Here is a 56,557-nt window from a genome sequence, read left to right as displayed (position 1 = left end):
GCAATGTGCGGCAGCGGTATGCTTTATTGCCCTGTGAAAAACTTAAGGCCGTCTGAACTGTTCAGACGGCCTTTGGGCATTTTCCGGCAGACCGGGATAGGGCGGTGTCAGATATCCACTTCTGCCGTATCTCCTTCGGCTTCCATCCACGCACGGCGGGCGGCGGCTTCACCTTTGCCCATCAGCTTCACGAAAATGCCGTGGGTGGCTTCGAGTGCATCATCGGGAATCTTCACCCGCAGCAGTCGGCGGGTGTCGGGATGCATGGTGGTGTCTTTGAGCTGGTCGGGGTTCATTTCGCCCAAGCCTTTGAAACGGCTGATGGAATAGGCCGTTTCTTTTACGCCTTCGCTTTGCAGACGCTCCAGAATGCTGTCGAGCTCGCCCTGGTCGAGGGCGTAGAGTTTGCGCGCGGGCTTGCTTTTACCTTGCGCGTTTACGTCCACACGAAACAGCGGCGGCTGGGCAACATAAATATGGCCGTCTGAAACCAGCTTGGGAAAGTGGCGGTAAAACAGCGTGAGCAGCAGCACCTGGATATGCGAGCCGTCCACATCGGCATCCGACAAAATGGCGATTTTACCGTAACGCAGGCCGCTCAAATCGGGGTTGTCGCCGGCGCCGTGGGGATCCACGCCGATGGCAACGGAAATATCGTGGATTTCGGCATTGCCAAAGAGTTGGTCGGGGTGGATTTCAAAGCTGTTGAGCACTTTGCCGCGTAGGGGCAGAATGGCCTGGGTGGCTTTGTCGCGCGCGAGTTTGGCCGAGCCGCCGGCCGAATCTCCTTCCACTAAAAACAACTCGTTTTCGCGGATGTCTTCGCTTTCGCAGTCGGTGAGCTTGCCGGGCAACACGGCCACGCCGCTGCTTTTTTTCTTTTCGATTTTTTTCACCGAGCGCATCCGCGCCTGCGCCTGCCGGATGGCAAGTTCGGCGATTTTTCTGCCGGCCTCTACGTTTTGGTTGAGCCACAATTCGAGCGGGTCGCCCGACACGGCAGCCACCAGTTTGAGCGCATCGCGGTTGGTGAGTTTGTCTTTGGTTTGGCCTTGGAACTGCGGGTCGAGCACGCGGGCAGACAACACGAAGGCCACGCGCCCGAACACATCATCACTCTGCACTTTCACGCCGCGCGGCAGCAGATTGTGGTGGTTGATGAAGTTGTTTACCGCGCCGAACACGGCCTGTTTCAAGCCTGCTTCGTGGGTGCCGCCCAGCGGGGTGGGAATCAGATTGACATAACTTTCGCTGTTGCACGCGCCTTCTTCCAGCCAGGTGAGCGCGAAAGCCGCGCCTTCGCCGGCGGCAAAATCGCTGTTGTGGCCGTCTGAAAGATAATTTTCGGCGGCAAACACCGGCACGGCTTCCTGCGCTTCGCCGATAAGGTCGGCAAGATAACTTTTCAGGCCGTCGGGGTAGTGCCAGGTTTGCGTTTGCGGCTCCGCCGTGCCTTTGGCGGGGCGGGTGAGCGACACGGTAACGCCCGGCAGCAGCACTGCTTTGGCGCGCAGCAGCCGTTCCAACTCGGCAATGCTGTAATTCGGGCTTTCGAAATATTTGCCGTTGGGCCACACGCGCACCTCGGTGCCGGAATCTTTTACCGCGCATTTGCCGGTTTCGTGCAAAGGCTCGATGACATCGCCGCCGGAAAACACGATGCGCCGGATTTTACCCTCGCGCTTAACGGTTACTTCCAGGCGGTTGGAAAGCGCGTTGGTTACCGACACGCCCACGCCGTGCAGGCCGCCTGAAAAGGCATAGGCGCTGCCGCCGTCTTTTTTGTTGAACTTGCCGCCCGCGTGCAGGCGGGTAAAAACCAATTCCACCACCGGCACACCTTCGGCAGGGTGCAGGCCGACAGGAATGCCCCGACCGTTGTCTCGCACCGAAAGCGAGCCATCGTGGTGGATTTCCACATCAATGCGCGTGGCAAAGCCGCCGAGTGCTTCATCGGCGGCATTGTCGATCACTTCCTGGCAGATGTGGGTGGGGCTTTCGGTGCGGGTGTACATGCCCGGGCGTTCTTTTACCGGCTCCAGGCCTTTGAGTACGGTGATGCTCGATTCGCTGTATTGGGGTATGGTCATGGCGGGTATGGGGTGGGGACAGTCGGGCAGGATTTTAGCATAGATAGCCGGAACGGTTTCAGACGGCCTGTTTCTTTATCACAGGCCAGGTACCCCAGGCCGAGGTCTTTGCAAAATTCTTTTCGACACCTTAAAACACTTGCGTCATGCCCGGGCTTGATTCAGGCATCTGTTTGTTTTATAAGAGAAAGAGATACTCGGGTCAAGCCCGAGTATGACGAAATATAAATAAATTCAGGATTAAAACGGTTTTTTTGCAAAGGTTTCAGGCCGTCTGAAAGCAGTTTTTAACGTGTTGCCGGTAAAACGTCCATTTAGTTTTTGCCGGTGTATTGCTGCAACAGTTCGCGGAATGCCGCGCCGGTTTCGGGGTGTTTCAAGCCGTAGGCAATGGTGGCTTCGAGATAGCCCAGCTTGCTGCCGCAGTCGTAGCGGGTGCCTTCGAAGGCGTGTGCCAGCACAAATTCGTGATCGAGCAGGCGGGCGATGCCGTCTGTGAGCTGGATTTCGTTGCCCGCGCCGCGCGGTAGGTTGGTGAGCAGGTCGAAAATGCGCGGGGTGAGAATGTAGCGGCCGACCACGGCCAAATTGGAAGGTGCCTCTTCGGGCTTGGGTTTTTCGACAATATTGGTGATGCGTTTGTAGTTTTTGAGGTTTTCTGTTTCTACAATGCCGTAGGAGCCGGTTTGGGCGGGATCCACCGTTTCCACGCCCAACACGCTGTTGCCGGTTTGGTTGTAGATATCGACCATCTGTTTGAGCGCGCCTTGCGGGGCATCGATTAAATCATCGGCCAAAATCACGGCGAAAGGGTTGTTGCCCACGGCGGCGCGGGCGCACAGCACGGCGTGCCCCAACCCTAAGGCTTCGGCCTGGCGGATATACAGGCAGGTAATTTGGGGCGGCAGAATGTCTTTAACGTGTTCGAGCAGTTTGTTTTTATTGCGCTGCTCCAGCTCGGTTTCGAGTTCGTAGGCTTTGTCGAAGTGGTCTTCGATGCTGCGTTTGTTGCGGCCGGTAACAAACACCATTTCGGTGCAGCCTGCCGCCACGGCTTCTTCTACGGCGTATTGAATCAGGGGTTTATCGACAATCGGCAGCATTTCTTTGGGGCTGGCTTTGGTGGCGGGCAGAAAGCGGGTGCCCATGCCGGCAACGGGGAATACGGCTTTTTTAATCGGTTTGATCATGTGTTGCTCCTCGAATTAATGGGGAATGTACCGTCATACGGTGCGGCCTGAGCCTGCCTAAAATTCACAGGCCGTCTGAAAAACGGCGGCTGTGCTTTAACGTAACGGATTTTACTGGTTTGCGGCAGGGGCGGATAGGTCGGATTCATTTGCCGCTATCCAGCAAAGCCTTCAGTTGCGCTTCATCCAACACCGCAACGCCCAAGGCCTGCGCTTTTTCGAGCTTGCTGCCCGCTGCTTCGCCCGCCACCACATAGTCGGTTTTTTTCGACACGCTGCCCGAAACTTTACCGCCTGCGGCTTCAATCAGGGCTTGAGCTTCATCGCGCTTGAGCGTGGGCAGGGTGCCGGTGAGCACGAAGGTTTTGCCCGCCAGCGCGGCGGGGCCGTCTGAAACCGTGTTTGGGTTTTCAGACGGCATCCCGTTTAAAAATGCTTCGATGCTGTGCAGCAGGGCGAGGTTTTCAGGCCGGCTGCGCCATTGCTGCCATTGCGCGGGCAGTGCGTTGTCGTTTATCAGGCCGGCCATGCTTCTGCCGGCCAAATCCCACAGTGCGGCGGCGCGGGTTTCGCTGGTTTTGTAGCCGCTCAGGCGGGTGAGCCATTTCTGCGGTTGGGCATATTGTGAAAGCGGCAGGGTAACGGGCTGGTTTTTTGGCGACACGCCGGCAGCCAGCAGTTCGTCTATCATGGCCTGCTGCCCGGTTTGGGCGAAAAATCGGGCAATGGAATGCGCCACCACGGTGCCGATGTCGGGCAGGCAGGCCAGCAGCGGCTCGGGGACGCGGCGCACTGTTTCGAGCGTGCCGAACGCCTGCGCCAGTGATTTGGCGGTGCGCTCGCCCACATGGCGTATGCCCAGCGCAAACAGAAAGCGCGCCAACTCGGGCTGTTTGCTCGCTTCGATGCCGGCGAGAATATTTTCAGCCCATTTGACGGGCGGCTGTTTTTTGCCGTTTTTGCGGCCGTCTGAAAGCGTTTCGCCGCCGTTTTCCGGTTGTGTTTCGCTTTTGTCGGCGTTTTCTTTCATCTGCTGCAGGGTGGGAATATCGAGGCGGTATAAATCGGCGAAATGTTTCACCCAATCCTGCGCCACCAGCTGCTCGATTTGCCGCTGCCCCAGGCCTTCGATGTCCATTGCTTTGCGCGAGGCGAAGTGGATCAGCCCCTGTGCGCGTTGGGCGCGGCACAGCATGCCGCCGCTGCACCGTGCCACCGCTTCGTCTTCTTCGCGCTCGATGCCGCTGCCGCAAATCGGGCAGTGTCTGGGCAGGCAGTATGGCGGGTAAACGGGTTCGCTGCGGCTTTCAGACGGCCCCGCAAACATATCGCCCTGCAGGCCGTCTGAAACGGCGGCGGCTTCGTGCATCGGGCGGCGCTCTAACACCACGCGCACCACTTCGGGAATCACATCGCCCGCGCGGCGAACCACCACGGTGTCGCCCACCCGTACGTCTTTGCGCTGCGTTTCGCCTTCGTTGTGCAGGGTGGCGTTGGTAACGGTTACGCCGCCCACAAACACCGGCTGCAGGCGGGCAACGGGCGTGACCGCGCCGGTGCGCCCCACCTGCACATCGATGGCTTCCACCACGGTGAGGGCTTCTTCGGCGGGGAACTTGTGTGCAACGGCCCAGCGCGGTGCGCGCGAAATAAAACCCAATTTCTGCTGTTCGGCCAGGCTGTTTACTTTCACCACCATGCCGTCTATTTCATAGGGCAGCTTGGGGCGTTGCTGCTGCATGGCTTCGTAAAACGCCAACGCGCCGGCGATGTCGGGGAATACGCCGTAATGGCCCTCGGGCAGGCTGAAGCCCAGTTTTTTCAAGTATTCCAGCTCTTCAAAATGGGTGGCGGGCGCAAAGCCGCCTTCGCGGCGGGCGATGGCGTAGGCAGAAAAGTGCAGGCGGCGGCGGGCGGTGATGCGCGAATCGAGCTGGCGCAGACTGCCGGCGGCGGCGTTGCGCGGGTTGGCAAACAGTTTTTGGCCGGCGGCGGCCTGCTGGTGGTTCAGGGCGGCAAAATCGGCTTTGAGCATCATCACTTCGCCGCGCACTTCGATGAGTTCGGGCACTTGATCGCCGTGCAGCCTGAGCGGCACGTTGGCGATGGTTTTCACATTCGGGGTAACGTTTTCGCCCACCGAGCCGTCGCCGCGCGTGGCGGCGCGTTCCAGCACGCCGCTGCGGTAGAGCAGGCTCACGGCCAGCCCGTCAAATTTCGGTTCGACAACATATTCGGGCTGCCGGCCGCCCAGGCTGCCGCGCACGCGCCCGTCAAACGCATACATTTCGGTATGGTCGAACGTGCCGCTTTCGTGCTGCGGCGAAAAAGCGTTGGAAAGCGAGAGCATCGGCACTTCGTGGCGCACGCTCTCAAAACCTGCCAGCGGCTCGCCGCCCACGCGCAGGGTGGGGCTGTCGGGCAGGCGCAAATCGGGGCGGGCGGCTTCAAGCGTTTCCAGCTCGCGAAAGAGCGTGTCGTATTCGGCATCGGGAACGCTGGGGGCATCAAGGGTGTAGTATTCGTAGGCGTAGCGGTTGAGCAGGCCGGTCAGTTCGCGGATGCGGAGGGCGGGATTGTCCATAAGTTGGGGCCGTCTGAAAATAAAATTTTGAAAATCAAGATAAAGGTTTTTCAGACGGCCGGGTGTGTGAAAGGCCGTCTGAAATAAAACGGGCTGTGTAAGCTGCCCGGTTGTCGAAACATCGGCCGGATATCCGGGCGGGATTCAGCGGTTTTGCGTTTCGGGGGGGGGGGCCGTCAATCTAAAATAATAAAACCAATAATAAAACCGCGCGGCTCTGCTTTGTTTCGTTCAAAGGGAGTGTTTGGCGGCGGAGCCGGTTTGGTGCTGCCCTATGCGGGCGGTGCCGGGTTTCGTTCTGTGCCGGCTTGCTGTGTGCGGATGGCCGGGGCGGCGGCAGGCATGGCGGCGGGGAAGCGGGTTTTGCAAGGGCTTCGGGATAAGGCTGCCGTAAAAAGCGGGCGGTGCTGCGGCAGGGGTGCGCTTATGCTTCTGCCACTGCAAATGCCAGCACCAGGCCGCCTTCATCGCTCATGCTCAAATGCACGCGCCTGATGCCTTTTTCTTGCAGCCATTGCTGCAAATCGGGCTCGCAGATAAATTCGGGCTTGCCCAGCCCGTCGTGCCCCACGCCGATGTTGCGCAGGCTCACGGGCGAGCGCAGGCCGGTGCCTACGGCTTTGGCGAAGGCTTCTTTGGCGGCAAAGCGTTTGGCGAGAAAGTTGGCCGGCCTGCCCGCCTGCGGGTATTCGAGCAGTTCGATGCGGCTGAGCAGGCGCGCTGCGAAGGCGCGGCCGTATTTTTTGTGCAGTTTCTCGATGCGCTCCAGCGCAACGATGTCGGTGCCGGTTCCGTAGATCATGGGGTTTCCTTTTTCCTTTGCGGGTTTTCAGACGGCCTCAATAGGGCAGCGGGCGTGCTCTGAATATGGCTTCTTTCATCTGCCGTATCGCGGCGGGCAGGCCGATGAACACGGCTTGGGCAATCAGCGAGTGGCCGATGTTGAGCTCGCAGATGGCGGGAATGCTGGCAATCGGGGCAACGTTATGGATGGTGAGGCCGTGGCCGGCATTGACAACCAGCCCCAAACTGCTGCCGAAATCAGCACCTTCTTCGATGCGCTGCAATTGCATCGCGCGTGCCTGCGGGGTGGCGGCATCGGCATAGGCACCGGTGTGCAGCTCGATAACGGGCGCGCCCACGTCGCGGGCGGCCTGGATCTGCGCTTCATCGGCATCGATAAACAGGGAAACGCGGATGCCCGCTTCGGTGAGGGTTTGGGTGAAGGCGGCGATTTTGTCTTGCTGCGCCAAAACGTCGAGGCCGCCCTCGGTGGTGATTTCTTCGCGTTTTTCGGGCACGATGCACACGTCTTCAGGCATCACTTTCAGGGCGTTTTCGAGCATTTCTCCGGTGAGTGCCATTTCGAGGTTCATGCGGGTGCGGATGGCGTTTTTGATGGCGGATACATCGGCATCTTTGATGTGGCGGCGGTCTTCGCGCAGGTGCAGGGTAATCAGGTCGGCACCGTGGGTTTCGGCAATCAGCGCGGCTTCGAGCGGGCTGGGGTAGGGGGTGCCTCGGGCATTGCGCAGGGTGGCGATGTGGTCGATGTTTACGCCTAGTAACATATATGGTTCCTTTTTTACCGGCGTTGGGCCGGGTGTTCGAAAATAAAAATGATGCAGCGCGGCTTTTGGCTCGAAGAGCAAGATTCCGCAAGCAGCCGAAGCAGAAACATAACCGGTTTCGCGCTATAGCCGGCCGTCTGAAAATAAAACGGCGGCGGCATCGGTTTGTCTGTGTTGCCCGCAGCCCGGTGTTTATTGTAGCGGACGGGCTGTATGCGCGGGCTGTGCGTTTTGCCGCTCGGTTTCATTCTGGCTTTGAACGGCTGTATTTTTTCAGACGGCCTGGCGGGCGGGCAAAAGATTCAGGCCGTCTGAAACGCCTGCATCTGCTGCAATACCTGCCGCGATTTGATGCCTTCTGGCAGGCGGAAATCCAACAGCATACGGGTGAGCTTGAGGGTTTGCTGCAAACTTTCGCCGTTGTCGAAAATGCCGTTGCGCAGTTGGATTAAGGTGCTGCCGTCCACCGCCACGCCCTGCGCTTCGTGTTGCGGCAAGCCGCCTGCCTGTGCCAGCGGCAGCGGGGCGTGTTCGGGGCGCAGCCAGTAAGTTTGGCCGGCGGCAACGGGTTGGCCGTGTTCATCGTTTTGCAGATCGGGGGCGAAGCCCAGCCCGGTGAGCAGCGTCCACTCGAAGCGGCGCAGGGCGGCAACATGGTCGGGTTCTGTGCAAACCGAACGCATCAGGGTGTGGAGTGCGTCATATAGGTCGGGGTGCGGGTCTTCGCGGGCGGTGAGCCGGTATATCAGCTCGTTGGCATACAGCCCGCTGAACAGGGCGCGCCCCTGCGGCTGCCGCCAGCCGCCCAGCCATTCGGCGCGGTGCAGGGTTTTTAATTCTTGGGAACCATACCACGATGCGCTCACGGGCACAAACGGCACCAGCACACCGCGCAATTCGCTTTGGCGGGTGCGGGCGCTGCGGGCGAGCAGGGCTACGCGCCCGTAGCGGCGGCTGAACATTTCCAGCCGCAGGCTGCTTTCGCGCCAGGGCTTGGCGGTGAGCAGGAAGGCGGGCTCGTGGTTGATGCGGTGGGTTTGGGCGGGCATATCGGTTTATTTAGTTTATATATTATTAGTATATTTGTTTTGGCCGAGGCCGTCTGAAGCCTTTTCAGACGGCCTCGGATAGGGTTTGTTGCCAATCCGCTTGATTTTCGATAGAGGGCGGCAGGCCGTTACAGACAGTGCGGCAAGGCGTGGCAGCAGGCAGCGGAAACAGTGGAGCCGTTATTATAGGGTGTGCCTGCTCAGTGCGGCGTTGCCGCACTGTCTGCAACGGCCTGCGGTTTGCCGCCTTGTGTCGGAAAGGTGTGAATCCATGAATTTGCTACCTGTGTTTTTCCAGCCATACCCCGCTCTCGATATGGGGGGTAAACGGAAACTGGTCAAACAGTGCCATGCGGCGTATGCGGTGGGTTTGCGCCAGTGTGTCGAGGTTGGCGAACAGGGTTTCGGGGTTGCACGAAATATAAACCACATGGTCGAACTGCTGCACCAGCTTCAGGGTGGCGTTGTCGAGGCCGGCGCGCGGCGGATCAACGAAAATAGTGGAAAAGCGGTAGTCGGCCAATGCGATGCCTTGTTCTTGCAGACGGCGGAACTTGCGGGCGCCGGTGTAGGCTTCGGTAAATTCTTCGGCCGACAAACGGGCGATTTTCACGTTGCCGCTGCCGTTGGCTTCTATATTCCATAACGCGGCCTGCACCGAAGTTTTCGACACTTCGGTGGCCAAAACTTTGTCGAAACTGCGCGCGAGCGGCAGGGTGAAGTTGCCGTTGCCGCAATAGAGTTCCAGCATATCGCCGCCCAAAGGCCGCGCCACGCTGCACGCCCAAGCGAGCATTTTTTCGCAGACGGCGGCATTGGGCTGGGCGAAGCTGCCTTCGTATTGGCGGTAAACGAAAGGCTGCCCTTCCACATGCAGTTTTTCGGTAACGAAATCCTGCTTTAACACGATTTTCTGGCCTTTGCTGCGGCCGATCACGGCGATGCCCAGCTCGTTTTGCATCGCTTCGGCGGCGGTGCGCCAGGCTTCATCGAGCTTTTTGTGGTAAACCATCGTTACCAGCATTTCGCCGCTCAGGGTGGCGAGAAATTCCACCTGATACCAGCGGTTCCTCAGCACGCTTTCGCGGCCGGCGGCAGCGAGCAGGCGCGGCATCAGGCAGTTTATGGTTTCGCAGGCGGGGGGAAAGCTGTCGCAGCGGCGCATGGTTGCCCCGCCGGCTTTGCGTCCCTGCTCAAACATGGCGTAAAACATGGTTTGGCCTTCGTGCCAAACTCTGAATTCGGCGCGCATGCGGTAGTGCTGCCGGGGCGAGTCGAACACTTCCAAACCGGGCACGGGCAGCGGCGAGGAGAGCTGCCCGATGCGGCGGATTTTTTCGTTTAGCTGTTGCCGGTAGGCGGATTCGGTCATGGTTGGGGCCATCGTGGGAAAGAGGGCGATTATATAGTGGAAATATGGTTTTTTCGCTTGCGGGCAGCTTGTTTTCAGACGGCCTGTAAGGGAGGGGCTGTCTGAAAAAACCAACATTGGTTTACAGCCAGCCATGGGGCGAGACGGGCCGGTTGTCGAGCAGTTTGATAAATCCGGCCACCACGCGGTAGATAAACCATACGCTTGCCGCGAGAATAACCGCAAAGCCGATGAAGATAAATACCGTGAGCCAGCCGATGAGCATACCCAGCAGGGTGTACCAAAAAGTTTTAATCAGATATTGCGCATGGCTGTGGTAAACCGTGCCCGCCATTTCACCGCGCTTCAAATAGGCCATAATCACGCCCACCAGCGCGGTGATGCCGTTAACCAGCGACAGGGCGTAAAGGGCGTAGATGATGATGGTGTAGGTACGCAGGCTGTCGCCCGGCGCGGGGCTGTTGTGTTCGATAACATTGTTGCTCATGGCAGTTTCCTTTTTTGGTTGGATTGCGGGCGGAGGCAGGTTGGAACAGCCGGCCGGCACGCCTGTTATTATAAAGTAAGCGGGCGCCGTTGTTGCCCGTCATCGGCGCAAGAGGCAGCGGCCGCCGTTTCGGCCGCACGGGCCGGTCAGGGTAAATCTTTACTTGTTTTGAGTTATTTTTTCAGACGGCATAAAACAAAAGCCAAATCAACGGCATAAAAATGCAGGCGGCGCAGTTTGCACGCCCAGCCCCGTTTTGCGGTGCGGAAATGCCAAGACACGGAACTTTTTATCTGTTATGGTTGCCTAACACCCATCTGTGCCGAGAGGCGCATTGAAATCCAACATTAACGGAGTAACTTTAATGAAAGCAAACTTGAAAATCATCGTTCCCGCCCTGGCTGCGGCAACTGCATTGAGCGCCTGCGGTATGTTCGGCAAAGACAAGCCCAAAGCCCAGCCCGCCCCCGCGCCTGTTGCGCAACAGCAACAGCAGCAGGTGCCCCAGGTTCAGGCTCCGCAAACGGTTCAGGTTGATTCTATCGATGGCAAAAAAGAAGTGGCCTACAAGTGCGGCAACAAAGGCCAAAACCCGCTGAATGTGATGTATGGCTTCAAAAACGGCGAAGTCGTGGTTGCCCAGGTTAAATATCAAAACAGGCTTTCTCCCGGCCTGATGCGTGTTGTCGGCAATGACGACCAAAACATTTTTGCCGGCGGCGGCATCACTTGGGCGGCAGGCAAAGCCACTGCCGCCAATGTGGATAAAGTGGACGGCAATATGCTGACCCAAGAGGCGGTGGAAACCGTAAACGGACGGCAGCAGCAGGTTTCCCAAATCGTAACCCGCAGCTGCCTGCTCGACAAAGCAGGCACTGCCAAACTGAACAAGGCCGCAGCGCCTGCCAAAGCCGCGAAAAAAGCACCGGCTAAGAAATAACCGTCCTGAAAAAACACAGGCCGTCTGAAAATGTTCAGACGGCCTTTGCCGTGTTTGCGCGATACCGGGGTTATGCCTGCATGGCGGATACGCATTTCCGTTGTGCTCAGCAAGGCAGGGCGGCAGGCCGCAAACGGCGGGAAGATATTATGGAAACGATAATGCTCTGCCGCCGTTTCGGCAGCCGGTAAAACCGCTTTCTTCGAACCGGGCAGCAGCAGTGCCGTAACGGAACGGGGCGGAGCGGGTTTGCCGTACCCGCGCTGCCCGCCGGAGCGGGTGCCGGGCAACGGCGGTATGGGGAAACGGAAGGGTACCGGCATGAAAAAGGCCGTCTGAAATGATTTTTTCAGACGGCCTTTTTCAGACGGAATGGTTTTTGCCAAGCCCCCACCTCATACAAAATACCCGGGTCAAGCCCGGGTATGGTGTGTGTGAAAAACAGATATTGTGTTGCGGCGGTATATCGGCCTGTTTGTGTTACACCCTGCGGCATTCGGTATGCACCCGGCCCGGTTTCAGCTTGCTGTGGGCATCGCGCAGGGCGGTGCGCAGGCCTTCTTCGATAACGGGGTGGTAGAAGGGCATATCGAGCATTTGCGGCACGGTCATCTTTTGCTGGTGTGCCCAAGCCAAGAGATGCGCCAAGTGTTCGGCGGCGGGGCCGGCAATTTCGGCGCCGAGAAACAGGCCGCTGCCTTGTTCGGCATATATGCGCATATGGCCTTTATTGACCCGCATCACGCGGCTGCGGCCCTGGTTGCGGAACGATACTTCGCCGATAACCACGCATTCGGGGTTTGGATAGCGCTCTAACACCCGCGCATAGCGCAGCCCCACGGTGGCGATTTGCGGGTCGGTAAATACTACGCCGATGGGGCTGCGGCGCAGGCCGTTGGCGATATCGGGGTAGCGGCCGGCGTTGTCGCCCGCGATTTTGCCCTGGTCGGCGGCTTCGTGCAGCAGCGGCAGCTGGTTGGAAGCATCGCCCGCGATAAAGATGTGGGGAATACTGGTTTGCATGGTCAGCGGGTGGGCTTTGGGTGCGCCGCGCCCGTCTAATTCGATGTTTAAGTTTTCCAGCCCGATGTTATCGGTGTTGGGGCGGCGGCCGATGGCGGCCAGCAGGTAGTCGGCAGTGTAGAGGCCGCGCTTGCCGCCGCACACCCAATGCACTTCCACTCTGCCTTCCTGATTGAGTTTGACTTCGGTTTGTTTGGGATCAACGTTCAAATGCAGCGGCAGCTCTTCGCCGAAAACGGCTTTGGCTTCGGCCAGCACCACGGGGTCGGTGATGCCGCCCAATGTGCTGCCCGTGCCGAAGACGGCGGTTTTCACGCCCAAGCGGTGCAGGGCTTGGCCGAGTTCCAGGCCGATGACGCCGGGGCCGAACACGGCCACGCTCCCGGGCAGGGTGTTCCAAGAGAATACGTCATCGTTGGTAATCAGTTTGCCGCCCAGCGTTTCCCATTGGGGCAGGATAACGGGGCGCGAGCCGGTGGCAATCACGATGCGGCCGGCTTGGATTTGGGTGTGGTTGTCGATTTGGACGGTGTGTTCGTCAATGAATCTGGCGTTGCCCATGATGCGTTTGTCGGCCGGCCATGCTTCTACATCGCTGACCACGAAGCCGACAAAACGGTCGCGTTCGGATTTCACGCGCGCCATCACTTCTTCGCCGTTAACGGTGATGCTGTTTTTGTCCAGATGGATGCCGAACGGGGCGGTATGCAGGGCATAGTGGCGCGCTTCGGCAGCGGCAATCAGCAGTTTGGAGGGCATACAGCCGACGCGGGCGCAGGTGGTGCCGAAAGCGCGGCCTTCGATCAGGTAAACATTGTTGGTGTGGAGGCGGGCATTGCGGAATGCGGCCATGCCGGCGGTGCCGCCGCCGATAACCGCAACGTCTGCTTGAAGTTGTTTCATGGAGTTGTCCTTTGGAGGTGCCGTTTCAGACGGCCTTTAGACGGGTGGAGCTAAAATTTAAGCCGGTTCGGCGCCGGGAACGGTTTTGCCTGTTTGCGTCAATCGGCTGTTTTTTCAGACGGCCTAGATGGTGTCGGATCCGTCTGAATATTGGAAATGTGCCGTTACGGTTGGATAACGGAGCGTTTCCGGCCGGTACCGGAACCGCAGACGGCTGCGGGTTATTTGGAGAGAAACATTTCGAGCGCTTCGCTGCCGCCGATGTATTTGCCGCCGACAAACACTTGCGGAACAGAGGTTTTGCCGGTGATGGCGCGCAGCGAAACGGTGGTGGCATCTTTGCCCAAAACGATTTCTTCGTAATCCAACCCTTTATTTTTAAGAAGTTTTTTGGCTTTGGTGCAGAAGGCGCAGCCGGGCTTGGTGAAGATGGAAACGGATTCTTGCTGTTTCCAGCCGGGGTCGATGAATTTCAGCATGGTGTCGGCATCGGAAACTTCGAAGGGGTCGTCTTCTTTTTCAGGCTCGATAAACATTTTTTCGATTTTGCCGTTGTCCACCAGCATAGAATAACGCCAGGAGCGGTTGCCGAAGCCCGCGTCTTCGTGGCTCACCAGCATACCCATGCCTTTGGTGAATTCGCCGTTGCCGTCGGGAACAACGGTGATGTTTTCGGCTTTCTGGTCGGCCAGCCAGGCGTTCATCACGAAAGTGTCGTTTACCGATATGCACAGAATGCTGTCGATGCCGCGTGCTTTAAATTCATCGGCCAGCTCGTTGTAGCGCGGCAGGTGGGTGGAAGAGCAGGTGGGGGTGAATGCGCCGGGCAGCGAGAACACCACGACTTTTTTGCCCTTAAACAGATCATCGGTGGAAACGTCTCTCCAAGAATCGCCTGTGCGGGTGTGGAACACAACGCCGGGAACGTGTTGGCCGGTGCGGTCTGCTAATGCCATTTTGAACTCCTGAGCAATGGTAATATTGATAAATAAGGGTATTGGAAATGATAGGGGGCGCATTCTACGCCCTTCGTGTTGGTTTGGATAGCTTGCGGTTCAGGCAGCCTGGGCGGGGTTGGCCGTTTGAAGCATGGGAATAAAAAAACAAAATGTTAAGCCGGCTGCTGATGCCGGAGCGTTTGCCGGCCTGTTTGGAATGTAGGGGTGAAACGGTTGTGCGCCGGCGGCCAAATGTTTCAGACGGCCTTCGGGAAAGTGGGGGGAAGGCCGTCTGAAAGCCGGAAAATATGGGAGGAAAACAGAGCAGCCCCTTTTGCGGCGGCAATCATCCTTATCGGCATTCGGGGCGGCCTTCAACATGGCCGAGATAACCGGGCCATCCCGAGACATGGCGCAACTGTTTGAAAACACGGTAAGGCTTTGCAGAAAACGTTGAACAGCTTTCGTGGGGCGGTTTAACGTTGCGCCAGCACGCGGGCTGCCGTATCCACCACCGCCTGCGTTTGCGGGTCGATTTCGACATTTACCGCATCGCCCGCCCGGCGGCTGCCGAACAGCGTGCGCTGCAGGGTTTCGGGTATCAGGTGCACATTGAATTCGTCATCGGTTACGCTGCCGATGGTGAGGCTGCAACCGTCCAAGCCCACGAAGCCTTTGGTAAGGATATAGGGTTTTAATTCGGGCGGCAGCGCGAGCCATAGGGTGCGGTTGTGCGCACTCTTTTCGATGCGGGTAACGGTGGTGGTGGCGATGATGTGGCCGCTCATCAGATGGCCGCCGATTTCATCGCCGAAGCGGGCGGCACGTTCGAGATTGACGGCGCTGCCCACGCTGAGTGCGCCGAGGTTGGTTTTGGCCAGCGTTTCGCTCATCAGGTCGAAGTCTGCCAGCCTGCCGTTGATTTTGGTGACGGTAAGGCAGCAGCCGTTGTTGGCAACAGAAGCACCGGTTTGCAGATTGTGCGCCATTTCTTCGGGCAGCTCGACCGTGTAGGTGCGAAAATCGGGAGAGGGCGCGTGCACGGCAGCGATACGCCCCATGCCCTGAACGATGCCGGTAAACATAAGTTTTTCTTTCCTTTAGATAATAAATAGAATAGGCCGTCTGAAAGCAAAGCAGGTTGAGACCTTTGCAAAACTGCCGGATGCGGATGCAGTTCAAGGCGTAGCAGTGCAGCGGGCGCAGACAGATCACACGACAGGCGAGCGAGCAGTACCCCAAAGGGCATAAACGCACAACGCAGAAATGCGCCGCAGACGGGGGCAAAGGTTTCAGGTTTTCAGACGGCCTTATTGGGTTTTCAAGCGATAACGGCTGCGCCCGAGAGGCCGATAAACAAACCGGCAATCACCGCGCTCATCAGGTTGGAGAGCGAGCCGGCCACCACTGCTTTGAGGCCGAGGCACGCGACATCTTTGCGGCGGTTGGGTGCCATAATGCTCAGGCCGCCCACCAGCACGGCGATAGAACCCAGATTGGCGAAGCCGCACAAGGCAAATGAGATAACCGCCTGTGTGTTTTCGCTCAGTTTAACCGCCGACTCGGGGCTTAAATATTTCACAAATTCAGAATACGCTACAAATTCGTTCACCACCACTTTCTGCCCGATTAGCGAGCCGGCGATGCCCGCTTCGTGCCACGGCACGCCGATTACCCACGCCAGCGGCGCAAACAGCCAGCCCAAAATGGCCTGCAGGGTCAGACCCTCGTAGCCGAACCAGCCCGCTACGCCGCCGATGATGCCGTTGAGCATGGCGATTAAGGCCACGAATGCCAGCAGCGATGCGCCCACCGCCAGGGCAATCTGCGCGCCCGTTACTGCGCCGCCCGCCGCCGCATCAATCACGTTGGCGGGTTTTTCTTCTGCATCGGCGGCGGTGTCGATTTCCGCTTCGGTTTGCGGTTTTTCGGTTTCCGGCACCAACAGTTTGGCAAACAGCAGGCCGCCGGGGGCGGCCATAAACGAAGCGGCAATCAGGTAGGGCAGCGGCACGCCCATCTGCGCGTAGCCGCCCAACACCGAGCCGGCCACCGAAGCCAGGCCGCCGCTCATCACGGCAAAGAGCTCCGATTCGGTCATGTTGCGGATATAGGGGCGCACCACCAGCGGCGCTTCGGTCTGCCCCACAAAAATATTGGCCGCCGCCGACATCGATTCGGCTTTTGAGGTGCCCAACACCTTTTGCAGAAACCCGCCGATGATTTTAATCAGAATCTGCATCACGCCGATGTAATACAGCACCGCCACCAGCGATGAGAAAAACACAATCATCGGCAACACGCGCAGGGCAAACACAAAACCGCCGCCGCCGAACACTTCAAACATTTTGTCCGACACTAACCCGCCAAACAAAAAGCCCACGCCGTCGCCGCCGTAGGCAATCACCCTGCCCACCGCGTCCGACACTGCCAAAAGGCCGTCCCGCCCCCACGGCACATACAGCACCAGTGCACCCAAAGCCACCTGGATCAGCAGCGCACCTGCCACCGTGCGGATATTGATGGCTTTGCGGTTGGTGGAGAGCAACACCGCAATGGCAACCAGCACCGCCATACCCAGCAAACTGTTCAAAATGCCCATTGCGCTTTCCTTTGTTGAAGAAGTGCAGACATTATAAAGGAGCGCGTAAAGAGATGGCAGAATTTTCAGCCGGCCGACAAGCGGGGTGGGTTGGAAATGACCGGGCAGCGGAGTCGCCGGCCGGAATAGATTCAGCGGATCCATTTCATTTCCGTTACGGCATTGTCTGCGGCTTGCCGCCGTGCCGGAAATAAATCGGATTCGGCATGGTGTAAACGTTTCCGTTGCCGGTTCAGTGGTTTGCAGGGCCTTTTTCTCTGTGTTGGGGCGGGCGATGCCGTGTTATTTTAAATTTAATCCGCCGCATAAAGCTTTTGACCCATGCCGGAATTGGGATAAGATAAGGCCGTCTGAACACACTTTTGAGAGAAAGAGCAAATATGGCTTACCATTTTACCCTGCCTTCCAGCGCCGGCCGTGATTTCGTTTCTGCCGAACATCTGCCGCTGGTGGTGTATTTTTACCCCAAAGACAGCACGCCCGGCTGCACCACCGAAGGCTTGGATTTCAATGCCCGGCTGGCGCAGTTTGAAGCATTGGGCTATACCGTGGCCGGCATTTCGCGCGATGGTGTGAAGTCGCATCAGAATTTTTGTGCCAAACAGGGTTTTCAGTTTGAATTGTTGAGCGATACTGATGAAAGCGTGTGCAGAATGTTTGACGTGATCAAGCTGAAGAAACTTTACGGCAGGGAATCGTTGGGCATCGAACGCAGCACTTTCGTGCTCGGCGGCAACGGTGAAATTATCCGCGAATGGCGCAAGGTCAAAGTGGCCGGCCATGCGCAGGAAGTGCTGGAAGCCCTGCAAAACAACCCGTAGCACGCCAATGGCTCCCGGTTGGGAAAATGTCATCTTTCAGACGGCCTAAACAGCTGTTTGAAAGATTGAACGGTTAAAACCGGTTTGTTTAAAACCAATCAATTCAATTGTAATTTAATAATGTTTGTTAAAAACTTCCCGCTTGCGCGGCATTGTTTCCAAACGCATCATTACCTAACCGTATCCCTGAATCCGCAAATCCAAATTAATAAAGATTACTTAATATTTCAATTAAAAAAATATAATTTAAAAAATTAACGTTTAATCAAGCTAACGTTTAATCAAACTAATATTAAAAGTTATCTAAAATTTTTGGAAAAATGCTATGTATAATGAATTTCTTGACTATGCGGCATTATTCTTTCTGATATTTGCCTGCATAGTGCTGTTTTACGGCATTATCGCCATTCACGATATTCCTTATGAAATTGCCAAAAAGCGCGGCCACCCGCATCTGGAAGCAATACACTATGCGGGTTGGGTGATCCTGTTTACACTGTACGTTATCTGGCCGTTTTTATGGATTTGGGCAACCCTTTGGCAGAAAGACAAAGACTGGGGCGGCAGCAACCGTCAAGCCGAAAGCGAAAATATGGCCAAACTCAACCAATATCTTGAAAAAAAGTGATTTTGAAAACAAAACCATGAATTGAAGCAAGAGCTTTCTGCGATCAACCAAAAATTCCATCAGATTTCGGAACGCCTGCTGCATCTCGAGCAGGGCAAAACTGCAACCGGAACCGAAACTGCAACCGCACAAATACAAGAGAAGGAATAAATCAAAGTGGAGCTCATGCTACTTCTGATATACAGCAGTATCTGTATCTTCATATTCAAAGTTTTCCGCATTCCGCTCAACAAATGGACGGTGCCTACTGCCATCTTGGGCGGCGTGGTGATGCTCACCGGTATGCTGCTGGTGATGAACTATAACCACCCCTACACCAGGGCGGGCAGCCAATATTATATTTCCACACCGATTATTCCCAATATCCGCGGGCGCGTTGTCGAAGTGGCCGACATCAAACCCAACCAATTGGTAAAAAAAGGCGATGTGCTGTTTAAAATCGACCCCACGCCTTATCAGGCAGCAGTGGATTTGCGCAAGGCAGAGCTGGCCGATGCCTAAAGCAACATTAAAACCATAGATTCCGACTACCAAAGTGCCAAAGCACGGGCGGAAGAGGCCAAGCTCACCATGGCCCGGCGCAAACAGGAATACGAGCGTTATGCCCAATTGGTGAAAGCCGATGCGGTTGCCAAAACCGACTATGAAATCAAACAGCGCGAATACACCTCCAGCAAAGCCGATTATGAAGCCGCCAAGGCCGCTGGTGGTGTTCAAACTCAACAGCGACATTTCGCAATACTAAAGTGCCTTACGGCAGCAATGTGGAAATCGCCATTTACACCGAACACTTCCACCATTTGTCGACCATGCGCAAAATCCTGCTGCGCATGAACAGTTGGAAAAACTATCTGTATTTAGACCATTAAACCCGACCGCCCAAACCGATGCCTGTTTGAAAACTTCAAACAGGCATTTTTACAGCATTCCGATCAACCGTCCCGCCGGCCGTCTGAAACCGTTACCCTTATACCCAAACCCGTTTTCTTTTGCGGGGTGTTAAAATAGCGTATCAGTTTCCGAAACATTCTTTAATGAATTACCCCTGTTTATACGCCGCCCCGTTCGGCAACATCACGTTGGTTTTCGATCATCAACACAACCTGCTCGAGCTGCACCTCTCCGGCAAGCCCGAATATGCGCCGTATCCCCTGCCCGAAGCGTGGCGGCACAAGCTCGATGATTACTTTGCAGGCCGTCTGAAAAACTTCGGCCACCCCGTTTCCAAACAGGGCACGGCCTATCAGCAGAAAGTGTGGCAGGCGATTGCAGAAATCCCCGCCGGACAGGTGGCAACTTATCAAGACCTTGCCCGCAAAATCGGCAGCCATCCTCGTGCCGTTGGCGGCGCGTGCGGCAAAAACCCGCTGGCACTGGTGGTGCCCTGTCACCGCGTGGTTGCCAAACACGGCCTGGGCGGCTTCTCCGGCGGCGGGAGTGAAGCACTCAATATCAAACGCTGGCTGTTGAAACACGAAGGCGTGGAAATATAACCCGCACGCCGAGCCTTTGCCAAAAACTTTGAGCCCGCCTAAAACACCGTTTTTTTGTCATTTCCGCCTACACGGAGCGCGCGCAGCGGGCTTGCAGAGTAATACGGAAAATAAACTTTTTATGATGGTTTTTCATTTTGCAAAGCGCTCGGGCCGTCTGAAAAAATGCAACCGGATGATTGAAATATGAACAGAGCCCCCCAACCCGATTTACAGAAACGCCCGACCGGGATGGAAATCCTTTTGGCCGAAATGCAGGCCGGCAAAGCGCGGGCAGAAGCCCATTGGGCGGCAGTTGAGACCCAAGCCGCCCAAGCTGCCGTGTTGGTATATTGGCGGTTTTTGCCTTGCATCGTAACGATTAGCCCTGTGAACCCCGTTTATGCCGTCTGAACAACACCCCGACACCCTGGCCGAGCGCCTGCTCGAACATTTGTGGCTGAGCCGGCGTTTGAGCCGGAACACGCTCGATGCCTACCGCCGTGATTTAGAAAAAATCGCCGGCCGCCTGCGCGGGCAGGGCTTGGATTGGCAGAGTGCGCAAAGCACCGACTTGGCCGAGGCCGTTTATCATGCCGGTGAACAAACGCGCTCACAGGCACGCGCCCTGTCGGCCTGCAAGCGGCTCTACGGCTGGCTGCTCGAAACCGGGCAGCGAGCCGACAACCCCACCCGCCATCTCAGCGCGCCCAAGCAGGCGCCAACCCTGCCCAAACTGATTACCGAAGTGCAAATCGATGCGTTGCTGAACGCACCGGACACTGAATCGCCCTACGGCCTGCGCGACAAAGCCCTGCTCGAGTTGATGTATGCCACCGGCCTGCGCGTGAGCGAAGCGGTGAAGCTGAAAATAAACGAAGCCAACTTGAGCAAAGGCATCATCAACACCATCGGCAAAGGCAACAAACAGCGCATTGTGCCGCTGGGTGCCGAAGCCGTGTATTGGATAGAACGCTATCTGGCCCTAGCGCGGCCGCAATTATTGAAAAACCGCATCTGCGAAGCATTGTTTGTGAGCCAGAAACGGGTCGGCATCAGCCGCCAGCTGGCGTGGATGATTGTGGAAAAATACGCCGCCGGCGCCGGCATACAGCACCTCAGCCCCCACAGCCTGCGCCATGCCTTCGCCACCCATTTGGTCAACCACGGCGCCGATTTGCGTGTGGTACAACTGCTGCTCGGCCACGCCGACATCAGCACTACGCAGATTTACACCCACGTTGCCAACGAGCGCCTGAAAAGTATCGTGCGCGAGCACCATCCGAGGGGCTGATGCAGGCCGTCTGAAAAGGCTTTCAGACGGCCTGCGGCATTATCCGGGCGGGTGTGGGCAGACCGGGGTAGCGAACTGTTTCATTTATGTTGCGGCGTTGCCGCGCTCGGGCTCAACGAAAACGGTTTTGCCGGCCAAGCGGCAACGGAGCCGGTTTTGTGTTGGTTATGCCGCCTGCGGTTTAGCGTCTTACAGCGGAAATAAAATGGGTTGATGACGGCGCATTACGCCCGCAAGATGATTAGGCCGCTTTGTTTTTTGTTGTGCTGCCCGTGGTTTGCCGCCCTGTATCCGCGAAATATGAATGCGCGGCAGTCAATCGGCAGCAGCGTGGTTTCAACGGGAATGCGTTTTGAAAACGCTGCCGCAGCCGGTATGGCTATTTCTGTTTCGGCCTGAATGCTTTGCACACCGCCGCATCGGTTTCGATATACACGCCGCCGATCAGCTCGACACAATAGGGAATGGCGGCAAACAGCCCTTCCACTTCGACACTGCCGTTTTGCGTGCGTACGCCGCCCAGGGTTTCGGCGATGGCTTGGGGGCGGCCGGGCAGGTTGACAATCAAGCATCTGCCGCGTATGCCTGCGGTTTGGCGCGACAAAACGGCAGTCGGCACATAATGCAGGCTGATCCGGCGCATCTGCTCGCCGAAGCCGGGCATTTCTTTGTCGATAACCGCCAGTGTGGCCTCGGGGGTAATGTCGCGCGGGGCGGGGCCGGTGCCGCCGGTGGTGAAAATCAGATCGCAGCCATCGGTGTCGGCCATGCGCCGCAACGCGGCTTCGATGGCGGGCTGCTCATCGGCAACCAGTGCTTCGGTGAAATGGATAGGGTTTTTAACGGCGGCTTGCAGCCATTGTTTCAGGGCGGGAATGCCTTCATCGGCATACACGCCGCTGCTGGCGCGGTCGCTGGTAGAAACGAGGCCGATGGTAACGGCAGAAAGGGTGGGCGGCATAGTATTTCCTGGGTTGGCGGGGATAAACGGGGTTGATGGATGTTTGCACGGGGTAAGAGCGGTGCGGGTTTCTTTAAATTAAATTTCCTGTCGGGAAAACGCGGGTGTCCGCGAAATTTATTTTTTCCGGTTGCGGGTTGTGCCGCCTTTGCTTTCAGACGGCCTGAAATCATTGTTGCCGGGTTGCGGGCGTTTGCAGGCCGGGTCTTTGCAAAAATGCCTTAATGCCGTCTGAAAGGCTGAAATACCATTATTGGCTCTGCAAGCCCGCCGAGGTAGGCAGAAATCGCGGCAGATAAACTTCTTGTGGTGTTTTTTTGATTCTGCACAGGCTTCAGGCCGTCTGAAACGGGGTTACAAATCTACCAGCAGGCGGCGGATTTTTTCGATGGCGCGGGCGCCGCTGAGATTGCACGCGGTTTCGCGGCCGCTGTTGATGCAGGCGGTGCCGGTTACGCCGCACAGGTGGGCATAGGGCAGTCCGAGTTCGCGCGCGAGCACGGCTTCGGGCATGCCGGTCATACCGATAATATCGATGCCGTCGTTGCGGTAGCGGCGCACTTCGGCGCGGGTGGGCATGCGCGGCCCCTGCAGGCAGCCGTAAACGGCGCGGGCGTGCACGGGTGTTTGGTGGCTTCGGGCGTGTTCGAGCAGGGCTTGGCGCAAGGCGTGGTCGTAAGGCTCCGAAAAATCGGTGTGCACCACTTCGTTTTCCCGGCCTTCGAAAAACGTGCTGCGGCGGCCGAAGGTGTAGTCGACCAAATCATCGGGCACCACCAGCGAGCCGGGTTCGCAGGCATCGTTTAGTGCGGCTACGGAAGACACGGAAACCACGGCTTCGGCCTCTATGGAATGCAGCGCCCAAATATTGGCGCGGTAGTTGATTTCGTGCGGGGCGAGCGAATGGTTGAGGCCGTGGCGGGCGAGAAATACAATGCTGCGGCTGCCGAGTGTGCCCAACAGCAGCGGGCTGCTGGTGAGGCCGTAGGGTGTGCGCACGATGCGGCGCTGGGTGATGTTGAGTTCGGGCAGGCGGGTGAGGCCGCTGCCGCCGATAACGGCTATCATGGGCTGCTTTCTTCTTAATGGTGGAGAAATAGAGTGAATCCACTCGGTTTCGGTTGCGGTATTGCCTGTTTGGGTTGCGGCAAACGATTTTGCCGGCAGCGCAAGCGGCAGCAGAACCGGTTCCGTATTTGCTCTATTGCCCGCAGCGTGCCGCCTTGTGTTGAAAATAAAGCAGATTCAATATATTGCTGCGGTTGGTTTGATGCCGGAAATGTGGATTCGCGCTATTGTAATGGATAAACAGGCCGTCTGAAACGTTTCAGACGGCCTGTGTGTTGCGGTTAGGGCTTAGTGGTTGCTGCAGCCGCAGCCTGCTTTCATGTCGATAACCATGCGGCCTTGAATGGTGCCGTTGCGCATTTCTTGGAAAATGGCATTGGTTTCATCGAGTGTGCGGGTTTGCACCACCGGCACCACAATGCCTTCGGCACCGAATTGGAAGGCTTCTTCCAAATCTTTGCGGGTGCCCACCAGCGAGCCCACCACTTCGATGCCGTCCAGCACGATGCGGGGGATAGACAAATCCATGGTTTCGGGCGGCAGGCCGATGGCGACTACGCGTCCGCCCGCGCGCACGGCATCAACGGCAGAGTTGAAAGCATCGCGCGAAACGGCGGTAACCACTGCTGCGTGTGCGCCGCCCACTTTCTCCTGAATCACTTCGGCCACGTTTTCTTTGGCAGCGTTGACGGTGAAGTCGGCGCCCACTTCTTTGGCCAAAGCCAGTTTGTCGTCATTGATGTCGATGGCGATAACGTGCGCGCCGAACACTTTTTTTGCATACTGCACGCCCAAGTTGCCCAAGCCGCCTGCGCCGTAGACGGCAATCCATTGACCGGGGCGCACGCCGGAAACTTTGATGCCTTTATAGGTGGTTACGCCGGCGCAGGTAATCGAGCTGGCTTGGGCGGGATCCAAACCTTCGGGCACTTTCACGGCATAATCGGCATCCACGATGCAGTGGGTAGCCATGCCTCCATCGGCGGTGTAGCCCGCGTTGAGCACGGTGCGGCAGAGGGTTTCGCGGCCGGTGTTGCAGTATTCGCAGGCGCCGCAGCTTTTAAACAGCCAGGCAATGCTGACACGGTCGCCTTTTTTCAGGCGGGTTACGCCGGGCGCGGTTTCGGTTACGATGCCGATGCCTTCATGGCCGAGCACGCGGCCGGGCTTTTGGCCGTAGTCGCCGGCGGCAACGTGCAGGTCGGTGTGGCAGACGCCGCAGTATTCCACTTCCACCAAGGCTTCGTTGGCTTCCAGCGGGCGGATTTCACGCTCGACAATATCTACATTGCCATCGCTGTTTTGGGTAACCACTGCTGCTCTCATTTTCATGGTGCATTCTCCTGATTTAGGTGATAAACGAAGAAACGGCGGCGGTTGCGCGGCAGCGGAGCCTGTGCAGACCGCATCTGCTTCTGAAACGGGAGTATGCACCTTTTCCCGCCGGGAATCAAACTTATTTTTTTGTAAGTTATTGAAGTTAAAATATTTAGTGTTATAGTATAACGTTTTTTTCGACACAAGGCGTAACCGTGCTTTTTGCGGGATTTTCGCAGTGCCTGACAAAGCATGACTACATTTTGCCCAAGCATTGCCGCACCATCGGGCTATGGCCGGCCACTCAAAATCCATACAAGACGGCAGAGGGTAGGTGGCGGGCAAAACGGGTTGGGGCTGCCTTTGGTTGAAAGGGCTGGGTTGTGAAGGCGCGCATTTCCGATATGGGGCGGCAACGGAGCGGATTCACTTTATGGTGGTGCCGGCGGCAGTGTGCCGTCTTTCGTTGCAAATGTCAGGCTGCCGCCAATCGGGGCGGGCAAAAGCCCGGGCCGTCTGAAAGGTTTCAGACGGCCTGAAGTGTTGAAATCCCGGTGTTGTTGATACTTTCCGTTTTGCTTGAATACCGCTTGGAGGAAGTGTTGCCGGAAATGCCGAAAGACCGGGCGGAGCCGCCTCGTTTTTGCGCATACGCAAAATCACGAAACCATCGTTTCAGCAAAACAAAGCGGTTCGGTATAAAAAGTGTAAACACCCGGCCTTTTCCAGCACTTAAACTTTTGCCCATTCCCAAAGCCCCAAGAAATTCGGCTGCCGCTGTTTCCGCCGGCGCGGAAGTTGGGGGCATCTCGATATTGGTTTGGACTGTGTTCTAATATTTTCATTTGGATTCCCGCCGGCGCGCAGACAGTGCAGCAGGCGGTTGTTAAGCTTTTCAGACGGCATCGGGGTGTTTTTTGCACAAGCCCCTGCCTGAATATATTTTGCCGGCTTTCGGGACTATTCCCATTCTTCTCCACCGTTCCAGCCGTTTTTCAGGGCGGTTTGAATGGTGTCGGTGTCGAAGCCCCGGTAAGCGAGAAAGCGTGCCTGCTTTTGCTTTTCTTTCAAATCGGCGGCAGGGGCTTTGAATTTTTTGCGCAGCACGGCAACGGCGGTTTGTATTTCGCTGTTGCGGTCGGGCAGAAAACTGCGGGCGGTGTCTTCACTCACGCCTTTGGCCTGCAAAGCCTGTTGCAGGCGCAGGCGGCCGTGCCGGCGGCTTGCGCTGTGTATATAGCTTTCGGCGAAACGATCGTCAGACTGCAGACGGCTCTCGACCAGCCCGTTTAACAGCGTTTCGAGTTCTGCCTCGCTTTCTGCATAAGGCGCGAGTTTGCGCTTGAGCTCGGCGCGGCTGGTTTCGCGGCGGGCGAGAATGTCGAGGGCGCGGGTGTACAGGGATTTTTGCGGTTTCATGGCGGGATAAAACGGTTGGAAGGAATGTTTGCGGCCGTCTGAAAAAGGTTTCAGACGGCCGCAAACATTATTCGTGCTGCGTTTTCTGCGGTTGCAGGTTTTCGTAGATTTCGGGCAGCGAGCCGACCAGCCAATCGGGCTGGGTGGCGGGGTTCTGCGAGAGCTGGGTCATGTCGCCGTAGCCGAAGGTTACGCCCACGCTCAGGCAGCCGGCGGCTTTGGCGGAGAGAATATCGTTGGCGGAGTCGCCCACCATCAGCATATCGGCGGGGGCGGTGCCGAGCACTTCGGCGGCGTGCAGCAGCGGCAGCGGGCTGGGTTTTTTTTCGGGCAGGCTGTCGCCGCCGAGTATCAGGCTGAAATAGTCGGCCAGGTGCAGTTGTTGGAGCAGCTCGGTTGCCAGCACTTCGTTTTTGTTGGTAACCACCGCCAGCGGAATGCCCAGCGATCTGAGCAGAGCCAGGCCGGCTTCGGTTTCGGGGTAGGGGCGGGTGAACACGCTCAGGTGTTCGCGGTAGTAGCGGATAAAGAAAGCAAACGCCTGCTCCCAGCGGCCTGGCTCTGCTTGGCCGTTGCGGCTGTCGGTGAGAACGCGGTGGACAAGGCTGGCGATGCCGTCGCCGACATAGCTTGCTACGGTGTGTTCGGGCAGCGGCGGCAAACCCATGTGTTGGCGGGTGGCGTTGGCGGCAGCGGCAAGGTCGGGCACGGAATCGCAGAGCGTGCCGTCCAAATCAAAGGCAACGGCTTGAACATGTTTGATGGCAGGCATGGTCATGGTGGTTTGCGGGTTGGGAAGGGGATTGGATTGTAGCACAGGGCAGGTGGGGCGCAACGGCTGTGCAGGGTTGTTTGAAGATTACCGTGCGCCCACTTTATTCCCGTTACGGCATGATTTCCGCTGCCGTGTTGCTGGGCTTTGGTCAAAGGAAAGGTTGTGCCGGCCGCGAAGCGGTAACGCAACCAGCTCGGTGCTGTTTGCAGACTGCGGCCCGGTATTGAAAATGCAGCGTATTTATAGGCCGTCTGAAATGAAAGGCCGTCTGAAAACGGCTTTCAGACGGCCTTTTACCGTTGCCGGATTCAAAACGGCATCATACGGAGTTTATTTGCTGTTTCTGCCGATACGGTGTGTGCGTGTAACCGGATATTTCAGACGGCTGCAGAGAATGCTGTCCCTGCTATGGGCAAGCAAGCCTTCATGCTGTCTGAAAGTTTGAAATAGCGTGGTTGCCGCACAGGCGGGTGCTTGAATGAAAATATTGAAGCATTGATTCAACAGATAATTGGATGCCGAATCCCCAACTTGCGCACCGGCGGAAACTTGTGCTCAAAGCGGGAGACACTCGAGATTGATGCCGTCCCTCCCCCCCTCCAAAAAAACTTCCGCGCCGGGGGGGGGAACAGGGCAAATAAATTTTTTGCGGTGTTTTGAAGGTGTGAAGGTTTCCGCCGGTGTGGCCGGCATCGTACGCACCGCCATACAGAGCTCGGGACCGGTTGCTGTTGTTTTTTAAGTAAAATATTGATTAATAAAATAAAAAATACCCCCGGTATGGCGGCCGTTTCAGACGGCTTATTCGATATTCTGCACCTGTTCGCGCATCTGCTCGATCAACACTTTCAATTCCACCGATGCTTGTGTGCATTCGGTAGCGATGGCTTTGCTGCCCAGCGTGTTGGCTTCGCGGTTGAGTTCCTGCATCAGAAAGTCCAAGCGTTTGCCCACGCTGCCTTTGGCGGTGGTAACGATGCGGCGCACTTCGCCGATATGGGTGCGCAGGCGGCTGAACTCTTCATCAACATCGGATTTCTGTATAAACAGGGCAAACTCCTGCTGCAGGCGGTCGTTATCGATGTTGGCCACCGCTTCTTTCAGACGGCCTTTCACTTTTTCCATATGCGCTTCGAGCAGGCTGGGGAAAATGCTGTTTAAGCGGTTGATGATGTTTTCCATTTCGTCCAAGCGTTCCAGCAGGTGTTGCGCCAGCTTTGCGCCTTCGCGCCCACGAGCGGCGGCAAAATCGGCCAAGGCCTGTTGCAACAGCAGCTGAACGGTTTGGGCGAGGGCTTCTGCATCTTCGTTTTGGCCGGCGAGCACGCCGGGAAATTTTAAAATGTCGGCCACGGTGAGTTTGCCCAAGCCTTCGTATTGTTTGCGCCATTGCGTGTTGAGGCCGGCCAGTTGCGCGGCCAAATCCTGATTCACGCTCAGGCTTTGCGCATCGGGGGCATTGTCTTGAACTTGGATGCGGCATTCGATTTTGCCGCGCAAGGCCTGGGCGGTGATGCTTTCGCGCAGGCTGCTTTCGAGATGGCGCAAGTCTTCGGGCGTGCGGAACTGCACATCGAGGTAGCGGTGGTTTACGGCGCGTAATTCCAAGTTGATGCACTTGGTGCCGCATTCGCCTGCGGCATTGGCAAAGCCGGTCATGCTGTGGATGGCCATGGTGTTTTACTCCGGGTGGTGTTTATTGTGGGGGTAATCGGTTTTCGTGAGCCGGTTAAGGTGTAGCAGCACCGCAGCGGATTCATGCTGCGGGCGGGATGGGTCGGAATATACCATATCTGGGCGTGTTATAATCCGCTCACATTGAAACATTGAATATGAGGACAAAACAATGGCTGCCTACACCCGCACCGCCCGCGCTGCCGATGCTTTGCGCGAAATCCGCATCACTCCCGGTTTTCTGCCCCATGCAGACGGTTCGGCGCTCATCGAATGCGGCAACACCAAGTTAATCTGTACCGCATCGGTTGATGAGGGTGTGCCGCCGTTTCTGCGCGGCAAGGGGCAGGGCTGGATAACGGCGGAATACGGTATGTTGCCCGCATCCGCCGCTTCGCGTATGCGCCGCGAGGCGGCAGCCGGCAAACAGAGCGGGCGCACACAGGAGATCCAGCGTTTAATCGGCCGCTCGCTGCGCGCGGCGGTAGATTTGGCAAGCTTGGGCGAGCGTCAGATTATCATCGACTGCGATGTTGTCCAGGCCGATGGCGGCACGCGCACCGCCGGCATCACGGGCGCATTCGTGGCCTTGCAGATGGCGTTGGACAAATTATCGGCGGCGGGGCTGCTGCCGCACAATCCCGTGCGCGAAGCAGTGGCGGCAGTGTCGGCAGGCATAGTGGGCGGGGTGCCGCTGCTGGATTTGGACTACATCGAAGATTCGGGCTGCGAAAGCGATGTCAATATGGTGATGACGGCTTCGGGCAAAATCATCGAAATACAGGGCACGGCAGAAGGAGCGCCGTTCAGCGTAGAAGAATTGGGCGCATTGATTAAGCTGGGGCAGAAAGGCATAGCCGAATTGGTGCGGCACCAGCAGCAGGCCTTGGCAACTGCCCGCCGCTGATGCGGCACAGGCATCTGCCGCCGAACCCGTCTGCAAAACGTATCCAGGCCGTCTGAAAATAGAAAAATTTGATGCCGCTGTTTTGTATAACGATATTTCTGCGCAAACGAAACCCCGCCTTAGAGCTGTAGGGTTTTATTCCAAAAGCCGGCAGGCAGCGGCATTTATACACTCTGCAGAGCCTGCAAACCAAACCAAAAAAACCGGCCGTCTGAAAAACCAACCGCGTTTTCAGACGGCTCCACACCCTGAATCAAACCTATGATAAACAAACCTATCCTGCCCGGTATCAGCGGCGGCGCTGCCTATAAATCCTGCGGACCCGTGCGCCTTTTGAAAAAGCAAGGCGGCAGCCCGGGCAGCGTTTGCTGAATTTTGTGAAGACGGAAAATCAAATAAATCAGGCCGTCTGAAAAAACCAACCGCGCTTTCAGACGGCGCATATTCTGAATCAAACCTATGATAAACAAACATATCCTGCTCGGCATCAGCGGCGGCATCGCCGCCTATAAATCCTGCGAACTCGTGCGCCTTTTGAAAAAGCAGGGCCACAGCGTAACCGTGGCAATGAGCCGCGCCGCCGCCGAATTCGTTTCACCGCTCACTTTTCAGGCCTTAAGCGGCAACCCCGTGCTGACCGAAACCCACGGCGTGGCATCCGGCGGCAACGGCATGGCGCACATCAACCTCACCCGCAGAGCCGATGTGTTTCTGATTGCCCCTGCCAGTGCCAACACCATCGCCAAAATCGCAGGCGGCATTGCCGACAACCTGCTCACCAACTTGGCCGCCGCGCGCAAATGCCCGCTGGCCGTTGCCCCGGCAATGAATGTGGAAATGTGGTTCAACCCTGCCAACCAACGTAATATTGCACAGCTGCGTTCAGACGGCATCACCGTGTTCCAGCCCGCTGAAGGCGAGCAGGCTTGCGGCGAAACCGGCGTGGGCCGTATGCCCGAAGCCGCCGAGCTGGCCGATTTGCTGCCCGATATGTGGAGTGCCAAATTATTGCAGGGCAAAAAAGTGCTGATAACGGCCGGCGCAACATTTGAAGCCATCGACCCCGTGCGCGGCATCACCAATATTTCCAGCGGCCAAATGGGCATGGCGATCGCCCGCGCCTGCCGCGCCGCCGGAGCGGAAGTGTCGCTGGTTTACGGCCAAATTCAAACAGGGTTACCCACCGGTTTGGCGCACGCCGAGCAGGCGGTGAGCGCCGAAGCCATGTACCGCGCGGTGATGAACCACATCGGCGGCCAAGACATTTTTATTTCCGTGGCCGCCGTAGCGGACTATAAAGTGAAGAACAGCAGTGCACAAAAACTGAAGAAAACCGCAGACGGCACCCCGCCCCTTATCGAACTGGCCGAAAATCCCGACATCCTCGCCGCTGCCGCCTCGCTTTCCAACGCCCCCTTCTGCGTGGGGTTCGCCGCCGAGAGTGAAAACATGCTCGAACATGCACGCGCCAAACGGCTGAAAAAAAACATTCCCATGTTGGTAGCCAACGATGTAGCAGTAGCGATGGGCAAAAGCACCAACCGCATCACCATCATTACCGAAACCGGCGAAACCACGTTTCCCGAAACCGATAAAGACCAAGCAGCTGCAGAGATTGTGAAGACAATAGCGCAAAGCGTCTGATTCGGAGGGCGGAAGATTTTTTAATCTATAAAATACGGTTGATTAATTTTGACAAAGACCAAGCAAAGGGATGGCTATGCAAGTATGGTAGTAGTGTTGTAATACTGTATCAATCTAAATTTAATCTATCAGAATAATTATTTACTCTATTACAGCGTTGTGCTGTACCTTAATCTAAAGAGCAGAACAGCTAGATAAACTGTAAAAGTGGCAATATCATCGGTTCTATACCAGCGATATTGTCTGCAACTTATCACCTTATCAAAATTGAAACAAGGAAATTTGATTATTTTAGAGGCTGAAGTAGATTAGCCCTAAATACCACACCAATCCCGCAAGATTTTCAACTGCTCACTTGGTGTGCCAAAGTTAAAACGAAACCCGCATTCTTTCAAGAACAGGGAAAAAGACTTCCGGTCGATTCCGTTGTATTTGCGCAGTACACGCTTGGCCTGATTCCAAAAATTCCCAATGCCGTTGATGTGGTTTTGCCTCCGGGCAAATGTCTTGCCGTGGTTAATCCTATGGTGGTGAAAACTGCCGACATCCGGGACATCATCGCTGCTTAAACTGTCGGTATACACCACACTGTCCGGCATGATTTTCTTCGCAATAACAGGCAACAAACTCTCTTTTTTGGCGTTATCCACGACCACGGTATAAACCTTGCCGCCATGTTTGAGGATACCGAAAACCACTTTGCCTGCGGCTCCTGTGCCGCGTTTTCCTTTGCGCTTACCGCCGGAGCAGCTCATCTGACTACGGAACCTTCAAAAACCTGATGCCTCCAAGGCCGAATGATGGCTGATGACGAGGCGGATTTTTCGGTAAAAGAGTATGGCGGTGTTGGGCCGGATACCCAAGACATCGGCAGCCGAACGGGCGGTAACTTCCGGCACAAAATATCCGAGTAGTGTCTTCTGTACTTTTTTCTTAATTTACAGTTTGTTATCTTCATTTTAGCAGCCTGTCATGACTGCTAATCTACGTCAGCCCCTTTATTTTAAGGTTGGCTTTTGCTGGTGCAGGAGTGGTGATAATCTGATGTTTCAGACGGTATAGTAAATTTTGTAAAATTTTCCGGCCGTTTTATTCCCGCAATGCTGCTACTAGAGCGTTTAATACCGGTGAGCTTATGTGGTGGTTGGGGTAATAAAGATAATAGCCGTCATAGCTTATTGCCCAGTCATCGAGCACGCTTACCAGTGCGCCGCTTGCGAGCTCTCTGCTGACGATGTCGTCAAACACGCAAACCAGTCCTAAATCTGCCAGTGCGATTTGTTTGAGCAGCTCGCTGCTGCCGTCGGCCAACAGCCGGGCCTGTGGGTGGAATTGTAGGGTTTTGCCGCTTTGGGGATGGCGGAGATCCCATGTCCAAACGGCACCGGTGGTGGGCTGCCTGGAAGAATGGCATTCGTGGGCAGACAAATCAGCAGGGGTTTGCGGTGTGCCGTGTGCGGACAGATAGGCAGGGCTGGCGATAATGCGCATGGTGAGCGGCGGGGAAATGCGCACGGAAACCATATCTTGCGCGATATAGCCGCCCAGTCTGATGCCGGCATCGAAGCGTTCGGCAACAATATCGACCATGCGCGGTTCGCAGGCAGGTTCGAGGCTGATTTCGGGGTATCGGCGTATAAATGATTGTAGTTTTTTCCACAATACATAGCGGAAGGCGTGTAGGTTGCCGTTGATGCGCAGGCTGCCTCTGAGCGTGTTGCGGAAGTTGCCGAGATTATTGAGGCCGGCATCGATGGCTTCAAACAGGGGGCGAGATCGGTATAAAGCTGCCTGCCTGCTTCGGTAAGCGAGATGCTGCGGGTGGTGCGGTGAAACAGCCTGATGTGCAGCCGGTTTTCCAGTGTGCGTATGGCGTGGCTCAATGCAGAGGCGGAAACGCCCATCTGTGCGCCTGCTTTGGTGAAGCTGCCGGTTTGTGCTACCGCAATAAAGGTGCGCAGGTCGTTGAGGTTTTCTTTTATGGTGATCGGCAAATTTATTTCACAAGTGGTGTGGTTTTACCCGTTAAAGGAAACGGGTAACGGCTGCAATGCGCTATAGTAGATTCATTTTAAAATGATGATGGCGGCAGCTTTGCACTGCCTGTAGCTTTCTGCTTTGTGTTTGTTGGCGGGCCAGTCGTATCAGGCCGTCTGAAAGATTTTTTTCAGACGGCCTGAGTTTTTCTGATGCGGGAAAACTGCATACGGAGAAGCCGATAATAAATAAATTATATTTAAAAATTAATTAGTTATTTGTTAGCCGCTCGCCATAATGCCGCAGTTTGATGGGCGGGATTGCTGCAGCCTGCTTTAAAACGATGATGCGCTGCTTCCCCTTATCGTGCTGCCTGCGGCTTTCTGCTTTGTGTTTGTCGGTGGATTGGCCGTATCAGGCCGTTTGAAAGATTTTTTCAGACGGCCTGATAGTTTCGATGCGGGGCCGGTATAACCGGTATGGGAACGATTCTGCTGCTGCCTCGGGGATGACTGGCATGGCTGTTCTCTTCGATTGAGTCACAATAATGCCGCAGTGCGGCAAGTGGGGCTCGGTTTTTTCCGGCTTCAAATGATGGTAGTGGCCCGCTTTGCTGTTAATTATCGTTGGATTAAATTGAAATCGATGCGGCTCTTGCCTTGCCGCAGCTTGCAGCGTTTGCGGGTTGCCCGCGCTTTGTTTTGTCAAACTTAAACCTATGGCAAGATAAATTCTGCCAAGAACCCGGCCTAAGTTTATCGGTAAGCATGCTGAAGAAGTTGGGCTGCCTTTAAAACCAATGGCCGAGTTTTGCGGCTTTGGTGCTGAGGTAGCGTTCGTTTTCTATGTTTTCCCCCACTTGCAGCGGCACACGTTCGACCACTCTGATGCCGGCATCGGCCAGCACCTGCACTTTTTCAGGGTTGTTGGTTAAGAGCTTCACTTCTTTCACGCCCAAATGCTCGAAAATATGCTTGGCCGGCGTGAAGTCGCGGGCATCTACCGGCAGACCCAGTGCCACATTGGCCTCCACCGTGTCCAAACCCTGATCTTGCAGCCGGTAGGCGCGGATTTTATTGATCAGGCCGATACCGCGCCCTTCTTGACGCAGATAGACAATCACGCCGCGCCCGGCCTGCTGCACAGCCTGCATGGCTGCCTGGAGCTGCGGGCCGCAGTCGCATTTTTGCGAAAACAGCGCATCGCCGGTTAAGCACTCGGAATGTATGCGCGCCGGCACCGGCGTGCCATCAGCAATATCGCCCATGGTCAGCGCCACGTGTTCCTGTCCGCCGGTTTCTTCAAACCCGTGCAGCGTAAACACGCCCCATTCGGTAGGCAGGCGGCAGGCGGCGATAAATTTCAACGGTTTAGTCATTTTGTTCCTCTTGATATTCGGGTTGCAGCAACGCAGCCATCGGCTCGGCCAATGCCAGTGCCAGCGCCACCCAATCGGCCTGAACGGCTTCAGTGAGCGCACCTTTGCTTTCGTATTCCACATGGACAACGCCGAGCACACTGCCGTTTTGCGAGCAGACCGGCAGCGACATCTGGCTTTGGCTGCGGCTGTTACGGCTGCCTTCGAGCGCCCCGGAAGCAAGCCAGTGCGACACATCTTCTGCCAGATTCAGCCAACCGGTTTGCGCCGAACGCACCGGCAGGTGGAAACGGGCATACTCTTCATTAACCGGCATTTGTTGCGCCAACGCCAGCCCTTGTTGCGCCAAACGCAGCAGAAACGGGCTTTGCCCGGACGGCAGCAGGGCATACACCACCGCACTTTGCGCGGCCACGGTTCGGCTGTAGGCAGAATCCAAGGCCATGAAAATCTGCTTCAGCAGGGCTTCGTGTCCGGCGGTGGGCGCGATATGTTCCGACAGCACGGCATCACCTGCGGCATACCATAAAACTTCGCGGTCGATTTCGCCCCGACCGTTGTGCATCACTGTTTGCGCAGCCAGCACGCCCACGCGGACCTCATCTTCAGATAACCGCAGACCTTGCGTTTGCAGATAATCGCGGATCAGTGAAACAGGCATGGCTTCCCTTTTCTTGCATTAATTCGGCATTGAGGCCGTCTGAATCTTTCAGACGGCCTATCTGGTTGTTTCGTATAATTGTGCGCATTATACCTTTTTTCAAGCTCGGAAGATTGGCATCTTTGCCGGCTTTAGGTATAATCCCTCGTTCCATTTCATTTTATGCGGAAGTGGCGAAATTGGTAGACGCACTGGATTTAGGTTCCAGCGCCGCAAGGTGTGAGAGTTCGAGTCTCTCCTTCCGCACCACTATCAAAAAACAACAGCCTTTACGGGCTGTTTTTTTACGTCTGATACTGTCCAACGCCACAAACCAAGATTCAAGCACAGCAAGGCTTACAGCCCGATAAAGGGCATTTTCAGACAGCCTTGATTATCCAATACAGTAAAATCCCGTCTAATTGAATAAACCAAAAAACGGGGGTATATTTGGGGGTGTCTGAAAATACCCCTAAAAAATACCCCCAAAATGCCGTTAAACAACCGCCAAATAAAGAACGCCAAGCCCGCCGAGAAGCCGTACAAACTGGCAGACGGCGGAGGTATGTTTTTGCAGGTTACACCAGCGGGCGGCAAGTTATGGCGGCTGAAATACCGCATAGACGGAAAAGAGAAATTACTTTCAATAGGCAAATATCCCGCCGTTTCTTTGTCTGAAGCCCGTAAAGCCGCCGAAAATGCCCGCCGCTTGCTTGCCGCAGGCCAAGACCCCGCCGCCAAGCAACAGGCCAAACAGAAACGGCAGATCGCCCTACTGAATACCTTTGCCGCAATCACGCAGCAATGGCACGCCCAAAACTGCCGCCGGGAAGAGAACACGCCGGACGCGTACTGCATTATTCTGAAACAGCGTTGTAGCTCCGCAGAAACCGGTTTCCTGTCGGAAACAGACGTTTTCCCGCATATCGGCAGCCACCCTCCGATTAAAGAATTTCGGATAAACGATATAAAGACCGTAAATCGAGCATATCGCCGAATGGGGCGCATTGGAAACCGCAGAGAAAATCAGGCAATGGATAGGCGGCGTTTTCAATCATGCCGCCATGCTTGAACAGGCAGACGGCAACCACGCCGCTCCGCTTGTCGATTATCTGCCCAAACGGCAGGCTGCCCATATGCCCGCCCTACCGCGCGAAGAACTAACCGAGTTTTTCAGACGGCCACTGCCGGCCGGTACACACCAACAAAACCGCCTATGCGTTTTGCTGATTATGCTTTGCTTTGCCCGCAATAACGAAATACGAGGCGGCAGATGCCAAGAAATCAACTTTGACAAGAAAACACGGGCAAATTCCCACTGAGCGCATGAAACACCTCCGCGCCCACATTATCCCGCCGGCAAACCGGCCGCTTGAGCTTTTGGCCGAACTTCACGCCATCATGGGGCACAGCCCGTTTCTGTTCCCCAGCCGAACCGCCATAGACGGCCATATCAGCGAAAACACGGCGGGTAAGATTATTAACGGCATGGGATATAAAGGCATGGCCACACCCCACGGCTTCCGAAGCCTTGCAAGCAGCGTATTAAACGAGCAGGGTTATAACCCCGATGCCATAGAGCGGCAGCTAGCCCATGTAGAACAAAACAAAGTAAGGGCGGCATACCACCACACGGAATATCTGCTACAACGGGTAGAAATGATGCAATGGTATTTTAGACTATTTGCTATTTGCGCGAACGGCATAATCAAGCCCACGCTCTGGTTGAGAGTGAAACAAAATGAGCCAAGATATACCCTTTTCTGATTTGCCTGATTTAAGCAATTGGAGACTTACGCCGACACTGAACAATAGAGCAGGCATCATTACTTTTTGGCGGCATTGACCCTACTTTTTGCCAAAATGGATTTGATGATTCGGGCAGGTTTCCCGCCACACAATTCAGGTGCGCATATTGCGAGGCAAGCATTTTTAGGCGATATCATTTTGAAAACGCTTGCTGTTCATGAGCTTTTTTGTTTGACTATAACGGAGCATCATATAAAGCAGGCACATAAACAGGGGCAGAGTATCCATTTGAGGATTGATATTGAGCGCACTAACTATAGTAATGATATTGCCAAACAACGCTGCGAGGGGATGCGTTGGAACATCGTCAACGCCATGAACAAAGCGCAGCCGCACGCTACTGCCGAAACGTTTGCTCGACATCATGAACGCGATTTATCCGCAAGCCACTGCGTTGGAGATGCTCCAGCAGCTCGACTATCTAGCGTATTGTCGAAGCAATGTTTAACGAGTTGATTGAGTGGGTCGTGTCGCTGAATTTCTGCAACGTGGTCTGTCTAAGGTTCGAGCTGTTTGAAAATGTCGAGACTTAACTGCTGGATTGGTGCAGGATTAGCAGCGTGGTGAAACCGAAAATAACATTCTCGACCACTTAGCTTAACATTTTCCGAATATGGATGACATCACCTTGCAAAACGAGCTGGTTCGAGTGATTTTTCTGTCGAGTTTGATAGGCCGTGTTGAGGCAGTGCGGGATATGAGCTGATGAATCCGGAATATATCAAGACAATTTTCGACTTAGAGCCGGAAGCAGTGGTCGAATACCTGAAGCAAAAAGGCGTGACCGTTTCATGGGATTAGCAAGACATACTAGTGGATGATGAGTACGCAACTGATAACCCGGTTTGGAATGCCATGTATCCGTCGATCGATTTCTGCTGCCGCTGCCGCGCGTGCACCCGTTATCGCGTGTCGCAGGTGAAAACCATGCCTTGCTCAGGTCGACATTCGGATCGGCTTCGGCAGTAACGAAATACACTGACTTGCATATTGACGGAAAGTTTGCCGCACTAAGTGTAGGCTTCAATGCCAACCAAGGCTAAGCTATGCTCTTAAGCGGGTTTGCAGTTCGCATCTTGATACTGCTTTTATTTTGATTAACTGCGGTTTGCTATTTAAAAATAACAGGTATTCATCTTGCGTTATTAATTGCTAAGAAGCAAAAATACCGATATGACGAAGAAAAGGCATGATGATTACCACCACGCGGCGCAGAATTCGGCCCAGTGGTTTTTTTCTGCCGACAGTGTTTTCAGATGGCTTTTTATGCGTTTGATTTCCAACTCGTATTCATCGGCATCGAGTGCGCCGCTCATCATGCGGAAGCGCAGAAACATCAGATAAGTGTTGGCGGCATCGGTTTCGCAATAGTTGCGGATATCTTTTAGACGGCCTGCATGGTAGGCTTCCCATACTTTGCTGCCGTCCATGCCGAGTTTGCCGGGAAAGCCGCACAGTTTTGCGATATCGTCAAGCGGTACGCTGGCGCGGGGCTGGTAGAGGGCGAGCAGATCCATGAGGTCGCAATGGCGGTTGTGGTAGCGGTTGATGTAGTTGTTCCATTTGAAGTCGCGGCTGTCGCCGAAATCGCCTTCGCCCATATCCCAATAGCGGGCGGCGGCAATGCCGTGTATCAGGGCGCGGTAGTGCAAAACGGGCAGATCGAAGCCGCCACCGTTCCAGCTCACCAGCTGCGGGGTGTGGGTTTCGACCAGATCGAAGAATTTGGCAATCATGGTTTCTTCGTCATCGCTGGTTTCGCCTATGGTGCCGATGTGGATTTTGTCCTGCCCCCAACGCATGCAGCAGGAGATTGCCACTACTTGGTGAAGGTGGTGCTGCATGAAGTCGCTGCCGGTTTGGGCGCGGCGTTTCTGTTGGGCGAAAACGACCGTATCGGCATCGCTTACGCTGTCGGGCAGTTCGTAAAGGGTGCGTATGCCTTTTACATCGGGTACGGTTTCGATATCGAAGGCTAAAATAGGGGTCATGGCTGAGGCTCCGGATAGTGCTTGGGCATTGTGGCATGAAGCGGCGCGTGCGCCAAGTGTGGTGTGGGCATATTATTTTCGGGTGGGGGTGTATGTTTTAACGGAAAGAAACGCAGAGTTTGATAAAATGCGCGATTTAAGGCCGTTTGAATGTTTCAGACGGCCTTGATAAAAAACATCGAGGAAATATATGAAACCCATCAAACAAATGCTGTTGTACACCCTGTTGTCGGCTTCGCTGGCGGCCTGTGGTCAGACGCCGGTGAAAAATGATCGGCCGCAAAAGGAGAAGGCCGAAGTCAAAACCGGTGCCGAGGCTGCCATTAAGGCCAAGTTGGAAAAAACTTATGCTGAGCAAAAGCTGAAAGTGCAGGGCGTCCGCACCACGCCTATCGGCGGTATTTACGAAGTGGTGGTGTCGGGCAACCAGATTATCTACACCGATGCCCAAGCCGATTATATTTTGCAGGGCAGCCTGCTCGATATCAACAAGCGCATTGATTTGACAGAAGAGCGTATGGCCGAGCTGAATGCTGTTGAGTTTGACTCGCTGCCGCTCGATAAAGCCATTAAAGAAGTGCGCGGCAACGGCAAACTCAAAGTGGCGGTGTTTTCCGACCCCGATTGTCCGTTTTGCAAGCGGCTGGAGCATGAATTCGCCAAGATGACCGACATCACGATTTATAATTTTATGATGCCGATTGCCGGTCTGCATCCTGATGCTGCCCGTAAGGCCGAACAGATTTGGTGCCAGAAAGACCGCACAGCTGCCTGGACTGCATGGATGCGCGAAGGCAAAATGCCGCCTAAGGTTGCGGGTTGTGAAAATCCGGTGGCGGAAACCACTTCGCTGGGCGAGCAGCTCGGTTTTCACGGTACGCCTGCGCTGGTGTTTCCCAACGGGCGTACGCAAAGCGGTTACAGCCCGCTTCCGCAGTTGCAGAAAACGATTGCCGAAAACCAGTAGCCCGCTGCCGGCAAACCGCTTTCATGTTCGGTTCAAGTCCGAGTATGCGGGCGGTCGGATCAAGCCCCGTTTGGATCTGCGGCAGAGCCGGCTGCAGTATGGTTTTTTTCTTGACAAACCAAGCTGTTGCTAAGATAATTCACCAATTAAGCTAAGGTGCTAAAAAAATAGCTTCGGCTTGTGAAAATAATTTTTAAGCCGATAGAGCAGTAACAAAGTCGGCCGGCATTGCCCGCAGTAATGCTGTTTTATACTTGATTTTATTTTAGTGAATGAACCATAGCCGGCCGCCGTTTGATACGGCGGGTAAATTTTTACGGCGGTTTTGTCTGCCGTACCGTTAGGAGGTGGTGTTTGCATCACGGCGCGTATCCCGCCCGGATCTTGGATCCAACCTGCGATACACCAAACTGATTTTAAGGCCGTCTGAAAATAAAAACGGCGGCCTGTAGCGATTTTGATTAAGGAATAAAAATGCCTGCTATCCGTGTAAAAGAAAACGAACCTTTTGAAGTTGCCATGCGCCGTTTCAAACGCGCTGTAGAAAAAACCGGCCTGCTCACAGAGTTGCGTGCCCGCGAAGCCTACGAAAAACCGACCACTGAGCGTAAGCGCAAAAAAGCTGCTGCGGCCAAACGCCTGCAAAAACGTTTGCGCAGCCAGCAACTGCCTCCGAAACTCTACTGATTCCGCCATACTTTTTGATTGCGGTATAAATTAAGTTATACACCGTAAGGCTTCGTCCTTGCGGTGTTTTGGCTATGTATGGCTGCCTGTTTTGTCTGCAGATTGAAACATTCCAATCCACTCAAAATAACGGCAATGTTGGTTTCGACTCCGCCTGAAGAGAGTGGATTGTGTAAGCTGCTGAAGCGGCAGCAGGGGAGAATCCGTATGATTGGTTGTGCTGTTTTCGGCTTGCCGTTTTGTGCTTATTTCGGCAGATCGGCTATAGCGGTGTAAGCTGCAGGCGTAAAAAGCGTCAAACCTAATAGCAGGCCGTCTGAAAACTTGATTTTTTTGCCGGGCGGCATCATTGGTGCCATACCGACTGTTTATTTAACCGAGAGAATTACCATGAGCCTGAAAGCCCGACTTGCCGAAGATATGAAAACCGCTATGCGCGCAAAAGACAGCGTAACGCTTTCTACAGTGCGCCTGATTAATGCCGCCGTCAAACAATTTGAGGTGGACGAACGAAAGGAAGCCGATGATGCCAGGGTAGCGGCCATCATCACAAAAATGATCAAACAGCGCAAAGACAGCGCAAAAATTTACACCGATGCAGGCCGCAACGATTTAGCCGACAAAGAAAATGCAGAAGCCGAAGTCCTCAAACGCTATCTGCCGCAGATGATGTCGGCAGAAGAGATCCGTGTGGCCGTGGAGGCGGCAGTAGCCGAGAGCGGCGCGGCGGGAATGGCCGATATGGGGAAAATGATGGGCATTTTGAAAACCCGCTTAGCCGGTAAAGCCGATATGGGCGAAGTGAATCAGGTGTTGAAGGAAATTCTATCTGCCCGAGGGTAGCGATACCGTCTGAAAAAGCCGTGCCGATGAGGTAGGTGTTTTCAGACGGCCTGTTACCAACTCTCAGACTAATCCGACAACTTTTCCTGCCTGCTGTGATAGAAATAGAGGTAAATCAATCCTATCGGAGCAATAAAAACAGCAAACATCCAGCATAACAGCATCGTAAAGATTTTGACCAGCAGCATCAGCAATGCATTAACAAAAAACATATTTTCGCCCATGATGTATCCAACTATGCTCTCATAGCCGCTTCCGATTTGCGAGCCCATAAAAAAGAAAAATGCGGGAAAAATAAGGCCGAACAGAAATTGACGGATATAATAAGTAGGGGAAAGGCCGCCGAAAGTTTTTTGCCAAATATTCATGTTTTGCTTTCCGAAGTTTGAAAATACATTATTCAGACAGAAACGGAATAATAGGAAAACAATATCGGCTTTGCCAGCAACCAGAGAGAATAAAAAACGCTGTTTCCGATAGAAATTTAACCGATTAGGAGTCTTCGGATGAAAGTGAACGATAAAATCCGCCTTTTACGCGAAATGAACCGCTGGACACAGGAAGAAATGGCCGAACGGCTGGAAATGTCGCACAACGGTTATGCCAAATCGAGCGTGGGGAAACCAAACTGTATCTCGACAAACTTAATCAGATTGCTCAAGTTTTCAACATCAATTTGTCCGACTTGGTGGCCGACAACGATAAGAATATTTTCTTTTTCCTGCATGAAACACGAGATCATACCAGCGCAAACTATTTTGATTCCGATAAAGCACTTATCGAGTTGGAAAACCTGAAAATACAGTTGGCACACTAAAAAAGAAATTATTGCCCGGCAAAACAAAGAACTCTCAGCCCTGCAGGAAATTATCGAACTGTTCAAACAGAAGCAGCCTGTATAACGGCCAGGGTACTGCGGAAGAAGATAAACCTACAGCTTGAAAGGCCGTCTGAAAACATATGTCCATACAGCAGATATTTTCAGACGGCCTCAAACCATAAAACCATGATCCCCAGTGAATTTATAGACGAGTTGCTGGCCAAAGTCGATATTGTCGATATTGTCGATGAATATGTGCCGCTGAAAAAAGGCGGCGCCAACTACATGGCCTGCTGCCCGTTTCACAAAGAAAAATCGCCGTCTTTTTCGGTGAGTCCGCAGAAGCAGTTTTACCACTGCTTCGGTTGCGGTGCGCACGGTACGGCCATCGGTTTTATCATGGAATATCAGGGGCTGGGTTTTACCGAAGCCGTACAGCATCTGGCCGACCGCGCCGGCTTGGCTGTGCCGCGTACGCACGGGCGGCAGGATAACCCCGCGCAGCGCGCCGAACGCAAGAAAAAACAGCAAACACTGGAAGAAACCACCGAAGCTGCTGCCGCTTTTTACAGAGGCCGTCTGAAACAGGATGCGCGCGCGCAGGAGTATTTGCGCAAACGCGGCCTGAGTGCCGAAATCATCGGGCATTACGGCTTGGGCTATGCGCCCGAGGGCTGGCAGCCGCTGGCGCAGGTGTTTCAGCCGTATCCCAACACCCCGCTGGTGGAAAGCGGCATGGTGGTGGAAAAAGACGGCAAACATTACGACCGTTTCCGCGACCGCATCATGTTTCCCATACGCAGCCCGCGCGGGCAGGTTATCGGCTTCGGTGCCCGCGTGCTCGACAAAGGCGAGCCGAAATACCTCAATTCGCCAGAAACGCCGCTGTTTGATAAAGGCCGCAATCTCTACGGCCTTTACGAAGGCCGCGCCGCCGTCAAAGAAACAGGGCGCATTTTGGTGGTGGAAGGTTATATGGATGTGGTGGCACTGGCGCAGTTCGGCATCGGTTACGGCGTGGCTGCACTCGGCACCGCCACCACCGCCGAACATGTGAAAATCCTGATGCGGCAAACCGACAGCATCTATTTCTGTTTCGATGGCGACAGGGCAGGGCGCAAAGCCGCATGGCGCGCACTCGAAAACGCCTTGCCGCAGCTGAAAGACGATAAAGCCCTGCATTTTCTGTTTCTGCCCGAGGAACACGACCCCGACAGCTATATCCGCGCTTATGGCAAAGCCCAGTTTGAAGATGCCCTGCTCAACCAAAGCAAACCTTTGTCGGCCTATTTTTGGGAGCACCTTTCAGACGGCCTCAACCTGAACACGCAAGAAGGCAAGGCCGAATTGGTTAAAACCAGCGCACCGCTGCTTGCCCAAATTACCGCGCCTGCTCTATCTTTTCTGTTGAAGCAGGAGCTTGGCGGCAAAGTGGGCATCGACCCGGCCAATCTTGCCCGCCTGCTGGGGCAGGAGGCACCCAAGCAGTACACCAAGCAGAAAAGCTACAGGCTGCCTCAAGAAACTTTCAGGCAGCCGCAGATGCCCACCCTGATAGAGCGGCAGATACGCAGCCTCTTGATAAATCCTGCATGGGCTGCATATATAGAGCTGCCCGAATATCTCAACCTTAGCGGCGATTTCGCCTGCCTGGCCAATCTTGCCGAACTCATCAACAACCGCGCAGAGCCGCCGGGCAGCGCACAGATTTTGGAACATATGCGCGGTACACCTTATGAAGCCACCATCAGCCGCATTTTTCAAAATATGGGCAGTGCGCAAGAGTTGGAAAGCAGCAGCGAGGAAGATTGCGAAAGTTTCAAACTTGGCATGAAAAAGCTGCTAAATGAGTTAAAATACGCCCAAATTGAAATACTGAAGCAAAAAAACCGGCAGGGCGGTTTGAGCGAAAGCGAAAAAAAACTGCTGCTGGCCTTATTGATGCCGGCACATTAAACACCTTGAAGCAGGCTTGCGAACACGATTCGGGGCCGTCTGAAAACACCACACACCACACTGCAACCGAGCGCTCTTGCATCCACCGCAGAACACCTTTCGATTGTTTCAGACGGCCTCACTCCATCAAACCGTTTTAACCAGAGAACATTCTATGTCTAACGAAAAACCCGATACCCACGACAGCGAATACCAAGAACAAGACGGCAACCGCCCGCTGACCCTCGAAGAGCAGCGGGCGCGGTTGCGCCAGCTTATCATCGTGGGCAAAGAGCGCGGCTATATCACCTATTCCGAAATCAACGATGCCCTGCCCGATGATATGTCGGATGCCGAGCAGATCGACAATATCGTCAATATGATTATCGGCTTGGGCATTCAAGTAACCGAGCAGGCTCCCGATGCCGAAGATATGCTGATGAGCGACAACACTGCCGCCATCACCGATGAAGATGCCGTAGCCGAAGCCGAAGCGGCCTTGTCGAGCGTGGACAGCGAATTCGGCCGCACCACCGACCCGGTGCGTATGTATATGCGCGAAATGGGGCAGGTGGATCTGCTTACCCGCGAAGATGAAATCATCATTGCCAAAAAAATCGAAAACGCCCTGAAAAACATGATTCAGGCAATCGCCGCCTGCCCCGGTTCGATTGCCGAGATTCTCGATTTGATCCGGCGCGTCCGCGAAGACGAAATCAAGGTGGACGAAGTGGTGGAAGCCATTATCGACCCCAACGAAGTGCTGTTAAACGAACTGGGCTTGGGGCATCTCGAAAGCGCACCCGCCGCCGCAACCGAAACCGGCCGCGGTGATGACGGCGATGACGGCGAGAGCGATGATGATGAAGACGAAACCAGTGCGGAAGCCATTGCCGCCACCAATCTGGAAGAGTTGAAACAGAAAGTGTTGGAACACTTCGAGCGCATCCGGGCCGACTACGACAATATGGTGGCCGCCCTGGCCAAGCACGACAGCCGCCACCAAGCTTATCTCGAACACCGCGATGCCATCGCCTCCAAACTGCTTGAAGTGCGCTTTGCAACCCGCCAAATCGAAAGCCTGACCGGCAGCCTGCGCGAGCGCGTGGACAACATCCGCCGGCTGGAGCGCGAAATCCGCGACATCTGCGTGGAGCGCGTACATATGGACCGCGATTACTTTATCAGCTATTTCCTGCCCGAAATCACCGATTTGGAATGGGTAGAGGCCGAAATCACCAAAAACAACGTGTGGAGCAACGCGCTCGACCGTTTCCGCCATGCCATCATCGAAAAACAAACCGAGCTGGCCGATATGGAAACCGAAACACAGATTTCCATCGAAGAGTTGAAAGAAATCAACAAAAACATGGTGATCAGCGAAAAAGAAACCGCTGCCGCCAAGCAGGAAATGATTCAGGCCAACCTGAGGCTGGTGATTTCGATTGCCAAAAAATACACCAACCGCGGCCTGCAGTTTCTTGATTTGATTCAAGAAGGCAACATCGGCCTGATGAAGGCGGTAGACAAATTCGAATACCGGCGCGGCTATAAATTTTCCACCTACGCAACCTGGTGGATACGCCAGGCAATCACCCGCTCGATTGCCGACCAGGCGCGCACCATCCGCATACCCGTGCACATGATTGAAACCATCAACAAAATGAACCGCATCTCGCGCCAATATCTTCAAGAAAACGGCGAAGAGCCCGACTCTGCCAAACTGGCCGAATTGATGGAAATGCCGGAAGACAAAATCCGCAAAATCATGAAAATTGCCAAAGAGCCGATTTCGATGGAAACCCCCATCGGTGATGACGATGATTCGCATCTGGGCGACTTTATCGAAGATGTCAACAATATCGCTCCCGCAGAAGCCGCCATGTATTCCAGCCTGCACGAAGTAACCAAAGAAGTGCTGGAGAGCCTGACCCCGCGCGAAGCGAAAGTGCTGCGTATGCGCTTCGGTATCGACATGAACACCGACCACACGCTCGAAGAAGTGGGCAAACAGTTTGACGTTACCCGCGAGCGTATCCGCCAAATTGAAGCCAAAGCCCTGCGCAAACTGCGCCACCCCACCCGCAGCGACCGCCTGCGCAGTTTCTTGGACAGCGAAGAAAACAAGCAGTAAGTTTGGCGGGGCAAGGTTATCGTGTATAACCTGCTTTTTCCGCTTGAATCATGGCAGTGTTGCTGTTTTGGCGGGTTGGTTGAAAAAGGCCGTCTGAAATGTTTCAGACGGCCTTTTTACGGATACCGGCATCATTCGTCTTTATCGAAAAACGCCAGCTTTACCACATAACACAGAAACAACACCGCCAACAGCAGCATAGCGGTTTCCAGGGCGTTATCCTGCGGGCTTTGGTTCCAATAAAAAATCTCTTTTTTCATCTGCTTATTCCTTTTTCACACGCGGCACATCGCGGTTGAGCTGCCGCCACAGCGCGGCAAACCACAAATACATCACGAAAACAAACGGAAAGCCCGAAAACGACCCCACGGCTTTGATGCCTTCCATTTTGCCGGTAAAAATCACGGCATAGCTGATTAAGGTCATAAACACGCACCATACCACCGCGCGGAATTTGTTTTCACTGCGGCCGCTGCTGCTGGTCATGATGCCCAGCGAGATGGCCGCACTGGTTACTGTGGTTACGATAAAGCCGAGAAACAGCACAATGGTCAGCGGTTTGGTAAAGCCTGAAAGCGGCAGCATATTGAGCAGATAATAAAACGTGCCTTCATAATCGCCCTTGTTGGCGATTTCGGCCAAACGCCCGCTGCCCTCCACGGTGTCGAGCAGGCTGAAACCCGAAAACACCGAAAACCAAATCACGATAAAGCCCGCCGGCACCATTACCGAAGCAAACACAAACTGGCGCAATGTGCGGCCTTTGGAAATTTTGGCAAGAAACACGCCCACAAACGGCGCCCACGTTACCCACCACACCCAATAAGCCATCGGATACCACACCACCCAGTCGCGGTTGTGGAACATATACAGCTCAAACGAATGGTGCACCGTTTTGGTGAGGATGTTGCCCACCGCCACCGCCATTGTGCTTAAAAAGTAATGCGTGGGGCCGACAGCAAACACAAACAGCAGCAGCAACACCGAAAAATAAACCGTCCAATCGCCCAAAAACTTCATGCCTTTGTTAATCGGCAGCACCGCGCCGGCGGTGTAGAGCGCGGCCAGCGCCGCCAATACTGCCGCTTTCCAGCCGATAGCATCGAAAGCAAAGCCGGTGATGATTTTCAGCCCCGAAGCAATCTGCACCGAAGCCATTGCAATCGAAGAAGAAACCGACATGGCAATCGACAAAATCGCCATACCGGTAACGGCTACGCCCAGCGGCTTTGCCCATTTTTTATGGCGGAACGCATATTGCAGCGGTGCGGCGGGGGTACATTCGGTTTTGTGCTGGTAGGTAAAATAAGCCATCACCAAGCCTGCAATCATATACAGCGACCATGCCGGAATGCCCCAAACATGCAGCGCCAGGCTCATGGCGTTTTCCACTTTCTGATATTCCGCCAGCCCGGCCGCCTGAACGCCTATGGGAGCCTGGAAATAGTGCCACAGGGCTTCGATGGGGCCGAAAAACACAATGCCCACGCCGATGCCGGCGGTAAAGAGCATATTCATCCACGAAAGAAACGAATATTCGGGCACCGCATCTTTGCCGCCCAGGCGGATATTGCCGAAGCGCGGCGACAGCGCCACCGCCAATCCCACACCGAAGGCCAGCAGCGGCAGCCACATAATCAGCCAGTCGAATTTCAGGTAGAAAAATTTGCTGGCGGTTGCTATGGTGCCGGTGAGCAGGGTGGGGCTCACGACTGCAGTAACAGCCATCAGGCCGACCAGAAGGGAAGTCCATAAAAAATAATTGGGGCGTTTCGAAGAAACTTCTTGTGTAGGCATACGCTGCCCTTTCTTAGGTTTTTTGGAAAAAACACCGGCAGAAACATCATGCCGTTTTGTTATGCGGGCATCTTGGCAACAAGGGTCGGATAATGCCGAAGGCCGTCTGAAAAACCGTCAGCGTTCAGACGGCCGAGCCCTTTGCAGCATTCAAAAAAGCGTTTATCCGCCGCCATTTCTGCCTACACCGGGGCCGCGCAGCGGCTTTGCGGATCTGATGACGGTATTTCGGCCTTCAGACGGCATTAAGGTATTTTGCAGAGGCTTCGGCCTGATTCTATCCGGCGTTCAGACGGCCGAAAGCCGCAATCAGGCAATTTGGGTTTGGTGTTCGCTGCCGTTGCGGCTGCGGATTTCGCCCAAGCGGTAAACGGTTTCTCCCTGCTCGGTCAGAAAATCCTGCACCGCAGCGGCATCTTCAGCCGACACCACAACCACCATGCCGATGCCGCAGTTGAAGGTGCGGTACATTTCGTGTGCCGACACATTGCCCGCCTGTTGCAGCCATTGGAACAGCTTGGGCATAGGCCATGATTGCGCATCGATTTGGGCAACGGTGTTTTGCGGCAGAATGCGCGGCACGTTTTCGGTGATGCCGCCGCCGGTGATGTGCGCCATGCCTTTGATGGTGAATTGTTGCAGCGCGGCCAGAATCGGCTTCACATAAAGGCGGGTGGGGGCGATAACGGCCTGGCGCAGGGTTTTGCCGTTGTCAAACTCGGCATCCAAATCGGGGTTGTCGCGCTCGATGATTTTGCGGATTAGGGAATAGCCGTTGGAGTGCGCGCCATTGCCGGCCAAACCCAACACCACATCACCTTCGGTAATATTGCGGCCGTTGATAACCCGGTCTTTTTCCACCACGCCCACAGCGAAGCCCGCCAAATCGTATTCCCCCGGCGGATACATGCCGGGCATTTCGGCAGTTTCACCGCCGATTAAGGCGCAGCCCGATTCTTCGCAGCCTTGCGCAATGCCTTTGATGACATCGGTGGCGCGCGCCACATCGAGTTTGCCGCAGGCGAAATAATCGAGAAAAAACAGCGGCTCTGCGCCCTGCACCAAAATATCGTTTACGCTCATGGCCACAAGGTCGATGCCCACGGTGTCGTGTTTGTCCCAATCAAAGGCCAGCTTCAGCTTGGTGCCTACGCCGTCTGTGCCCGAAACCAACACAGGGTTGCGGTATTTTTTGCTGATTTCCACCAGCGCGCCGAAACCGCCCAAACCGCCTAACACTTCGGGGCGCATGGTGCGTTTGGCAAAAGGTTTGATGTTTTCGACCAGTTGGTCGCCGGCATCGATATCGACACCTGCATCGCGGTAGCTCAGGGAAGTGTTGCTCATGCGGGGCTTTCTTGTTCAGAGTTGGAAAAATGCGGCCGGGGCGGAAAACGTGATTGCTGCCGCGCTGTTGCCGCCTCGTCTTAAAAGAAACGGCTCTGAGGCCGTTGAAGCGGCAACAGAGCTGGCATTTTGCTGCCTCGGCAAAAATAATTCTGCCGCTGTATTTTACCCGATTTTGTGCCGCTTAAGCATTTTCAGACGGCCTGAAAAGCCAAATCAAATATGGTATGCTTGGAGCCGTCTGAAAACCGGTAATGAATCATTTTTATGTATCGCAAAAAAACTCGAGGCAGCAAGCCGTGGTTCGCTGCCGCAGCTGTGGCTGCCGTTTTTATTTGGTTGGTTTATGCGCTGGGCAATATTCTCACGCCGTTTATTGTGGCGGCGGTTTTGGCCTATATTCTAAACCCGCTGGTGGAAAAGCTGCGCAACCGGGGTATCAAGCGTGCCCCGGCGGCGATGGTGGTGATGATATTGTCGCTGGCGGCGCTTTTTGCGCTGGTGCTGATTATGGTGCCGATGCTGGTTAACCAGTTTAACAATCTGGTCGAGCGCCTGCCCCAAATTGTGGGGTTTGTCCAAAACAGGCTCTTGCCGTGGGTGAGCCGCCTGGCGGGGGAGCAGGTGGAAATCGATGTGCAGAGCGTGAGCGCATGGTTGCAGTCGCACACAGGCGAATTGAGCAATGCGCTGCGCAAAGCCGCCCCCACTTTGCTGCGCCAGGGCGGCAATGTGGCAGCAGGGCTTTCTAATTTGCTGCTGCTGCCGTTTCTGCTGTATTACTTTTTACTCGACTGGCAGCGGTGGTCGCGCGGCGTGCGCGCGCTGGTGCCGCGCCGTTTTCTCGACAGTTATGTGCGCATCAGCGGCAATATGGATAAGGTGCTGGGCGAGTTTCTGCGCGGGCAGTTGATGGTGATGCTGATTATGGGCCTGATTTACGGCACCGGCCTGATGCTGGTAGGGCTGGATTCGGGCTTTGCCATCGGTATGATTGCCGGCATTTTGGTGTTTGTGCCCTATTTGGGCGCGTTTACCGGCCTGCTGCTGGCTTCGGTTGCCGCACTGTTGCAGTTCGGCTCGTGGCAGGGGCTGCTGATTGTGTGGGCGGTGTTTGCCGCCGGCCAGTTTTTAGAGAGTTTCTTCATCACGCCGAAAATTGTCGGCGACCGTATCGGCCTTTCGCCTTTTTGGGTGATTTTCTCATTGATGGCGTTTGGGCAGCTGATGGGCTTTGTGGGTATGCTGGTCGGCCTGCCGCTGGCGGCGGTTACGCTGGTGCTGCTGCGCGAAGGGGCGGATATGTATTTCAAAAGCTGGTTTTACAACCATAAATAGCACGCTGCCGGGTGCCGCCGCAACCGATGTGGGGGGTTTCGCACATTTTTACATTTTTGACACTGGGCATGCTGCAGACGGTGCAGGATAGGGCCAAAGCGGCAAGGTTTCAAGCTGGGCAGATTCACGGCGCAGCAAATCTGCCCGTTACCGCGCTTTTGCACGGAGAGAATGGTTTTGAAAACCGCCGGGCGGCAGCAAAAAATAGCGGGATACGGTTGGTGCCGCCTGCGGCCTGCCGTTTGGCGGAAAATGTGCCGGCGCAGGAAGATGCCCCAAAGGCCGTCTGAAACCCAAAGGAAAGGCCGTCTGAAATTTTCAGACGGCCTTTGGGTGTTTGAAGATTCTATCCGAGGCTAATCCACCGCTTTATGCTTGTGTTTGCTGTGCAGTTTCCACTTTACCGCATAGCCCAGCACCACGGGCGCGGCGGCAAGAATGGTTTTAAAAGTCCAGCCCGCATACCAGGGCTTGTTGATGATAATGGCCGAAGACTCTGCGCCCGGCACCAGAATATCGCGCACCGCCATCCAATCGAGATAAGGCCACCAACAGGCAGTCAGCATTCCCAGAAAAAACGGCCAAACCGCCCGGCTCAGGTTGCGCTGCCACAGTATGAAGCACAGGGCGGTACAAATCAGCGTCAGCGCAGAAATCAGCAACTTGGTTTGCGCGGGGGCACCGAGATAATCGGCGGCCAGATAGGCCAACACCACCCACAAGGCGGCCAGCACAGCCACAATCAACTCTTCAGGGCGTTTAAACATCGCAGCTCCTCGGTAGGTTTTGGAAACGGTTTGCCACACAAGGCTTCCAAATATACCGCAAAACCCCTGTTTTGGATACCGCGCCCGTTTTCAGACGGCCTTAGCCAAACCGCCTGCAGAGCGTTAAAATAAGTTTTTCCACACCACCGGCAATTTGTTATGGACACCAAAACCATCATCACCGGCTACAGCAGCGGCTTGGGCAAAGCGCTGGCCGAACACTATCTTCAGGCCGGTTGCAGCGTATTGGGTTTGGCGCGGCGGCAAGTGTGTTTAAGGCCGTCTGAAAAACTGGTGCGGGAGCCAATCGATTTAGGCGACACCGCCGCGCTTTGCGCCTGGTTGGCGGGCGGTGCTTTGGAGCAGTTTGTTGCAGACGCAGCCGAAATCGTCTTAATCAACAACGCTGCAGCGGTTGCACCCAATGCGGTGGCGGGGCGGCAGCAGGCGGCCGAAATCGCCGCCGCCGTGCCGCTCAACATTACCGCACCGATGCTGCTGGCCAACCATCTGATTGCCTGCAAGCCCGGGCAGGCGGTTTTAAAAATCGCCCATATCGGCAGCGGGGCAGGGCGCACTGCCTACCCGGGCTGGAGCGTGTATGGCGCCGCCAAAGCCGCGCTCGACCACCACGCCCGCTGCATTGCTGCCGAACGACACCCGCGTGTGTATATCGCATCGGTTGCTCCGGGCGTGGTCGATACCGATATGCAGCGCGAAATCCGCCGGGCGCATGAAGCGGATTTCCCGATGGTGCAGCGTTTTCTCAACCTGAAATCCGAAGGCGGCCTGAGCAGCCCGCAGGCAGCCGCCGCCGAAATTGCGTCAATCATTGCCGACAGGCATTTCGGCGCAGAAATTATCGATGATGTGCGCCGCCTGCGTTAGGCGCGGGATACCATGTTTTCAGACGGCCTCGGAGCCGTCTGAAAACCCAAACACAGAAAGCAACCCTTATGAGCAACGATTTCCAATCGGTTTTGAAAAAATTGGGCAAACAGGCCAAGCAGGCCGCCGAAATGCAGGCCGAGGCAGAGGCGGCGGCAAGCAGGCAGGCAGCGCAGCAAGTGGATTTCGCCAAAGAAATGGCTGGCGTTACCCCGCTGAAAAACAGCGGCCGCTACACGCCGCCGCGCGACAAATCACCCATCAGGCCGCGCCAAGCCCAAGCAGACGCTTTGGCGGCGGAAGATTATTTTTATGTGGGTGGCGGCGGTACCGGCGAGCCGCCTGCAACCTTCAGCAAAAACGGGCAGGGTAAAAACGATATCCACCGGTTGCAGAGCGGCCATTGGCCGGTGGTGGCAGATGTTGATCTGCACGGCTATACGCAGGAGCAGGCGCAGCAGGTGTTGAACGAATTTATCGTGTTTACCCAAAAACGCGGTGTGTGCGGCGAAATCGTGCACGGCAGCGGCTTGGGATCTTCGGGTTATCGGCCCGTGTTGAAAAATCTGGTGCGCCGATGGCTGATGGCCCATCCCGATGTGCTGGCTTATGCCGAGCCGCGCCCGGGCAACGATGGTGCGGTGAGGATTCTGCTGAAACGCAACCGCCCATGGGAGCAGGAAAGTTAGGGAGGGAGATTGCGCACACCTCTGCCGCTCCGAGCCCGCAGCCTAGCTGCGGCATTGCCGCGCACGAAGAGAGCGTTTATACCAATTGTTGAATCGGCGGAACCGGTTTGGGCTTAGTTGATTCGGTTGGGTTTACTGCCCGGTATTGGGAAGCTTTTAGGCCGTCTGAAATGCTGAACAGTACCTTTGAAAGTTAAACACTTCCTCCAACTTTATATTTATAAAGGTGCTGTTTTCTAGTCCAAATACACGCCCAACTTCAAGTACCAAGCCGCACCCTATTATCACCAAGTGCACAGCCAACAGCGCACCAAATGGTACTTCAACGTCTCACGCACACACCTGCACCGTTGGATAGCCGCTTATCGGCTGATTGAAGAATTGGGGTACATGATGGCGCAGAACGACTGCCTAAAACACATGAAAACCCTCAACGAAAAGGAGGGTACGCTGCCAAAGCTACCAAACCGTTTAAACAAGGCAATTGTTGGGACAATGCGCCGATGGAGGGTTTCACACTGAAACATGAATGGATTAGTTTAAACTTAAAAAAGCCAGGTTCTGTAGTCGACAGAATCCGACTTGAAAAGGCTGTTTGAGAAAGATTCTTAACTTGTCTAAGTATTGGGGGACAGCTCACAGCTTTCAGGCGGCCTAAATGAATTTTGTAAAAGTTTCGGCATATACCTGATATGGCTGAACCGATAAAATCCGGCAAAGGAAGTGGATACGCGCAAGGTCGGCAGGTGATGTTGTGATTTTAAGAGAATGGGATTCGGGATGGCGGGGCCTTTTTGGTTTCCATTACGGTGTTTTCGCACCTCGGTTCAAAGGTTAAAGAGAGTGGTTTTGCCGGCCGCCAAATGGCAGCAGAACCGGTTTGGTACCGTTTGTCGCCGCCTTGTGCCGGTTGGGGCCTGCTGTTTTGCAGTGAAAAAATAAGGCAGTGCTGAGATATATCGGTTGTTGGTTGAATATACCGAAACCCGGCAATGAAATGTTGAGGCAGCAAAAAACACCCCCAAACAAGGGTGCTTTTGGCTTTAACGGTGCTCGGGCTTTTGCAGCAGGCTGGTTTCAGCTTGGAAGCATTGCCGTTATGCCGTACAAGGGTAAGCCCGGGCATGATGGTGCAAGTGCTTCGGAGTTGATGGGTTTGGTTGGCTGAGGCTTCTCGGCCGTATCAGGCTTTTTTATTCATCAGTGCGGCTCTGATGTAGGCGGTGAACAGCGGGTGGCCTTTGCGCGGGGTGGAGGTGAATTCGGGGTGAAACTGGCAGGCGAAAAACCACGGGTGGCCGGGCAACTCGATGGTTTCTACCAGGCGCTCGCTGCCTGCGGATACGCCGCCGACCACCAAGCCGGCCTGCTCCAGCGCGGGCACGAAGTTGTTGTTTACTTCGTAACGGTGGCGGTGGCGTTCTTTGATTTCGGTGCTGCCGTAGATTTTGGCGGCAAGGCTGTCGGGGTTTAATTCGACTTCTTGCGCGCCCAAGCGCATGGTGCCGCCGAAATCGGCATTTTCATCGCGTTTTTCCATGCTGCCGTCTGCGGTTTGCCATTCATCGATAAGTGCCACAACGGGATAAGGGGTTTTCAGATCGAACTCGGTGGAGTTTGCCCCTTGCAGGCAGGCCATGTTGCGGGCATATTCTATCAGCGCAATCTGCATACCCAGGCAGATGCCCAAATAAGGAATATTGTTTTCGCGCGCATATTTAACAGCGGCAATTTTGCCTTCCACGCCGCGCGCGCCGAAGCCGCCGGGCACGAGAACGGCATCCATGCTGTGCAGGCAGGCGGTGCCTTCTTTTTCGATAGACTCGCTGTCTACATAGGTAATCTGCACATCGGTTTCGGTGTGGATGCCGGCGTGTTTCAGGGCTTCGGTCAGCGATTTGTAGGATTCGGTCAAATCCACATATTTGCCGACCATGGCGATTTTAGCAGTGTGTTTGGGATTTTTGATGGCGTAAACAATCTTCTTCCACTCGGTTAAGTCGGCCTGCTGCACATTGAGCTGCAATTGCTCGCAGATAATGTTGTCGATGCCTTGGCTGTGCAGCATTTCCGGGATTTCATAGATACTGTCGGCATCATAACTGCCGGCCACCGCGCGTTCTTCCACATTGCAGAACAGGGCGATTTTTCGCCTTTCTTCTTCGGGCAGGGTGCGGTCCATGCGGCAGATCAACACATCGGGCTGGATGCCGATTTCACGCAATTCTTTCACTGAGTGCTGGGTGGGTTTGGTTTTGATTTCGCCGGCGGCAGCGATATAGGGCACATAGCTCAGGTGCACATATAAAGTATTGCTGCGGCCGAGCTGGCTGCGCATCTGGCGGATGGCTTCCAGAAACGGCAGCGATTCGATATCGCCCACCGTGCCGCCGATTTCGACAATGGCCACATCGCAGCCCCCCGCGCCTTCGTGGATTTTGCGTTTGATTTCATCGGTGATATGGGGGATAACCTGCACGGTGCCGCCAAGATAGTCGCCCCGGCGCTCTTTGGCGATTACCTGTTCGTAAACCTGCCCGGCGCTGAAGCTGTTGCGGCGCAGCATGGTGGCATTGATAAAGCGCTCATAATGGCCCAAATCCAAATCGGTTTCAGCGCCATCATCGGTTACAAACACTTCGCCGTGCTGAAACGGGCTCATGGTGCCGGGATCGACATTGATATAGGGGTCGAGTTTGAGCATGGTAACGCTCAAGCCGCGTGATTCGAGAATGGTGGCAATAGAAGCGGCGGCGATACCTTTACCCAATGAAGATACAACGCCGCCGGTTACGAAAATAAATTTGGTCATGATTTTTACCGCTCGTTTTGAATGCGTGATTTTACATTGAAAGGGAGGAGGGTTTCAATAAGGACAGGCCGTTTGAAAACTCCTGCGCAGCCCCAGCGTGCATTCCAAACCATGCAGAATTTCCGGCCGCAGCAGTCAATCCGCAAGCCGTCCAACATTTTGAAACCGGCAAGAGCGTTTTCAGACGGCCTTAACTGCCCGCGCACCCCGCATCAGTGCAGGAGCTTGAACACACCATAAAGTTTCCAACCACCCGCGCTTGATAAAACACAGGTCGTCTGAACCCAGCAGCTTGGGCTGCCTGCCGGGGAAGTGTTCACCTGCCCAGGGACGTGTTCAAAAGAGCAGTTTAAAAGGGGGGGGCAAAGGGGAGTGATTGAAAGAGAGTATTCGAAAGTGAGTGTTCAAACGGCCTTTCCGTCCGCCCGCGCTTAAAATAAAAAACCAAGGCCGTCTGAAAACCGTCTGCCAAACTTTCAGACGGCCTGATATTGCCCTCAGGAAAAGGGGGTATTTTGAGCCGCAGCCGTACCGACAGGAATATTGATAACCTGATATTGCCTCAAGAAAAAGGGGCATTTCGACATTCCTCACCTCAACAAACCCGATTCATTACAAACCGTTACCCGCCTCACCCTTGCCCTCCTCCAGCCAAACACTCGCCGCCGCATCAGTGCGGTAAGCTCCAGCCTGCTTTCCCAAATCCTGCACCGTCCGCGTATTCCGTGAGTCGAACCATGATTGCTTTGCCTGCAAACCGTCAATTTTCCTATACGAAACCCTGTCCTGCCTAATAAAACCCTGTCCGGAGCCGACACATTCGGGCGTATGGCCGTTAAGAAACTGATTGACTGTTATGATGGCAAAAGCGGGGTTTTAATTATAATAATTTTATTAATTTATTGATTATTTAAGGATTCGTGAGATGAGAAATATTTATGTGCGTATTGGTAACTCCGGCCGTCCGACTTTGTGCGAAGTTGCTACCTATGACAAAGGCAGGCTGGCG

Annotated in this window: 55 protein-coding genes, 1 tRNA gene and 2 pseudogenes; 25 read left to right on the top strand and 33 right to left on the bottom strand. The window is 55.0% G+C overall.

Annotation, left to right across the window (positions count from 1 at the left end):
* Positions 1-107: 107 nt before the first annotated feature.
* The 9 genes from IR141_RS03845 to IR141_RS03805 form a co-directional block, all read right to left on the bottom strand.
* Positions 108-2,090, bottom strand: a complete 1,983-nt coding sequence (locus IR141_RS03845; RefSeq protein ID WP_135034341.1) for a DNA topoisomerase IV subunit B — start codon at positions 2,088-2,090, stop codon at positions 108-110.
* Between the two features lie 314 nt (positions 2,091-2,404).
* Entirely contained in the window at positions 2,405-3,277 is an 873-nt protein-coding gene (galU, locus tag IR141_RS03840) for a UTP--glucose-1-phosphate uridylyltransferase GalU (protein WP_135034353.1), read from the bottom strand.
* Positions 3,277-3,429 carry a hypothetical protein gene (locus tag IR141_RS03835; protein WP_167743033.1) on the bottom strand — a complete coding sequence of 51 codons (153 nt, stop codon included), beginning with the start codon at positions 3,427-3,429 and terminating at the stop codon, positions 3,277-3,279. The genes galU and IR141_RS03835 overlap by 1 nt, the downstream gene beginning before the upstream one ends.
* Positions 3,426-5,864 carry an NAD-dependent DNA ligase LigA gene (gene ligA / locus IR141_RS03830; protein WP_135034340.1) on the bottom strand — a complete coding sequence of 813 codons (2,439 nt, stop codon included), beginning with the start codon at positions 5,862-5,864 and terminating at the stop codon, positions 3,426-3,428. The genes IR141_RS03835 and ligA overlap by 4 nt, the downstream gene beginning before the upstream one ends.
* Before the next feature lie 424 nt (positions 5,865-6,288).
* Positions 6,289-6,666 (bottom strand): holo-ACP synthase, encoded by a 378-nt coding sequence (gene acpS, locus IR141_RS03825; protein WP_135034339.1) that lies wholly within the window; start codon positions 6,664-6,666, stop codon positions 6,289-6,291.
* A gap of 37 nt (positions 6,667-6,703) precedes the next feature.
* Positions 6,704-7,435, bottom strand: coding sequence for a pyridoxine 5'-phosphate synthase (gene pdxJ / locus IR141_RS03820; RefSeq protein WP_135034338.1), 732 nt, complete (start codon positions 7,433-7,435; stop codon positions 6,704-6,706).
* 302 nt (positions 7,436-7,737) lie between these two features.
* Positions 7,738-8,484 (bottom strand): DNA repair protein RecO, encoded by a 747-nt coding sequence (recO, locus tag IR141_RS03815; protein WP_135034337.1) that lies wholly within the window; start codon positions 8,482-8,484, stop codon positions 7,738-7,740.
* A gap of 280 nt (positions 8,485-8,764) precedes the next feature.
* Positions 8,765-9,868 carry a tRNA (uridine(54)-C5)-methyltransferase TrmA gene (gene trmA / locus IR141_RS03810; protein ID WP_135034352.1) on the bottom strand — a complete coding sequence of 368 codons (1,104 nt, stop codon included), beginning with the start codon at positions 9,866-9,868 and terminating at the stop codon, positions 8,765-8,767.
* Between the two features lie 109 nt (positions 9,869-9,977).
* Positions 9,978-10,343 (bottom strand): hypothetical protein, encoded by a 366-nt coding sequence (locus tag IR141_RS03805; RefSeq protein WP_194198371.1) that lies wholly within the window; start codon positions 10,341-10,343, stop codon positions 9,978-9,980.
* A gap of 364 nt (positions 10,344-10,707) precedes the next feature.
* On the opposite strand from IR141_RS03805, the gene IR141_RS03800 reads away from it, so the two are divergent.
* Positions 10,708-11,283 (top strand): hypothetical protein, encoded by a 576-nt coding sequence (locus IR141_RS03800; RefSeq protein ID WP_135034336.1) that lies wholly within the window; start codon positions 10,708-10,710, stop codon positions 11,281-11,283.
* A gap of 480 nt (positions 11,284-11,763) precedes the next feature.
* On the opposite strand, the gene IR141_RS03795 is transcribed toward IR141_RS03800, so the two are convergent.
* The 4 genes from IR141_RS03795 to IR141_RS03780 all read right to left on the bottom strand — a co-directional run bounded on the left by IR141_RS03795 (position 11,764) and on the right by IR141_RS03780 (position 16,749).
* Positions 11,764-13,209, bottom strand: a complete 1,446-nt coding sequence (locus tag IR141_RS03795) for a dihydrolipoyl dehydrogenase (protein WP_135034335.1) — start codon at positions 13,207-13,209, stop codon at positions 11,764-11,766.
* A gap of 221 nt (positions 13,210-13,430) precedes the next feature.
* Positions 13,431-14,165 carry a glutathione peroxidase gene (locus IR141_RS03790; RefSeq protein WP_135034334.1) on the bottom strand — a complete coding sequence of 245 codons (735 nt, stop codon included), beginning with the start codon at positions 14,163-14,165 and terminating at the stop codon, positions 13,431-13,433.
* 458 nt (positions 14,166-14,623) lie between these two features.
* Entirely contained in the window at positions 14,624-15,232 is a 609-nt protein-coding gene (locus IR141_RS03785) for a riboflavin synthase subunit alpha (protein ID WP_135034333.1), read from the bottom strand.
* Between the two features lie 236 nt (positions 15,233-15,468).
* Entirely contained in the window at positions 15,469-16,749 is a 1,281-nt protein-coding gene (locus IR141_RS03780; RefSeq protein ID WP_135034332.1) for a NupC/NupG family nucleoside CNT transporter, read from the bottom strand.
* Positions 16,750-17,129: 380 nt separating this feature from the next.
* Between IR141_RS03780 and IR141_RS03775 the strand changes: the two genes are divergently transcribed.
* From IR141_RS03775 to xerD, 7 genes are all read left to right on the top strand, one after another.
* Positions 17,130-17,570: a peroxiredoxin gene (locus IR141_RS03775; protein ID WP_135034331.1), complete on the top strand. Its 441-nt coding sequence runs from the start codon at positions 17,130-17,132 to the stop codon at positions 17,568-17,570.
* A 325-nt stretch (positions 17,571-17,895) separates the two neighbouring features.
* Positions 17,896-18,198: a DUF3302 domain-containing protein gene (locus tag IR141_RS03770; protein ID WP_135034330.1), complete on the top strand. Its 303-nt coding sequence runs from the start codon at positions 17,896-17,898 to the stop codon at positions 18,196-18,198.
* Positions 18,199-18,219: 21 nt separating this feature from the next.
* Complete coding sequence (locus IR141_RS13775) at positions 18,220-18,348, top strand: hypothetical protein (RefSeq protein WP_255518790.1); 129 nt, start codon at positions 18,220-18,222, stop codon at positions 18,346-18,348.
* Between the two features lie 15 nt (positions 18,349-18,363).
* Positions 18,364-18,699 (top strand): biotin/lipoyl-binding protein, encoded by a 336-nt coding sequence (locus tag IR141_RS13360; protein WP_209304404.1) that lies wholly within the window; start codon positions 18,364-18,366, stop codon positions 18,697-18,699.
* Between the two features lie 533 nt (positions 18,700-19,232).
* Positions 19,233-19,691, top strand: coding sequence for a methylated-DNA--[protein]-cysteine S-methyltransferase (locus tag IR141_RS03760; RefSeq protein ID WP_135034329.1), 459 nt, complete (start codon positions 19,233-19,235; stop codon positions 19,689-19,691).
* A 186-nt stretch (positions 19,692-19,877) separates the two neighbouring features.
* Positions 19,878-20,084, top strand: coding sequence for a hypothetical protein (locus IR141_RS03755; RefSeq protein ID WP_135034328.1), 207 nt, complete (start codon positions 19,878-19,880; stop codon positions 20,082-20,084).
* Complete coding sequence (xerD, locus tag IR141_RS03750; RefSeq protein WP_135034327.1) at positions 20,074-20,964, top strand: site-specific tyrosine recombinase XerD; 891 nt, start codon at positions 20,074-20,076, stop codon at positions 20,962-20,964. The genes IR141_RS03755 and xerD overlap by 11 nt, the downstream gene beginning before the upstream one ends.
* Before the next feature lie 379 nt (positions 20,965-21,343).
* On the opposite strand, the gene mog is transcribed toward xerD, so the two are convergent.
* The 6 genes from mog to IR141_RS03720 all read right to left on the bottom strand — a co-directional run bounded on the left by mog (position 21,344) and on the right by IR141_RS03720 (position 26,507).
* Positions 21,344-21,925 carry a molybdopterin adenylyltransferase gene (mog, locus tag IR141_RS03745; RefSeq protein ID WP_135034326.1) on the bottom strand — a complete coding sequence of 194 codons (582 nt, stop codon included), beginning with the start codon at positions 21,923-21,925 and terminating at the stop codon, positions 21,344-21,346.
* Between the two features lie 354 nt (positions 21,926-22,279).
* Complete coding sequence (locus tag IR141_RS03740) at positions 22,280-22,993, bottom strand: S-methyl-5'-thioinosine phosphorylase (protein WP_135034325.1); 714 nt, start codon at positions 22,991-22,993, stop codon at positions 22,280-22,282.
* A 288-nt stretch (positions 22,994-23,281) separates the two neighbouring features.
* Positions 23,282-24,325, bottom strand: coding sequence for an alcohol dehydrogenase AdhP (adhP, locus tag IR141_RS03735; RefSeq protein WP_167743031.1), 1,044 nt, complete (start codon positions 24,323-24,325; stop codon positions 23,282-23,284).
* A 511-nt stretch (positions 24,326-24,836) separates the two neighbouring features.
* On the bottom strand, positions 24,837-25,118 hold the full coding sequence (locus tag IR141_RS03730) for a hypothetical protein (RefSeq protein ID WP_135034324.1): 282 nt from the start codon (positions 25,116-25,118) through the stop codon (positions 24,837-24,839).
* A gap of 152 nt (positions 25,119-25,270) precedes the next feature.
* Positions 25,271-25,729, bottom strand: a complete 459-nt coding sequence (gene recX, locus IR141_RS03725) for a recombination regulator RecX (protein ID WP_135034323.1) — start codon at positions 25,727-25,729, stop codon at positions 25,271-25,273.
* Between the two features lie 67 nt (positions 25,730-25,796).
* Entirely contained in the window at positions 25,797-26,507 is a 711-nt protein-coding gene (locus IR141_RS03720; RefSeq protein WP_135034349.1) for a phosphoglycolate phosphatase, read from the bottom strand.
* A gap of 226 nt (positions 26,508-26,733) precedes the next feature.
* Here IR141_RS03720 and IR141_RS03715 point away from each other — a divergent pair, with 226 nt between their 5' ends.
* Positions 26,734-26,949 carry a hypothetical protein gene (locus IR141_RS03715; RefSeq protein WP_135034322.1) on the top strand — a complete coding sequence of 72 codons (216 nt, stop codon included), beginning with the start codon at positions 26,734-26,736 and terminating at the stop codon, positions 26,947-26,949.
* Between the two features lie 356 nt (positions 26,950-27,305).
* On the opposite strand, the gene IR141_RS03710 is transcribed toward IR141_RS03715, so the two are convergent.
* Positions 27,306-28,178, bottom strand: coding sequence for a YicC/YloC family endoribonuclease (locus IR141_RS03710; protein ID WP_228068153.1), 873 nt, complete (start codon positions 28,176-28,178; stop codon positions 27,306-27,308).
* Between the two features lie 172 nt (positions 28,179-28,350).
* Between IR141_RS03710 and rph the strand changes: the two genes are divergently transcribed.
* Both rph and coaBC read left to right on the top strand, forming a co-directional pair.
* On the top strand, positions 28,351-29,085 hold the full coding sequence (rph, locus tag IR141_RS03705) for a ribonuclease PH (RefSeq protein WP_135034321.1): 735 nt from the start codon (positions 28,351-28,353) through the stop codon (positions 29,083-29,085).
* Between the two features lie 462 nt (positions 29,086-29,547).
* Positions 29,548-30,729, top strand: a complete 1,182-nt coding sequence (gene coaBC / locus IR141_RS03700; RefSeq protein ID WP_194198372.1) for a bifunctional phosphopantothenoylcysteine decarboxylase/phosphopantothenate--cysteine ligase CoaBC — start codon at positions 29,548-29,550, stop codon at positions 30,727-30,729.
* A 314-nt stretch (positions 30,730-31,043) separates the two neighbouring features.
* On the opposite strand, the pseudogene IR141_RS03695 reads toward coaBC, so the two are convergent.
* The 5 genes and pseudogenes from IR141_RS03695 to IR141_RS03680 form a co-directional block, all read right to left on the bottom strand.
* A pseudogene (locus IR141_RS03695) lies at positions 31,044-31,687 on the bottom strand (IS1595 family transposase).
* 131 nt (positions 31,688-31,818) lie between these two features.
* Positions 31,819-32,484 (bottom strand): LysR substrate-binding domain-containing protein, encoded by a 666-nt coding sequence (locus IR141_RS03690; protein WP_256359853.1) that lies wholly within the window; start codon positions 32,482-32,484, stop codon positions 31,819-31,821.
* Between the two features lie 47 nt (positions 32,485-32,531).
* Positions 32,532-32,723 (bottom strand): annotated as a pseudogene (locus IR141_RS14170) (LysR family transcriptional regulator); the annotation flags it as partial.
* Positions 32,724-33,496: 773 nt separating this feature from the next.
* A complete protein-coding gene (ribA, locus tag IR141_RS03685) occupies positions 33,497-34,084 on the bottom strand; it encodes a GTP cyclohydrolase II (protein ID WP_135034319.1) in 588 nt (195 codons plus the stop codon).
* A complete protein-coding gene (locus IR141_RS03680) occupies positions 34,077-34,745 on the bottom strand; it encodes a hypothetical protein (RefSeq protein WP_135034318.1) in 669 nt (222 codons plus the stop codon). Before IR141_RS03680 ends, ribA begins: the two co-directional genes overlap by 8 nt.
* A 164-nt stretch (positions 34,746-34,909) precedes the next feature.
* Here IR141_RS03680 and IR141_RS03675 point away from each other — a divergent pair.
* From IR141_RS03675 to IR141_RS03655, 5 genes are all read left to right on the top strand, one after another.
* Positions 34,910-34,994 (top strand) — tRNA-Leu (locus tag IR141_RS03675).
* A gap of 220 nt (positions 34,995-35,214) precedes the next feature.
* A complete protein-coding gene (locus IR141_RS14165) occupies positions 35,215-35,796 on the top strand; it encodes a DUF4102 domain-containing protein (RefSeq protein ID WP_194198370.1) in 582 nt (193 codons plus the stop codon).
* Positions 35,789-36,046 (top strand): hypothetical protein, encoded by a 258-nt coding sequence (locus IR141_RS14160; RefSeq protein ID WP_187000915.1) that lies wholly within the window; start codon positions 35,789-35,791, stop codon positions 36,044-36,046. The genes IR141_RS14165 and IR141_RS14160 overlap by 8 nt, the downstream gene beginning before the upstream one ends.
* Positions 36,015-36,491, top strand: a complete 477-nt coding sequence (locus IR141_RS14155; protein WP_187000916.1) for a site-specific integrase — start codon at positions 36,015-36,017, stop codon at positions 36,489-36,491. Before IR141_RS14160 ends, IR141_RS14155 begins: the two co-directional genes overlap by 32 nt.
* 66 nt (positions 36,492-36,557) lie before the next feature.
* Positions 36,558-36,989 carry a hypothetical protein gene (locus tag IR141_RS03655; RefSeq protein ID WP_167743026.1) on the top strand — a complete coding sequence of 144 codons (432 nt, stop codon included), beginning with the start codon at positions 36,558-36,560 and terminating at the stop codon, positions 36,987-36,989.
* A 740-nt stretch (positions 36,990-37,729) separates the two neighbouring features.
* Here the strand turns inward: IR141_RS03655 and IR141_RS03650 are convergent.
* Positions 37,730-38,524, bottom strand: a complete 795-nt coding sequence (locus IR141_RS03650) for a 3'-5' exonuclease (protein WP_135034317.1) — start codon at positions 38,522-38,524, stop codon at positions 37,730-37,732.
* Here IR141_RS03650 and IR141_RS03645 point away from each other — a divergent pair.
* The 4 genes from IR141_RS03645 to IR141_RS03630 all read left to right on the top strand — a co-directional run bounded on the left by IR141_RS03645 (position 38,523) and on the right by IR141_RS03630 (position 41,021).
* On the top strand, positions 38,523-38,693 hold the full coding sequence (locus IR141_RS03645) for a hypothetical protein (protein ID WP_167743029.1): 171 nt from the start codon (positions 38,523-38,525) through the stop codon (positions 38,691-38,693). The two genes, IR141_RS03650 and IR141_RS03645, sit on opposite strands and share 2 nt — an antisense overlap.
* Before the next feature lie 21 nt (positions 38,694-38,714).
* Positions 38,715-39,491, top strand: a complete 777-nt coding sequence (locus IR141_RS03640; protein ID WP_135034316.1) for a DsbC family protein — start codon at positions 38,715-38,717, stop codon at positions 39,489-39,491.
* A 474-nt stretch (positions 39,492-39,965) separates the two neighbouring features.
* Complete coding sequence (gene rpsU, locus IR141_RS03635) at positions 39,966-40,178, top strand: 30S ribosomal protein S21 (RefSeq protein WP_085365024.1); 213 nt, start codon at positions 39,966-39,968, stop codon at positions 40,176-40,178.
* A gap of 390 nt (positions 40,179-40,568) precedes the next feature.
* Positions 40,569-41,021, top strand: a complete 453-nt coding sequence (locus IR141_RS03630; RefSeq protein WP_135034347.1) for a GatB/YqeY domain-containing protein — start codon at positions 40,569-40,571, stop codon at positions 41,019-41,021.
* Between the two features lie 68 nt (positions 41,022-41,089).
* Here IR141_RS03630 and IR141_RS03625 read toward each other — a convergent pair whose 3' ends face one another.
* On the bottom strand, positions 41,090-41,389 hold the full coding sequence (locus IR141_RS03625) for a hypothetical protein (protein ID WP_135034315.1): 300 nt from the start codon (positions 41,387-41,389) through the stop codon (positions 41,090-41,092).
* A 230-nt stretch (positions 41,390-41,619) separates the two neighbouring features.
* A complete protein-coding gene (locus IR141_RS13770; RefSeq protein ID WP_255518789.1) occupies positions 41,620-41,748 on the bottom strand; it encodes a hypothetical protein in 129 nt (42 codons plus the stop codon).
* A gap of 279 nt (positions 41,749-42,027) precedes the next feature.
* Here IR141_RS13770 and dnaG point away from each other — a divergent pair, with 279 nt between their 5' ends.
* Both dnaG and rpoD read left to right on the top strand, forming a co-directional pair.
* On the top strand, positions 42,028-43,797 hold the full coding sequence (dnaG, locus tag IR141_RS03620; protein ID WP_135034314.1) for a DNA primase: 1,770 nt from the start codon (positions 42,028-42,030) through the stop codon (positions 43,795-43,797).
* Positions 43,798-43,951: 154 nt separating this feature from the next.
* On the top strand, positions 43,952-45,910 hold the full coding sequence (gene rpoD, locus IR141_RS03615; protein ID WP_135034313.1) for an RNA polymerase sigma factor RpoD: 1,959 nt from the start codon (positions 43,952-43,954) through the stop codon (positions 45,908-45,910).
* Between the two features lie 131 nt (positions 45,911-46,041).
* Here rpoD and IR141_RS13765 read toward each other — a convergent pair whose 3' ends face one another.
* The 3 genes from IR141_RS13765 to purM form a co-directional block, all read right to left on the bottom strand.
* Complete coding sequence (locus tag IR141_RS13765) at positions 46,042-46,170, bottom strand: hypothetical protein (protein ID WP_255518788.1); 129 nt, start codon at positions 46,168-46,170, stop codon at positions 46,042-46,044.
* A 4-nt stretch (positions 46,171-46,174) separates the two neighbouring features.
* Complete coding sequence (locus IR141_RS03610; protein ID WP_135034312.1) at positions 46,175-47,707, bottom strand: BCCT family transporter; 1,533 nt, start codon at positions 47,705-47,707, stop codon at positions 46,175-46,177.
* Positions 47,708-48,016: 309 nt separating this feature from the next.
* A complete protein-coding gene (gene purM / locus IR141_RS03605) occupies positions 48,017-49,054 on the bottom strand; it encodes a phosphoribosylformylglycinamidine cyclo-ligase (protein ID WP_135034311.1) in 1,038 nt (345 codons plus the stop codon).
* Between the two features lie 267 nt (positions 49,055-49,321).
* On the opposite strand from purM, the gene IR141_RS03600 reads away from it, so the two are divergent.
* A complete protein-coding gene (locus IR141_RS03600) occupies positions 49,322-50,392 on the top strand; it encodes an AI-2E family transporter (protein ID WP_135034310.1) in 1,071 nt (356 codons plus the stop codon).
* A gap of 356 nt (positions 50,393-50,748) precedes the next feature.
* Here the strand turns inward: IR141_RS03600 and IR141_RS03595 are convergent, their stop codons facing one another.
* Complete coding sequence (locus IR141_RS03595) at positions 50,749-51,159, bottom strand: hypothetical protein (protein ID WP_135034309.1); 411 nt, start codon at positions 51,157-51,159, stop codon at positions 50,749-50,751.
* Between the two features lie 159 nt (positions 51,160-51,318).
* Here IR141_RS03595 and IR141_RS03590 point away from each other — a divergent pair, with 159 nt between their 5' ends.
* Entirely contained in the window at positions 51,319-52,047 is a 729-nt protein-coding gene (locus IR141_RS03590) for an SDR family NAD(P)-dependent oxidoreductase (protein WP_135034308.1), read from the top strand.
* Between the two features lie 68 nt (positions 52,048-52,115).
* The gene (locus IR141_RS03585) at positions 52,116-52,736 is read left to right on the top strand and encodes a Smr/MutS family protein (RefSeq protein WP_135034307.1); all 621 of its coding nucleotides are present in this window, start codon (positions 52,116-52,118) and stop codon (positions 52,734-52,736) included.
* A gap of 1,183 nt (positions 52,737-53,919) precedes the next feature.
* Here the strand turns inward: IR141_RS03585 and IR141_RS03580 are convergent.
* Entirely contained in the window at positions 53,920-55,548 is a 1,629-nt protein-coding gene (locus tag IR141_RS03580; RefSeq protein WP_135034305.1) for a CTP synthase, read from the bottom strand.
* Positions 55,549-56,557 lie beyond the last annotated feature (1,009 nt).

This window comes from Neisseria sp. 19428wB4_WF04, from assembly GCF_015235335.1.
In the GTDB taxonomy this organism is placed as follows: Bacteria; Pseudomonadota; Gammaproteobacteria; order Burkholderiales; family Neisseriaceae; genus Neisseria; species Neisseria musculi.
Note: the sequence above shows the minus strand (reverse complement) of the source record. Positions and strands in the feature narration are given on the sequence as shown.

Excerpts from the sequence above, each read along its gene's own strand:
- IR141_RS03845 (WP_135034341.1), bottom strand. The coding sequence starts at position 2,090 with ATGACCATACCCCAATACAGCGAATCGAGCATCACCGTACTCAAAGGC.
- IR141_RS03835 (WP_167743033.1), bottom strand. The coding sequence starts at position 3,429 with ATGAATCCGACCTATCCGCCCCTGCCGCAAACCAGTAAAATCCGTTAC.
- ligA (WP_135034340.1), bottom strand. The coding sequence starts at position 5,864 with ATGGACAATCCCGCCCTCCGCATCCGCGAACTGACCGGCCTGCTCAAC.
- acpS (WP_135034339.1), bottom strand. The coding sequence starts at position 6,666 with ATGATCTACGGAACCGGCACCGACATCGTTGCGCTGGAGCGCATCGAG.
- pdxJ (WP_135034338.1), bottom strand. The coding sequence starts at position 7,435 with ATGTTACTAGGCGTAAACATCGACCACATCGCCACCCTGCGCAATGCC.
- recO (WP_135034337.1), bottom strand. The coding sequence starts at position 8,484 with ATGCCCGCCCAAACCCACCGCATCAACCACGAGCCCGCCTTCCTGCTC.
- trmA (WP_135034352.1), bottom strand. The coding sequence starts at position 9,868 with ATGGCCCCAACCATGACCGAATCCGCCTACCGGCAACAGCTAAACGAA.
- IR141_RS03805 (WP_194198371.1), bottom strand. The coding sequence starts at position 10,343 with ATGAGCAACAATGTTATCGAACACAACAGCCCCGCGCCGGGCGACAGC.
- IR141_RS03800 (WP_135034336.1), top strand. The coding sequence starts at position 10,708 with ATGAAAGCAAACTTGAAAATCATCGTTCCCGCCCTGGCTGCGGCAACT.
- IR141_RS03795 (WP_135034335.1), bottom strand. The coding sequence starts at position 13,209 with ATGAAACAACTTCAAGCAGACGTTGCGGTTATCGGCGGCGGCACCGCC.
- IR141_RS03790 (WP_135034334.1), bottom strand. The coding sequence starts at position 14,165 with ATGGCATTAGCAGACCGCACCGGCCAACACGTTCCCGGCGTTGTGTTC.
- IR141_RS03785 (WP_135034333.1), bottom strand. The coding sequence starts at position 15,232 with ATGTTTACCGGCATCGTTCAGGGCATGGGGCGTATCGCTGCCGTGCAC.
- IR141_RS03780 (WP_135034332.1), bottom strand. The coding sequence starts at position 16,749 with ATGGGCATTTTGAACAGTTTGCTGGGTATGGCGGTGCTGGTTGCCATT.
- IR141_RS03775 (WP_135034331.1), top strand. The coding sequence starts at position 17,130 with ATGGCTTACCATTTTACCCTGCCTTCCAGCGCCGGCCGTGATTTCGTT.
- IR141_RS03770 (WP_135034330.1), top strand. The coding sequence starts at position 17,896 with ATGTATAATGAATTTCTTGACTATGCGGCATTATTCTTTCTGATATTT.
- IR141_RS13360 (WP_209304404.1), top strand. The coding sequence starts at position 18,364 with ATGCTACTTCTGATATACAGCAGTATCTGTATCTTCATATTCAAAGTT.
- IR141_RS03760 (WP_135034329.1), top strand. The coding sequence starts at position 19,233 with ATGAATTACCCCTGTTTATACGCCGCCCCGTTCGGCAACATCACGTTG.
- IR141_RS03755 (WP_135034328.1), top strand. The coding sequence starts at position 19,878 with ATGAACAGAGCCCCCCAACCCGATTTACAGAAACGCCCGACCGGGATG.
- xerD (WP_135034327.1), top strand. The coding sequence starts at position 20,074 with ATGCCGTCTGAACAACACCCCGACACCCTGGCCGAGCGCCTGCTCGAA.
- mog (WP_135034326.1), bottom strand. The coding sequence starts at position 21,925 with ATGCCGCCCACCCTTTCTGCCGTTACCATCGGCCTCGTTTCTACCAGC.
- IR141_RS03740 (WP_135034325.1), bottom strand. The coding sequence starts at position 22,993 with ATGATAGCCGTTATCGGCGGCAGCGGCCTCACCCGCCTGCCCGAACTC.
- adhP (WP_167743031.1), bottom strand. The coding sequence starts at position 24,325 with ATGAAAATGAGAGCAGCAGTGGTTACCCAAAACAGCGATGGCAATGTA.
- IR141_RS03730 (WP_135034324.1), bottom strand. The coding sequence starts at position 25,118 with ATGCCCCCAACTTCCGCGCCGGCGGAAACAGCGGCAGCCGAATTTCTT.
- recX (WP_135034323.1), bottom strand. The coding sequence starts at position 25,729 with ATGAAACCGCAAAAATCCCTGTACACCCGCGCCCTCGACATTCTCGCC.
- IR141_RS03720 (WP_135034349.1), bottom strand. The coding sequence starts at position 26,507 with ATGACCATGCCTGCCATCAAACATGTTCAAGCCGTTGCCTTTGATTTG.
- IR141_RS03715 (WP_135034322.1), top strand. The coding sequence starts at position 26,734 with ATGCAGCGTATTTATAGGCCGTCTGAAATGAAAGGCCGTCTGAAAACG.
- IR141_RS03710 (WP_228068153.1), bottom strand. The coding sequence starts at position 28,178 with ATGGCCATCCACAGCATGACCGGCTTTGCCAATGCCGCAGGCGAATGC.
- rph (WP_135034321.1), top strand. The coding sequence starts at position 28,351 with ATGGCTGCCTACACCCGCACCGCCCGCGCTGCCGATGCTTTGCGCGAA.
- ribA (WP_135034319.1), bottom strand. The coding sequence starts at position 34,084 with ATGACTAAACCGTTGAAATTTATCGCCGCCTGCCGCCTGCCTACCGAA.
- IR141_RS03680 (WP_135034318.1), bottom strand. The coding sequence starts at position 34,745 with ATGCCTGTTTCACTGATCCGCGATTATCTGCAAACGCAAGGTCTGCGG.
- IR141_RS14165 (WP_194198370.1), top strand. The coding sequence starts at position 35,215 with ATGCCGTTAAACAACCGCCAAATAAAGAACGCCAAGCCCGCCGAGAAG.
- IR141_RS14160 (WP_187000915.1), top strand. The coding sequence starts at position 35,789 with ATGCTTGAACAGGCAGACGGCAACCACGCCGCTCCGCTTGTCGATTAT.
- IR141_RS03645 (WP_167743029.1), top strand. The coding sequence starts at position 38,523 with ATGGCTGAGGCTCCGGATAGTGCTTGGGCATTGTGGCATGAAGCGGCG.
- IR141_RS03650 (WP_135034317.1), bottom strand. The coding sequence starts at position 38,524 with ATGACCCCTATTTTAGCCTTCGATATCGAAACCGTACCCGATGTAAAA.
- IR141_RS03640 (WP_135034316.1), top strand. The coding sequence starts at position 38,715 with ATGAAACCCATCAAACAAATGCTGTTGTACACCCTGTTGTCGGCTTCG.
- rpsU (WP_085365024.1), top strand. The coding sequence starts at position 39,966 with ATGCCTGCTATCCGTGTAAAAGAAAACGAACCTTTTGAAGTTGCCATG.
- IR141_RS03630 (WP_135034347.1), top strand. The coding sequence starts at position 40,569 with ATGAGCCTGAAAGCCCGACTTGCCGAAGATATGAAAACCGCTATGCGC.
- IR141_RS03625 (WP_135034315.1), bottom strand. The coding sequence starts at position 41,389 with ATGAATATTTGGCAAAAAACTTTCGGCGGCCTTTCCCCTACTTATTAT.
- IR141_RS13770 (WP_255518789.1), bottom strand. The coding sequence starts at position 41,748 with ATGCAGGAAAAAGAAAATATTCTTATCGTTGTCGGCCACCAAGTCGGA.
- dnaG (WP_135034314.1), top strand. The coding sequence starts at position 42,028 with ATGATCCCCAGTGAATTTATAGACGAGTTGCTGGCCAAAGTCGATATT.
- rpoD (WP_135034313.1), top strand. The coding sequence starts at position 43,952 with ATGTCTAACGAAAAACCCGATACCCACGACAGCGAATACCAAGAACAA.
- IR141_RS13765 (WP_255518788.1), bottom strand. The coding sequence starts at position 46,170 with ATGAAAAAAGAGATTTTTTATTGGAACCAAAGCCCGCAGGATAACGCC.
- IR141_RS03610 (WP_135034312.1), bottom strand. The coding sequence starts at position 47,707 with ATGCCTACACAAGAAGTTTCTTCGAAACGCCCCAATTATTTTTTATGG.
- purM (WP_135034311.1), bottom strand. The coding sequence starts at position 49,054 with ATGAGCAACACTTCCCTGAGCTACCGCGATGCAGGTGTCGATATCGAT.
- IR141_RS03600 (WP_135034310.1), top strand. The coding sequence starts at position 49,322 with ATGTATCGCAAAAAAACTCGAGGCAGCAAGCCGTGGTTCGCTGCCGCA.
- IR141_RS03595 (WP_135034309.1), bottom strand. The coding sequence starts at position 51,159 with ATGTTTAAACGCCCTGAAGAGTTGATTGTGGCTGTGCTGGCCGCCTTG.
- IR141_RS03590 (WP_135034308.1), top strand. The coding sequence starts at position 51,319 with ATGGACACCAAAACCATCATCACCGGCTACAGCAGCGGCTTGGGCAAA.
- IR141_RS03585 (WP_135034307.1), top strand. The coding sequence starts at position 52,116 with ATGAGCAACGATTTCCAATCGGTTTTGAAAAAATTGGGCAAACAGGCC.
- IR141_RS03580 (WP_135034305.1), bottom strand. The coding sequence starts at position 55,548 with ATGACCAAATTTATTTTCGTAACCGGCGGCGTTGTATCTTCATTGGGT.